Here is a 49515-nt window from a genome sequence, read left to right as displayed (position 1 = left end):
GCATCTAATCTTTTATTTGCCCCGGCATCTAGTAATTTAAAATTACTGGTTTTCAACCTTATTTTTGCATCTTGAATTATTTCACTTGCAAACTTCAGCTTACTACTATGTTTAAATATCTGTTTCTCTTCTTCAGGCTTAAGCTTTTCATTCTTAATAAAGCAATCACATTGTTCTTGGGCTGCTAGTTCGTTAAATAGTTGTCCTCTTAGTTCTGTGTTAATTTCTGCCGGATAAATAGTGGCTATTTTCTTTTATTTTTGGTAATTCGTTAAAACTTGTAGTAAACCATTCTATTACTTCAGGATTTTTACTTTTCTTATATTCTTGAGTGATATGGTCGGTTATTTTGTGTAGGATGGTGTTTGCCTTTGTGTGTAAATCTTCATCAAATTGGAATGCTTCAATTTTAGTTAAGTAAATTATTTTTAATAATTCATTAAATTGTTTATGACCTCCTTTATTAACTAATATTACTTTTAATATTTCAATTAAATTCCAAACAGCTTCATACTTAGCATATCTGTCAACATAAGGGTCACTGAGTATATCTTTGAACACTTTAAATGCTTCTTCTGCCGGTTTTACCTTTCCTAATTCAACTAAACTTAAAGCAGGCTCGGATTTAATAATATAGTCAGAATTACTAAATAGATTTTTCAGTATTTTAGATGCGTCATGTGATATATTGGGGTTTATTTGTATTATCCAACCTAGGATTTTGGCAATTGTGAATTCAATATAATTACTAGGGTTATTAAGTAGTGTATTCAATATTTTTAATGTCTCTTGGGCTAAACTAGGATTTATACGTACTGTTTCAGTTAAGCTCCAAATAACTACAATTTTGACTTCGTTGCTGGAATCGTTTAATACTTCTTTCAATATACTAAATATTGCTAATGTTAAACTTGGTACAAATAATTAAATCTAAGCTTAAAACAGCCGTAGCCTTGTATTTAGAGCTTCTTGTTAATGCATTACACTTAGCATTTCAGTTAAGCTTGATATAAAATTGCATTATTAGGGTTACCAAATAGTTATTCTGATTTTAAACATTGCACAGTATCAAATTTGACATAATTAGCATTATGGATTAGTGTTTTCAATATGTTCAATGCTTCTTTTACTAAACTAGGCTTTGCTTTTACTATTTCAACTAAAACTGAAACTGCCTCGAACTTGAAATTTTCTATAGGATCATTAAATAATTCTTGCAGTGCATTAAATGCCTTGAGTGCTATACTAGGTGTTGTATTTACTATCTTAACTAAGCTTTTAGTAACTAAGTATTAGTTGTATAATTTTTTTACCTGATTTAATATTTTTATATCTAAATTAGGCATAATATTAATTATTTCAATCAATATTATATTTACATATTCATTTAATACCTTTTTATTTAATAACGGTATTATTTTTTTAAGCTTTCCTGTAATACTGTCTTATCTATCGTCTCATCTAATATTTGGGCTAATTTTTGTAGTACTAATTTTTGTAATTGTTCATCTTTAATTTCTAATAGGCTTGTTAACTTCTTATAAATTTTTGTTTTACTGCCCAATTCATTTCTATTTGCTAATCCTGTGATGATTCCTATAACTGTTTTAAATTCTTGAGGGGCAGGTTTTTTGTTTTGTAATTTTTCATTTACTGTTTTAACAATCGCTTCCGATAAATAACCACTGTCTATTATATGTTGTTCCCAACCCGTAATATCTTTTAGCACAACTTCATCTATTAAATTTTGTATTTGTTTTAAATTCGGTATTCTACTATCAAATTTCCTGTTAATTTTGCTTTGAGCTAATAAATGCATTAAGAGTATAATCTTTCTTTCAATCCCTAACTCTAATATCCTATCAACATTACATGTTACAGCTTCCCAAAATATTTCTGTTAACTCTTGTTTGTTATCATTACTAACTATTCCAGCTAGAATCTTCAGAGTCATTAGATATTTCGGTTCGTTTCTATGCTTACCTATAAAGCTCGCTGCTTTGTGTTTTGTATTATTATCTGTTAACTGATTTTTTAAATAACATGCAGCTAAAAATTCTTGAATAGTTAAGTGAATAAATTGATAATTACTTCCTTCTCTTTTTAATCATCCTTGTTCTATAACTTCATCTATATAATTAGCTTCAGTTTTATTTTTATATTTATTTTGGGTTTTTTCTAGATGCCTATCATTAAGCCAGTTTATTATTTCACTATATAAACGACTTATATTAAAATCTTCATCGCTGTTTTTGTGAAACTGATCCCTTATATCTTGATTACTCCAAACCAAACATATTAATACAGTATTGATAGGAACTTTACATATTTCTTTTATTTGACTATGAGTATCCAAAAAGCTTTTTAATTGCACTCCTAGCTCTTTATCATACTCAAAATTTTTATGTACATATTGCTCTATTCCCTCACTACCCCAGCCTGTATTGTCTACTTTCCGCGCAAACCTGTTACGCATTTCTTCTACAATCGCATTAGGTCTAGAACTCATTATTACGTTTTTATATTCTAATATTTTATCTATTAACTTTTTAAATTCATCTCGAGTATTTAGATGTGCTACTTCGTCATACCCGTCAAGTAATAACAACATCTTATCTTTATTTTGGATATCCATTATTTCCTTAACACTTAAGGTCCTTTCACTACTTGCCTAGACAATAATGGATAAAACAATTAAGCTTACTTTGAGATAAATTATTAATATCAAAATACCCACTATAACCGTCTTTCCAACTTTCATTTAATAATTCTTTTAACCTAACTCTAAAAACATAATCAAACTTATCGCTCCATAACTCCCCTTTTCCCCATTTATAAGATATATAATGCATTAACGTGGTTTTACCTATTCCTGCACTACCGAGTTTTTATTAGGTAGATTTCTGCGAAGTATCTCAAACTTATGTTCTTCATTTAGTGACTTAACTATATTATCAATTTTTTCTTCTTGAACTTGATAATTTTTATTAAACAGCTCTCTTATCTTTCTGTATCTATGGTTTTAAAAATATTCTCTATTTCTATCGATCTCTTTTCTCCAACAACTTTATCGCGTAATGCTGCTTTAGCTGCTTCATCATCTTCACTCAATAATATCTGTAATTTTACGTAATATTCCTAAAGACTGAGCTTTGATTTTCATATCTTCTATTAGCTTTGGTAAAGTATCGTGAGAGCTATATAAGGTTCTTAACTTGTCAGTTGATGATTTTGAAGTAGAAGGCTTCATATTTTTACTTAATGGTAGAAAGTATATTTTTATTAGAAAACCTAATTAGATTAAAACAATTAGTAGGTGTGAGTTTAAGAATTTAATTTTATTAAAGCAATTTAAAATTGATTAACCAAAATAATTTATTTTTTTATTTATTGCAACTATTAATTATTAATGTATAAGAAATTATACACTCAACAAAATTAGCACTTATAGTTATGAAATATAAAAATATGAAACGAACATCTAAAATATTAGCCATAGGAATTTTAATAACCGGTAATAATATATTTGCACAGGATACGAAGTCTGCTAAAGAATAAGAACAAAGAAGGATTATTAGAACTAAGCTGTAGAGGGCTTTAGCAACTATAGGGTTTTCAAATGCACTACGTACAATCTCATCATGTTTAGGCTTTTTTTGTATAATATAATTTTACGAAGAAAATAATTTTAATTAGAGGTAGTATTAAAGTTCAATATTATATATAAGGTTGTTGATAAAAAATGATTTATTCACTAATATCTATATTTCCATAAATAATACTAGTTTTATATGCTACTGCTACTTCCTGAAATAACTTTGACTTTAATAGCACTTTTAGGGCAGTTTTTTGCCATAATGATCCCAAATAAAAATAGAATTATTTCTAATATCATTATTTTACTATGCATATTATCAATGTTTCTTACCTTTAAGTACTCAAGTTATGAAGGAGTATGGTACTCATTTGCTACCGGAATAAATATCGGTATTAGTAAAAGCATAGTGCTACTATTCACTATTATCTCCATGATTATATACCGTGATTACTCTATTCTTGTTGCTGAGGAATTAAAGTTTGAATTTATTACTTTAATGTTATTATCGATCGTAGGTATTTTTGTTGCAATTTCATCACAGAATTTTCTATTATTATTCTGCGGTATGGAGCTTACTGCTTTAACTTCATATGCACTTGCAGGATTCAAATTAAATGATATGAAATCATCGGAAGGTGCTTTAAAATATTTTATCTTAGGTAGTTTAGTTAGTTGTTTATCATTATTCGGTATTTCTTTTATATACGGATTCGGCGGAAGCCTACAATTTGAGGATATCTTATATAAACTAAATGATAATTCCGGAATGAATCTTGGTTTAATAATCGGTATTGTACTATTTTTAAGTAGTATTTTCTTTAAACTCTCAAGTGTTCCACTCCATTTTTGGGTCCCTGACGTATATGAAGGATCACCGATTACTTCGGTTACTTATTTCACCGCTGCCTCAAAAATAGGTATGGTTATTGTTTTATTAAACATCAGCAAATTAATTATAGGTAATTACTACCCTATTAATTATAATTTAATAAAGATAATTGCTATATTATCTATGCTGTTTGGAGCTTTTGGAGCCATTCGTCAAACTTCTCTAAAAAGATTAATGGCTTATAGTACTATTTTAAATATCGGTTATGTATTAATCAGCGTTCTTCTGCATAATCAAGAAGGATATAAAGCAGCTCTACTATATATTCTAATATATGCGGTAGGGAGTATAGGATTTTTTACTTGCTTAATTATACTGCTCGGTAAAGACGCCGATAAAGCTAGTTTTAAAACTATACAAGGAATTGCAGAGCATCATAAAACTATAGCTGCCGTAATTAGCATAGTTATGTTTTCAATGATTGGAATCCCTCCTCTTACAGGATTTTTCGGTAAATATTACCTTTTTTACCAAGCAATTAATCAAGAAGAATTTGCATTAGCTTATTGTGGTATTTTTACCAGCGTAGTTGCTGCGTTTTATTATCTTAAAGTAGTAAAAGCCATGTATTTTTCTAAAAAAATTGAGATAATTAAGCTGCCGATGCAATATGGGCTTTTACTTATTAATTACTTAGTTGTAGGCTTCTTGTTGCTTGGTTCATTTATTATCTCGTTTTAGCCGGTGTAGACTTTTTATTAACAACACTAGCTGCAGTAGTTTGAGTAGGCTTCATAACCTTTTCTTTTAGATTCTTTATATGTTTTAGATTTTCTTCATCTAATTTTAATAAATCTTGGTCTTTTTGTTTAGCTTTTTTAGCTAGACCTAATTGACTTGGAGTAACACTAACAATATCATCCGTTCCAACTTCTTTCTTAAATTTTTCTAGAGCATCTACATATTCTCTGTTTGCATGTATATTTGTCTTTACCGATTTTTGTTTTGGTTCTTTCTTTATTTTATCAGAAGAACCAGCTAAATTTCTTTCATCTTTAATATCTTCATCTAAACTTTTTATTGTCTTTATTAAATGTTTTTTCGCACTATCTCTAATACCAAGTATTTCTAAAATTCTTGCAAAATTAGTAGTAATTTTATTTCTTAATTTAAGTTTTTGTCCTCCTTTTTTTCTTTCTTTATAATTAAGAATTTTCGCAAAATAATCAGGATACTCTTTCATTAATGTTTTTAACCCTTGCTCTTTCACTTCGTAATAAGGAAAACTATATTTTTTAGAAATTAAACTATTTACTTTAATTTCTAAGCCGTATTCCTTTAAGGATTCTTGCCTTTTTTTCATTGTATCTATTAAACTAGCCTTAATTTCTTCAGGCGTTATTTCTTTAGATTGTTTATTATTAAATTGCTTTGGCATCGCGTGTTTTGCAAATTCTGCAATTGCTTCATTACTATAATATTTAGTTAATGCATCAAAACTTTTATCAATAGTTTTGCTTAAATCAATTTTAGAAACTGCAAGTAAGCTATCGGCAAAATTAGGATTTTTTGTTCTTAAATTAGAAGGAAATTCTATAAAATGGTTAGTGGGACCGAATCCAGGCAAATGTTTGGCTCTTGAATGCGGATATATATTATTTGTTAAATTATCAAAACTACCAGCAAAATCAATTCTTACTAATTTAGGTAAAGTTTTTGGATTTTTTTGATCTCTGATAACCCCTATATTTCCAACATGTATATCAAAATCGCCGATCAATAAACTTGCCGGCATAATGTTTTCAAAGTTCTGATACTTAATTTCCTTAAAAGCATTTTCTAAGGTTCTAAATAATTTATTTCTAGCCCCCATAAAAAGTGGTCTACCGCCGTCCTTTCTAAACCAAGAACTCGGTTGAGTTTTAGCAGACATATGTTTATCCATGTCCACATACATATCGCTACTATAATTCTCAAGAAATTCAGATTTGACATATATTTGCGAATCAACGGCTTTAGATTTATTAAAATCATCAGGAGCAATTAAATTAACCTTTGCTCCATTTCCAGGACTTATAGCTTCAAAAATTTGAGATCCTAAAAACTCGGCTATATTTTTTGAGCTTGAAGCCTCTTTTTTTATCATCGCCGTAATTTTACCGTCTAAGCTTTGATATACTCCGCCATGCTCTCCTACCTCATTAGCTCCGCCTCCTTTAGGCCTTAAAAAATTCCAACCTTTAAATACTGATTTCTTATTTTGCGTCATCTTCGCCTCTTTATAATGATTTACATCAAATTGATAATATTGATATAATCATAAAACATATTATTTATTTTATATCAAGAACAGAAGCCGTTTTCTACTTAATTTTATTGTTCTTTAATATTTCAGCTACTTCAAGAGCTGCATAGGTAAATATACCTGTAGCACCGGCACGTTTAAAACTAATTAATGACTCCATCAAAGCTCTTTCCCAATCAATTGCCCCTGCTTCTGCTGCAAATTTTAACATTGCATATTCTCCACTAACCTGATATGCAAAAATTTTAGCATTAAAATTATTTGCCGCTTCACGAATAACATCCAAAAACGGCATACCAGGCTTCACCATTACCATATCGGCTCCCTCTGCTATATCATGCTCAATCTCAAGTATTGCTTCCTTAATATTACGTACATCCATTTGATAGCTTGATTTATCTAAATAATTCTTTTTATTACTCTTAACAGCATCGCGAAACGGACCGTAAAAACTTGAAGCATATTTAGCGGCATAAGCAAGAATTCCAACATTTATAAATCCCTCTTTGTCAAGATATTCCCTTATAGCCCCAATTCTTCCATCCATCATATCGGAAGGTGCAACAATATCTACTCCAACTTTTGCTAGCACTAATGCTTGATTACACAAAGCTCTTACTGATCTATCATTATCAACTTCCCCATGATGCACAATACCATCATGACCATGTGTAGTATAAGGATCAAGTGCTACATCGCACATTATACCAATATCGATATTAGCGTTTTTGATGCTTCTAATAGTTCTACATATTAAATTATCTAAATTATAAGCCTCATCGGCATTTTCACTTTTTAGACTTTGATCAATACTCGGAAATAATGCAATAACATTAATACCAAGCTCTGCTGCTTCTTTTGCCGTTTCTACTATTTGATCAATCGATAAACGATATATACCAGGCATAGTTTTAATTTCTTGCCTTTCATTATGTCCTTCAACAACAAATAAAGGCAATACTAAATCACTAACCGATAAATTACTTTCGGATATTAACTCTCTAAGCCAAAAAGCTTTTCTATTTCTTCTAAGTCTAATATGGGGGTACATAAAATTCATATCTCATTTTAGTTAAGAACTTGGATTCTAATATAGAACCTAACTATCTTATAGTAAAAATATTGCATTACAAAAAGAAATTTTGCTTGCAATTTATAAAAAATTTAAGCAAACTATTTAAATGTAAATAAACATAATAGGAGCTTAATATGGCACAAGATAATATTCCAAAATCAGTAAAAGATAGAATACATGAGTGGGAAAAAAAATCAAAAAATATGTCAAATAACCCACCAAAAAATACAAAACCGGCTGTTCCTCCAAAACCCACTTCTGAGCAAATAAAGGCATGGAACGAGGCACATAAAAAACAGACTGACTTAACTACACATTCCCAAGCACTTGATATATTTGTCGACACCCCATCTCCGCAAGTTGAAACCCAAAAGCCCATTATTTTTTCAAAACCGGCTCTGGAACAAACAAAAGTACTGGAAGAAACACCTAAAAAACAATCTAATTTAACCATAAAAGAGAAAATAGAGAAATTTTTTAAAGATCATAATATTGATACCAAAGATGCTTTGATTCCGGAATTTAGCCGCTATATAGCATTAAGCGGTTCTATGGCAGGGAAGCGTCTTGATATTACTATTAAAGCTTATGAACAATCATTAGGACGGCTAATAAAACAAGTAGGAGTACCTCAAAAAGAGTTTATTTCTTTTATAGCAGATGATCTAATAAAGAATCATCCACACAAAGATAAATTTGAAAAAATCAATCAACATTATAAATTACCTGAACCACCTAAATTATCTGATATAATTGATAATCTTAGAGAATTAGTAAACAATGATGATATAATAGCTCATTTGAAACAAAGTAGAAAACACATTGAATTTAAAGAAACAGTAAATAATATTATTCAGATTTATGATGATAATAAACATAATCCAACTGCTATAGCTAAAGTTGAAGCAAAACTGAAAGAGGTAGGTAAATGGTGTGAAGAAACTACAAAAATGGATAATAATCCTATTTGGAAAAATATTGGTAATTTTATAAAATATTCTTTTACCGGAGATAAAGCTAAAGCGGCTTTTTATAAAGATGCTATAAAAAATTCTACTCAAAATACTAAAAAAGCTATAGCAGAAATACAAAAATCTCTTACCAATCCTTCTCCTCATTCATCTAATGTTCCACCGTCGAAGAATCAAGGAGAAAGATATAGAAGCTAATAAAAACTTTTAGGATCGATATCTATTTTTAGATGGCAAAAAGAAGGAATTTTTATAAGGCTTAGCCAAAATTTTAAATATTTCTGCAAATTAAATTTCTTATCGGCTATAATAAGTATCCGGTAACGATATTTACCAGCGAGCTTTGACATTAATGAGCTTGCTGGTCCTAAAATTTTCACGTTTGCTTTTGGTGCAATTCGGACCATATCCCTAGCAATTTCTAGAATTTTAGCCTCACTGGAACCTGATAAAATTACCGATGCTATTTTGGAAAATGGCGGCATATCTGCTGATTTTCTTATTTCAAGTTCATTTGCAAAAAAACTATCTTCATCACCGGCTTTAACATAACTAAAAATTGTATTATCAGGATAATAGCTTTGTAAATATACAACACCTTTACTATCTCCTCTACCCGCTCTACCACCTACTTGATGTAGTAGCTGAAAAGTTCGTTCAGATGCTCTAAGATCGGCATTATTGCTTCCAAGATCGGCATCTATTACTCCAACTAAAGTAAGATTCGGAAAGTGATAACCTTTTGTTATTATTTGTGTGCCTATTAAAATATCAATTTCTAAATTTTCCATTTGATGTAGAAGCTGTGCTATTTTTTCCGGGCTTTTAGCATGATCTTTACTTATCACCGCAATTTTACTCTCAGGAAAAAGTGCTTTTGCTTCTTCCTCTATTCTCTCTATACCTGGACCACAGACAGTTAATGTTTTATCCTCTAGACATTCAGGACAAGAACTAAAAATTTTACTTTGATAACCGCAATGGTGACATTCAAGTTTTTTAGTCGCTTTATGTACTACCATCCAAGAAGAGCAGAATTTACAGGTAAATCTGTGACCGCAAGCTTTGCATAGCATGAGCGGAGCATAACCACGCCTATTAAGAAATAATAAGACTTGCTTTTTATTATCTAAATTACCTTTGATAACTTCTATAAGAATCTTGGATAAATAGGAATTCTTAGATAGTTTTTCTTTAGTCATGTCGATTATTTCTATATTTGGCAAATCGACATTTTTGTATCTATTAACCAATGTAACCAATTGATATTTACCCATTTCTATATTATGTATCGTTTCAATAGACGGTGTTGCCGAGCACAAAACAATTTGTGCTTTATCAAATGTACCTCTTACGATAGCCGTATCCCTAGCATTATATAATATACCGTCATCTTGTTTATAGGAATCGTCATGCTCCTCATCTATAACTATTAAACCGAGATTTTTAAAAGGTAAAAACAAACTACTTCTAGCCCCAATTACTACTTTAACTTTATCGCTTAATATACCTCTTAAAATCATTTTCTTGTGAGCTTTGGTAACGCTTGAGTTCCATATGATAGGCTCAAAACCGAATCGCTCTATAAAACGATTAATAATTTGTGTACTTAAAGCAATTTCAGGCAACATAACAAGCACTTGCTTGCCTTTTGCTAAGTAATCTGCTATTAGATGAAAATATATTTCTGTTTTACCTGATCCCGTAACACCTTTAACAAGTGTTGGCTTATTACTTTCATTTAAAATTGTTACTGCTTGTTTCTGCTCTTCTGACAAATCAGGTAGCACAAAGTTATTATTGACTTTCTGCTCCTTAACTTTAATCGGTTTTTCAGCAATATCTATAGGTAATACTAACTTGGTTATGCTCCCAAGCTCTGACATATAGTAGCTACCCATCCATTTAATTAATTCTAAAACTTCTGAAGTAATATTTAAATTTAACGGTACTTTCGCTCTAATAGTTTTTATTTTTTTTGCCTCAGAATTTGAAACAAGCTCCCATACTATGCCGGTTAATTCCTTATTTCTAAAAGGCACTACAACAAGATCACCTATGTTTAGCTCTAAATCTTCAGGTATTAAATAATCTAGCGGGAATAATTTTGCTACAGGTAATAATATTTTTGCTATTCGCATATATAATGTATTTTATAATTTTTTTTTTATTATATACTAAACTGATAAATTATAGAAACCTAGATGAATAAAGAAACAAAAATTGTTATAGCAATTTCTGGAGCTTCAGGAGCAATATACGGTATTCGTTTGCTTGAAGTACTAAAGCAAAAAAATATCGAAACTCATTTGGTTATTTCAGAGGGAGCAGCTCTTACTATAAAGCTCGAAACTAAATATTCTATAGATGAAGTTAAGCTACTGGCTAATTATTATTATGACGATAAAGATTTAGGTGCTACTATTTCAAGCGGCTCTTTTAAAACTTCAGGCATGATAATAGCCCCTTGTAGTATGAAGACCTTAGCAAGTATTGCTCACTCAATGGAAGATAATTTAATTAGTAGAGCGGCAGGTGTTGTACTTAAAGACAGAAGAAAACTTATTTTAATGACCCGTGAAACTCCTTTGCATATCGGACATTTAGAAAATATGTTAAAAGTAGCGAGTTACAGCGGCATTATATCACCGCCCGTGCCGGCTTTTTATAATAACCCTGTAAGTATAGATGATATAGTGAATCATTCTATTACTAGAGTTTTAGATTTTTTCGATATCGAAACTAATTTAATTAAACGCTGGGATAGTTATGAGCAATAAAGTATCAACTTTACTATTAAAACTTGCATTAAAAAAAGCCCGTAATATCATTAATAAATATTTTTCACCGGAAGAAAGTTTAGTCGATAAATTAATCGCTGAACGTAGAAATGAAGCAAAGAATGAATAATGTAAAATGTGCTGTTTTGGGCTTTGTTGTGTGGATCGGTTTTAACGTCATTGCGAGGAAAGTACATAAGTAATTGACGAAGCAATCCAGTAAAAATTCTGATTTACAGAATTTTTTTATCATTCTCCTAGATTGCCGCGCAGCCTACGGCTGCTTGCAATGACGACTCGGTATCCACGAAACAATACCTAGTGGGAATGACATAAAGGGCTTCTTTTTTCAAACCTTTTTCAAACCATATAATAATTTAACAAACAACAATGGCACGTAATAAAATAAATAACGAAACAAATATATTAGCTGATAACGAAGATAATTTACCTATACCAAGGGTTTTACCTTCAAATGTTCAAGCAGAGCAAATGCTACTTGGGGCGATTTTAACCAATAACGAATTACTAAATTACGTATCGGAATTTTTACGTGATGAACATTTTTTTGAACCTATTCATCAAAAAATCTATAAGGCAATTGAGAAAATTACTGAAAAAGGGCTGACAGCTACACCTATTACTTTACGTAGTATGTTAACTCAAGATGAACTATTTCAAGAAGTAGAAGGAGCGGAGTATTTAGCAAAATTGATAACTATGTCAATGATGGTAATAAACCCGGTTGATTATGGTAAAATAATATATGATTTAGCAATAAAGCGTAATTTAATAAATATCGGTGAAGAAGTAGTAAATAATGCCTATAATTCTTCATTAGAAGTTGAAGCAAAGGAACAGATTGAACATGCCGAAGCTAAACTTTACGATTTAGCTAGCGAAGGCTTGAATGAAAAAAGTTTTACCAAAATCGGTATATCTATTTCAGAGTCACTAGCTAGTATTAATAGGGCTATGAAAAATAATGATCATGTAATCGGTATATCTACTGGTTTGATTGATCTAGATAATAAATTATGCGGCTTTCATAATTCCGATCTTATAATTCTTGCAGGACGTCCGTCAATGGGTAAAACGGCATTTGCTATAAATCTTGCACTTAATGCCTGTAATAATATGCGTCTTAGAAATATTAGAGATAATCAAGAAATTCAGTCAGTAGGTTTTTTCTCTTTAGAAATGTCCTCAGAACAGCTAACCACACGTCTACTTTCAATGTGTGCAGAAATTGATTCTACTTCTCTTCGTACGGGGATTCTAGGTGAAGAAAAATATAACCGTCTTCGCAAGGAAGCAAATACTTTATCGGAATTACAATTTTTTATCGATGATACCCCTGCTCTATCTATTTCCGCTATAAGAACAAGAGCTAGAAGAATGAAACGCAAGCATAATCTCGGTATATTATTTATTGATTATTTACAATTAATTAGAGGAGTAAGTAAATCTGAAAATAGAGTTAGCGAGATTTCAGAAATAACCCAAGGTTTAAAAGCAATAGCAAAAGAGTTAAATATTCCGGTTATTGCGTTATCTCAGCTTTCAAGAGCGGTAGAACTACGTGAGGATAAAAAACCTATGCTATCCGATCTTCGAGAATCGGGAACTATAGAACAGGATGCTGATATAGTAATGTTTATTTATCGTGAAGAATATTATTTAACTAGAAAAGAACCGGCAGCAGGCGATGCTAAACATGCTGAATGGTTAGATAAGCTCAACAAAGTATATAATATTGCCGATATAATTGTTGCAAAACATCGTAATGGACCAGTTGGAAATGTTCCGCTTTATTATGATAGTCAATTTTCTAAATTTGGTAATTTGGAGACAAGAACTTTTAACTCTAATTAACTCAGAATTGCTTTACGTCATTATTGCGTGGATACCAAATCGTCATTGCAAGCAAACGTTAGTGAGCGTGGCAATCTCAGGAATTTTTCCCGAGATTGCTTCGTCAGTTACTTCATACCTTCCTCGCAATGACGATGTTTATCTTTTATTTTTTTCTGTCCATCCTATTGCTTTATCAAGCATCTCGTTATTATTGTTCCTATAAAGCCACATCTTATTATCAGGAATGAACTTACCAGGCTTTATTATTATAGTACCGTCACTTAAGGTTAAAACTTGTATCTGTTTTCCTGCATATTTCTTCCCCAGGGATATTTGCCCGTTATTTCCTACATATTTGATTGTTTCTATATTATTTCCTATTATCATAATATTTATATTTACAAAATTCCTATTTTTCAATATTATTAGTATATTTATAAATAATAAATAGCCTTATTATTTAGTTACTATATTAACAAGTTCATAGCCCATTTATAAGCATTTCGACGATTACGCATATAATAATTAGATATTGTTTTTGTAATTCAAGATAATAAATTATTTATCTTTGCTTTATATAACAGATAAACCGGTAATAAAATTGCAATAATTACAAGAATCATACCAGCAAATCCTAAAATTATAATAAAAGCATTAGGTACTACTACTGCTACAATATAAGCTGGTAATATAGTAACGATAGAAGCGGTCATATTACGCATTACTACATTCGGTATCGAATTCATAAACATAGTTTTAAGGGAATCACATAGCCCTACTCCTACTCCGAGTATTGATGTAACGATAGCAAGAGTTAAAATTATCCAAACTAATAATTGTACGGACGGCCATTTTGCTATATTACTTAAATCTCCGACTTCTACATTACTGGTAATCATTTGTTGATAAAATGTTGGATTATTATGATGTGCTACAATAAGAATACTACAAGTCCAAATTATATATACTATTGCAGGAATTAAGCTTCCAAATAAAAACGCCGTCTTTAGCATTTTTGTTACAATAATTAGTTAAGGTATGGAAGATTACTTGGAAACCAAATGAAGTAAAAACTACCAGAGTGACTACACCCCATATAGATATTTCTTTATAATTTGGTGAGAATAACAGTAAATTATCCCACTGAATCATAGAAACAAGTCCAATAACTAAAATTGCAATTATTATAAGCAATCCGATTAAATAGTACCCGATTTATATAATCTACTAACTTTAGAGGTAATAATAATACACCATGCTCCTATATAAGTTATACTTGTATTTAAAGCTACTGTAATATTGAAGAGCCTCCGTATATAAATACTGCAAGTAAAGCATATGAAAGGAGCTTAAGGCTTACCGTACCGATGATTTGAGCAGTATGTCCTGAAAAATATTTTCCCAATGCCCAGGTGTTAAGCCTTTACCCGCTTGAAGATTAATCTCTAGGTTAATTAAAGAAGTATAATACATTATAAACCAAATTATAAACATCAATATTATACTAGGTATTATACCTAATTTTGCTAATACCATGGGTAGTGCTATCATACCGCTACCTATACAAGTACCTGAAATTAACAGGATTGAACCAATAAGTTTTTGCATAATTTAATGAAGTTTAGATTAAAGCAAAGGACTTAATTTTTGCTAAAAAGAAAATCAGCTAAAAAAAGAAGATAAGAATTTTAAAGAATAAAAAGTTTTGATAAGTAAAATTAACATTCGTATAATTTTGTTAAAACATATGTAGCGGTATAGTATAATTATATTAATAATTTATGTAAAATTATTAATATTGCTTTTTAAGGGTATTTTTATATATTCTTATTAGACCTCTTCCCAAACTAGCTTATAGATAGGAATTTAAAGAAGACACGGAACACAGCACCACAGCGTATATAGAAATACGTGAAGATACGAGTACCGGATCGACGTATAAATTACCTCTAGAAGCGACGCTTGGGAAGAGGTCTATTGAAATTTACTATATTTAAAAATGCATAGATTAGCTAAAGTAATTAGTAATGCAGGAGTTTGTTCTAGGCGTGATGCTGAAAAGCTGATAGTTGAAGGACAGGTAAAAGTAGACGGCGTTACAATTTTATCACCGGCTACAAATGTTGATATTAGTAATCAAATTGAAGTATCAGGCACATTAATCAATAATATACACAAACCAAGGCTTTGGATTTATTACAAACCTGTTGGTTTAATTACCACTCATAAAGATCCTTTATCTCGTAAAACGGTGTTTGAACAGCTAACCGGTTTACCTCGTGTTATTTCAATAGGTAGGCTGGATTTAAATAGCGAAGGTTTATTATTACTAACTAATAGCGGTGATTTAGCACGTCAGTTTGAGCTCCCCTCAAGTAGGTTAAAGCGAGTATATCATGTTAGGGCGTATGGGAAGTCTGATATTCTACTAAAAAGCAATTATAAAAATTTAGAAATTGACCGGATATTTTATAACCCTCATTCGATAAAATTACTTAAGAAAAATAAGACTAATTCTTGGTTTGAAGTAGTTTTATTTGAAGGAAAAAATCGTGAAATTAGAAGAATATTCAAGTATTTTGGACTAAAAGTTAACAAATTAATTAGGATTCAATATGGTAGTTTTACAATAGATAATCTAAAACCCGGAGATTATAAAGAAATAAATAATAAGATACTGGAAAAATAATTAGTAATGTGTTATTATTAATACATTTTAACTAATCATATAGAATACATATGACAAATCTTAATATATATAAATGTGAAGAAAAAGACCTAAACGATTACCTTGGTTATATAAAAGATAACCCTAGTGTCTTGCTAAATGATTTTATCAAAAATAAATATTTCGCTGAAGATAATGATAAAATTATCATTACTAGTTTAGAAAATATGGAAATTAACGCAGATTTAGCCAATGCTAATTTTCAAGGTACAATACTAACAGATGCCGTATTTAATAATTGTGACTTAACAAATACCATATTATGTGATTCAGATTTAACAAATGTAAAATTTAATGATTGTACATTTATCGGTACCGACTTTAGAGGAGCAAATCTTCATTATACAGATTTTAATTATAAAGATTATGATTATAATAACTATAAAATCCCCAATCTCAAAGATAAAATACGAGATATAAAACTATCTTTTTCAGATCTTGAAAGATTAAATCAATATATAGATAAAGATTTAGAAAAAGAATATATCAAAGAAATAGTTATAGATGAAGCTACGAAGACAAAGAAATATATTTTGGCTGGAGAAGACGAAAAAACTTTATGGGAAATCAAATCAAAAGAGCTAAAGACTAAGCAAGAAGAGTTAGAAACTCTAAAGCAAAATTTAGATAATCCTGGGATTACTACCAATCTTTTAAATGCTTTTTGGAATAGTGCAGAAACTATTACTAGAAACCGACAAAACAAACTAGAAAAAATCAACAAGTTACAGCATGAAGTAAACAAATTAGAAACTGAAGTATATGCTTTAGATAATCTTAGAATGTTCTGCGGTAAGGGTTTAGATGGTATTTTTGAGCAGTTAAAAGACGAAGAAATACAAATAAAACTAGACCCATCATATATTATAGGTTCGACTGCCAAAGAGCGAGATATACCGAAAGAATATATAAAATTAACTTCTGCCGAATTTGATCTATATTTAGCTGAAGCAGCAAAACAATCCAATACAAAATTATCTCTTACCGAACTTGTTAGGAAGCAAAAAAATCTTTCAGAAGATTTAAATATAGTTCCTGATCTTTCAGCGATTAATTTATCAGGTAAAACTCTTACTAATCTTAATCTGAAGAATACATTATTTGCTTCAGCCAACTTAGAGAATATTAAAATCTCAAATTGTAATTTAGATTTTACTAATTTTGAAGGAGCTAATTTACAAAATGCCGTTTTTCAAAATGTTACGGCTCGTAACGCAGGATTTCTTTTTGCTGATCTTAAAAAGAGCAAAATTGAAAATAGTGATATGTCGAGAGCTTACATGCCTAAAGTAGATTTATCTGAAGTAGAGGTAACAAATAGCAAATTTAATGCGGTTATGATGGTTAATGCCGATGCCGAAAAGTTAATTATTAAAGATTCAGAATGGAAAAATTCTAATCTTACCGGTATATCGCTTGCTTATGCAGATATGCAAAGAGTTCAAATGCAGGGGGTAGTTTTAAATAATGCACTTCTAGATCAAGCAAATATCGTTTCTACTGATCTTGAAAATGTTTTTATGAATAAAACACATGCATTAGAAGCAAAATTTAAAGAGCAATGTAACATGCAAGGCATAACTGCAAGAAATGCCTATTTTAGCGATGCTGAATTTGAAAATATACTATCTTTAAAAGAAGCTGACTTAAGAGAAGCTATAATGCAGCGTGTTAAACTTAAGAACGCTGATTTAACAAAAACACAGCTTGATAAAGCAAATCTTGAATATGCCGATCTTACAAACGCTACGCTTACTAATGCAACTGCACAATTTGCTAAGTTAAGTAATGCTACTTTAGAAAAAGCAGAAGCCGAAGGATTAAATATTTCGGATGCTATTGCTAAAAATATTAATGCTAAGGAAGCTAACCTTAAAAATGCAATTATGCAGCGTGCCGATCTTACTAAAGCCGATTTCACTAAAGCAGTGTTGGAAAATGCCGATATGCAAGCAGTGGAAGCAGCCGAGGCTATATTTAAAGAAGCAAATCTAAAACAAACGAATCTAAAAGCAGCAAATCTAGCTGGAATTAATAAAGAAGGAGCAGATTTTGATAAAGCAAAAATCAACGATGCTACAAAGATGCATGATACTAAAGGTGAGGCTAAAGGGAATTTAGATCATCAAGATAAAGACGGTAAAAAAACATCTGTCAATGTTAACGAACATGCTAAATTACAAGATAAAATTCATGCAAGAGAGAAAAGCGGTTGGTTTCTGAAAACCGGAGTAGGACAGCTTTGTACAAAACTTGCTAAAAGTACTACATCAGGAATTAGCCGCGTAACAAATTTTTTAGCAAGTAAAAAATTTTTAGTAGGACTTGCCGTAGTAGCGGGTCTTGCAGTAGCAGCTGCACCTTTCGTAGCAATGCCTGTGTTATTGGTCACCGGCACGGCCCTTACTACTAAAGCTGTCATTCTAGGAGCAGGTATTTTGGCCGGAGGGCTAGTCGCTACCGGAACTTATAAACTCACTCAAAAACCTTTACGCAATCTTCAGAAGTCATTTGAAAACTTAACTAGTAGTATAGATAAATATATCTCACCGCCTCCTGAAAATATTGATGAATTAGTAACAGAAAAACAACAAGCAAGACAAAAATCTGAGGCAGAAAAATCTAAAGAAAGGGAAGAAAATTTAAATAATGTAAATAATAATATTGATAAAGCTAAAGAACAAGATCTTTTAAAACAAGCACAAAATAATTTAAACCAAGTAACGCCAAAAGTAGAAATAAAAGAAAAGAAAGATAAAACTGTAGAAAAACAACAAGCAAAATCTAATACATTCGCAGCAAAATTTAAGCCTAACACTCAAGGCAAAGGATTTGCCACAAAAATAAAAGACGAAAAAAAATTACGCTTAACAAAAGAAGCATATAACTAAATAAGTGTTAAAAATAATATCCGGTAAATATAGAAACCAAATTATACCTACCGCTAAAAATATCAAATATCGACCTTCTACCGGTAAGCTCAAAGAGGCAATATTTAGTATATTAACCTCCGGTGAGTTTACCGGTAATAAATTATTTAACGAAAATACTCACATTCTCGATTTATTTGCCGGTAGCGGTAGCCTTGCTTTTGAGAGCCTATCAAGAGGAGCAGGTTTTGCTACCTTAATTGATATTGATACATCCTCATTAAAAATAGCAGAAGGATTTGCTAAATCTCTAAACATTGAAAATAATGTTAATTTCGTTAATATTAATGCTTTAAATCTACCGAAAGCTACTAGACATCTTTTTAAACCAGCTTATAGAGAGGGAGCTAAAGGAGACACGGAACGCAGCACCGCAGCGTACACACTAGTACGTGAGGATGCGAGTACCGGATCGACGTCTAAATTACCTCTAGAAGCGAAGTTTGGGAAGATGTCTAATAAATCATTTGATCTTGTCTTTATAGACCCCCCTTATCATAAAAATATAGTGCCTAAAGTAATGAAACTGCTGATAAAAAATAATTGGCTCAAAGACGGTACTATTATAGTTATTGAGATGGCTAAAACAGATGATTATGTTTTAGATGAAAATATTGAAATTATACGTGAAAAACTATATGGTAAGAGTAAGCTGTTGGTTTTGAGCTTTACCGTCATTCCCGCAAAGGCGGGAATCCAGCAAAACATATAAAATATAAAAACTTGTTTTTATATTTTTATTTTATTAATAGTATGTAATTTTGTACCTGTATTAAGGTTATTTTTTCTGGATTCCCGCTTTCGTGGGAATGACATAGAACCGCGTAACAAGACATTAAAAAACAAACATGACCAAAAAGCATTACATATGTTCTAACTGTGGAAATATTAGTCCTAAATGGTCAGGGCAGTGCTTTGATTGCGGTGTATGGGGTAGTATTGTCGAAGAGATAGTAAGTGCAAATCAAGCAATTGTTAAAGTCGGTAGCAAGCAAGACTTCGATAAGCTTTCAGGGCATGTAACCGAGCAGTTACGCATCCCTACCCCTATAGATGAATTAAATAGAGTACTAGGCGGCGGTTTAGTGCTTGGTTCTGCTATATTAATAGGAGGAGACCCTGGTATAGGCAAATCTACTTTGTTACTACAGCTAGCAGCAAGTAACTTTGTATCAAAGATGAATTGCTTATATATAACGGGCGAAGAATCGTTAGACCAAATAAAATTAAGAGCCATAAGGCTAAACCTAACTAACTATAATACCGATATTTTAGCAGCTACTAATTTGGAAGATATTATTGCGAGTATAGAAGTTAATAAAAATAATATTGATTTAATAGTGATTGATTCTATTCAAACAATTACCACAAAAGAATTATCATCGCCTCCAGGCACTGTTTCGCAAATTCGTACATGTGCAAATGAGCTTGTTAATTATGCTAAGCAAAACAATATAATTATTTTATTAAGCTGTCACGTCACTAAAGACGGACAACTAGCAGGTCCTAAGATACTTGAACATTTAGTTGATACCGTACTATATTTTGAGGGAGATCATAATAATCATTTCCGTATTTTACGCTCATATAAAAATCGTTTTGGCAGTGTGGGTGAAATAGGAGTATTTGAGATGAGCGGCAGCGGGCTTATTGAAGTAACAAATCCGTCTGAACTATTTTTAATGAAGCGAGAACAGAACGTTATAGGTACGTCTATTTTTGCAGGAATCGAAGGTTCAAGACCGTTACTTATGGAAGTACAAGCCCTTATAGTACCCTCAAATATGGTAACTCCTAGACGCTCTGCGGTGGGCTGGGATGCTAATAGGTTATCAATGATACTTGCCGTGCTTAGTAGTAGGATAGGACTTAATCTTGCTAATTATGAGGTATATTTAAGCATTGCAGGGGGACTTAAAATTGCCGATCCTGCCTCTGATTTAGCAGTAACAGCAAGCTTAATATCTGCTGCAACCGGCAAACCTGTACCCGAACATAGCGTCTTTTTCGGCGAAATAAGCTTATCGGGTGAAATAAGAAAAACCGCAAAAGCAGGAACAAGAATAAAAGAAGCCGTAAAACTTGGATTTAATAAGATTATCTGCTCTAAATTTGAAAATTTAACGTATGACTTTATATCTTCCGTCTCACATTTAAAGGACCTAAAAGAGATAATTAAATGAGTATAGTTTATGAAATAAGAAATTTGGAAGAAGCACGTAATTTTTTATCTAGTGTAGAAGAGCAGCTGATATTAACAAATCATGCCTCTAGCGTAAAATATTACGGTATGCTAACAATTGATTACATGTTTAAAACTCTAAGTAAAGAATTTCCGGAAAAAGTTTTAGATCTTACCGTAAATGTAGGAGAGGATCACGCCGCTTTATTTACTGCAATCAAACTAGGGTATAAGAATATATCATATACAGGGAATTCTGAGGAAGCTAGGGGGTTGTTGTACGGATATCAAACCGTCATTGCGAGCGACTGAAAGGAGCACGGCAATCCAGAAAATAATTAAAAAAATGCTAAAAATTAGCATTTTTAACTGGTCTGCTTCGTCAATTACTCCGTAATTTTCCTTGCAATGACAGATAAACCTATCCATGCAACAAAGCCTACATTTCCTCGTAATGACGAAAATTTAATAAAAAAAACCATGAATATCAAAGATATAGGAGTAATAATTGCTAAAAAACCTTTGAAAGAAAATACATTTATTATTACGGTTTTTACTAAAAGTCATGGTTTATATTCGGGAGTTGTAAAAGAATTTTCTAGAAAAAGTAAATTTATATATCAAGAAGGGAATATTATAGATTTTCTTTGGCAGGCAAGATTACATGAACATATTGGCATGGCTAAATGTGAACTCATTAAATCTTACACCGGTTATTTTATCACAAATAAAGCTAAATTATATGCCTTTAATTCCATTATATCTTTAATCAAAGAGTTATTTCATGAAAGAGAAGAACATTCTAAATTTTTTTCATTTCTAATTAACTATTTAGATAATTTATCAAAGAATTTTTGTTTTCGTGATTATATTAATTTTGAGCTAGCTTTACTTGCCGAGACGGGTTATAAGCTTGATCTTACCAAGTGCGGCGTGAGCCATGTTACAACTGATTTAATCTATGTATCACCTAAATCAGCTAGAGCATTATCATATGAAGTAGGAAAACCTTATAAAGATAAATTATTGATGTTACCAAGATTTTTACTTTCAGATAATAGTGAGATTACATTAGAAGAAAAACGGCAAGCTTTAGCTCTAACAAACTATTTTTTTAATAGATATTTATTTCATAATAATAGACAGGTTGAAGCACGCCAAACTTTTATTGAATATACTTTAAATAATTTTTAGAGACTATATTTTTACTTTTATTTTTCTTATTTTATGATATACTTACTTAAGTAATTACTTAAATAAGTATGTAATATGACTAGACTAAGCATAGATATACCAAACGAATTACATCATTTTCTTAAAGTTCACACTGCACATAAAAATGATACTATTATGAATTTTGTAAGAAAAGCGATATATCATAAAATAGAACAGGAAAAAGCATTAAATGCAGAATCAATAAAAATATTAGAAGAATCAGCAAAAGGTTAAAATATTAATAAATATTCTGCGTATAAAGAAATGTATAAAAAGCTTAATTTAATATGATTCTGCAAACCTCTACTATATTTTGTTCCATATCATTCCCGCGAAAGCGGGAATCCAGTTGAGTAAAGCTTCTAAGAAGCTTTACTCAAGAAGAAAGTAATATAATAAAAAAATCTTTAAAATCAAGATTTTTTTAGCCTGGATTCCTGCTTGCGCAGGAATGACATAAGAGCTTTTCAAAAATTTCCCGGTACACTATATACATACCAGTACACATAGTGACTTATTCAAATAATAATCTATGAAAATACTAGCATTTGACACAGCCAATAATACTGCATCGGTAGCAATATCCGAAAATGAGAATATCCTTGCATGTATAGAAGAATTACGTCCTTCTATGCAAGCAGAAAATCTAATGCCGATGATAGAAGACGTGATGAAATTAGCTAAATGTTCATATGATGATTTAGATTATTTAGCGGTAACTAACGGACCCGGTAGCTTTACCGGCATTAGAATAGGACTTGCTAGTGCTAAAGGTATATTATTTTCCAAGGAGAATATTAAAGCAGTAGCGGTTAGCAATTTTGAATATGCTTATTTTAGAGCCATAACTCAAGTTAAAGATTATGATAAAATATATGTCTTTTTAAACGCTTATCGCTCACAGCTTTATATGCAAGTTTTTCATAAATCAGGACAAATAGAAGAGCCGTTATTGATAGATTTCGAATATGCTATAAAACTGCTTACAAATGAGAAAGGGAATATAGTTTGTTGCGGTAGCGGACTTGAATTTATATATCACCAAATTATGCCTTTGCCGAATATAATAACCTTGCCACGTTTTGCACGAGTTAAAGCTTGGGTTACCTGTAGATATATTGCTAGTAGATTGTCGAGCGATGTAAAATTAAATAGCTCTATCGAGCCACTATACATACGCCCTCCTGATGCTAAAATCGCAATCAATTATGCCATTCTTAGTTAAAAGTAGGAATCCATTTACTGGATTCCTGTAATCAACGAAATGACATAAGAGCTTTATTATACGTATACTACATCATCTTCATAATTAAAGACTCCAAAATAATTATAAGATAATTTCTCACCTGATAACTTCATAGTAAAATCACTATTAGCGTGTTCTACTTGATTGTCTGATACTTCTATTTCATCTTCACAATCAGAGAATCCGGAATCACTATCAGATACTGCACCTGATTCTTGCTTTACACACTTCTTGTCGTGTATTAAGGCTATTATTTGCTCAACTAATGATTTCGATAAATCATGATTATCCGAGTTAACAATATCAATGATTCTTACTAGACTTTCATCTGAGGCGTGCGAAATTATTGTTGCTAGCTTATCATTTGAAATATTACTCATGATTCTTACTAAATTTTTATTTGGAATAATATCAAAATTTTCTGCAAGTTTTTCTTCTCCTGCTAAAATAATTATATTTTCAAGCTGTTCATCAGAAATATCCTCATCTGATATTTTTTTTAGTTCCTGCTCGGTAAGCGCTTCTAAAGAAAGGGTAGTATCTATATATGTATTTAATTTATCTAATGGAATAAATTTCATTAATTTTTCAAAATGCTCCGGCAAAATATAATTAACTAATTTTTGTGCTTGTTCATCGGAAATATTATTAATTAATTCTGCCAATTTTTTATATGTCATCTTTTCAAAAACTTCATCTAATGCATTTTCAGACGTGTTTAAAATTTCTTCTACTAACTCATTATCAGAAAGAGTTTCAAGTTGATCTAAGAGATTAAATGTTTCTTCAGCGTTATTATTTAAATTACTCACAAAATTAAAAGTTTCAGCAACTTTAGAAGAAAGAATACTAGATGTATTTTTTATAATATTAAAACTCTTTACTCCAAAATCATAAACTGTTTTTAATGATGAACTAAATATACTGAAAAAACCTTTACTTTCAGGTGTGTTAGTTACTTTTTCACTACCATCAAGCTCATTTTGATCTAAGAGATTAAATGTTTCTTCAGCGTTATTATTTAAATTACTCACAAAATTAAAAGTTTCAGCAACTTTAGAAGAAAGAATACTAGATGTATTTTTTATAATATTAAAACTCTTTACTCCAAAATCATAAACTGTTTTTAATGATGAACTAAATATACTGAAAAAACCTTTACTTTCAGGTGTGTTAGTTACTTTTTCACTACCATCAAGCTCATTTAAAATATCTGTAAATCTGATTTGAGAGATGCCTAGAGTATCCGACTGACCTTTTACTGCTTCTTGGAAGATTATTTTAGAATTTAAAAAAGGATATTTAGTTTGAGCTTCTACTATTTTTTTATTACATCTTGCACTTTTTTCGTCATACTGCTTAATTGAACTATCTAACGCTGCTAAAAAATCAGTATGTTCTTCTTGACTAGTAGTTTGCTTTGGAGAAGTTATAAACTCAAATTCATCGTTAGCAAGATAGGAGGCTAACTTTGGATAGGTATTATGTGGGATTAAATTTTGTAACTTATTAAAAATTGATGTTATGGCCATAATTCTTCCTCATTTCTGATTTATAATAATCAGCATTGAATTATAATAGAAATTATGAGGAGGTCAAGATAAAGGCTAATAATTATTAACTTTTTATTATATTTTACTTAAAATTGATTAATTTATCCAAAAGGGATATTCTATTGAATGTCATGCCCGCGAAAGCAGGGCGTTGTTGCGTGGTTCTAACTTTTCGTCATTGCGAGGAAATTACGAAGTAATTGACTAAGCAATCTCAGGAGTTTGTTATTATTTCATGAGATTGCCATGCAGTCTACGACTACTCGCAATGACGATTTAGTAGTATCCATGCAACAACGCCGCAGTACTTGTATGATAATGTAGCCAATTTTTGAAGTTCAACGAGTATATTATAATTGTCTTTGTTCTTGAATTAGCTCAAAAATTTCAACTGTATCTCCTTCTCTAATATCTTCGTAATTTTCAAATGCTATACCACACTCATATCCTTCTCTAACTTCTTTAACTTCATCTTTAAAGCGTTTTAAAGTTTTGAGTTTTCCTTCATGAATGACTACATTATCACGTAATAAGCGTACGCCCGCTCCTTTCTTAATAATCCCTTTAGTTACATAGCTACCAGCGATTTTGCCGACTTTGGTAATATTAAATATTTGTCTAATTTCTGCGCTTCCGATATACTGCTCTCTAATGATCGGATCAAGCATACCGCTCATAATGGCTTTTATATCATCAATTAAATGATATATTATACTATAATATCGAATATCGACTTTTTCTTTTTCTGCGGCAGTTAAGGCATTTGCCCCTGCTCTAACGTTAAAGCCGACAATAATAGCTGAAGAAGCATGTGCAAGAGATACATCGGATTCCGTTATCGGACCTACGCCGCTATGAAGTATACGAAGCTTTATCTCATCATTCGGTAATTTTAATAAGCTACCTGAAATAGCTTCAACCGACCCTTGAACATCACCTTTAATAATTAAAGGTAATTCCTTAATTTTACTATTACCGGAAGCTTTTAAAAACAAATCTTCTAAACTTGAACACGGTGCAATAGATATTTTTTTTTCTTTAGCAAGACGCATTCTATATTCGGCTATATCTTTTGCTTGTTTCTCATTTTGTACTATGTTAAATTTATCACCGGCAAAAGGCACTTCATTTAAACCCTGAATTTCTACAGGAACAGAAGGAGTTGCTTCTACTATTTCTAGTCCCTTATCATTAGTCATCTTTTTAACTTTACCGTAAGAAGTACCAGCTATTATAATATCACTGTTTCTTAAAGTACCTCGCTGAACTAATATAGTGGTTAGCGTTCCTCTTCCTTGTTCAATTTTTGACTCGATTACAACACCGGCAGCTGAACCGAAAGGATTTGCCTTTAAATCCTGCATTTCTGCAATTAATAAAATTGCTTCTTCAAGTTTATCTAAGTTAATTTTCTTTAGTACCGAGATAGGAATAACCATAACGTCACCACCTGCCTCTTCGCCGATAATTTCGTGGACATATAATTCGTTCTTTACACGCTCAATATCAATATCAGGCTTATCAATCTTATTAATAGCTACAATTATAGGAACGCCCGCTGCTTTCGCATGATTAATTGCCTCAACCGTTTGCGTTTTGATTCCATCATCTGCTGCGACCACTATAATAACTATATCTGTTACTTTAGCACCTCTTGACCGCATTTCCGAAAAAGCTTCATGCCCCGGAGTATCAATAAAAGTAATTGCTCTACCGTCTGCAAGAGTTACTCTATAAGCCCCAATATGTTGTGTAATTCCGCCTAGCTCACCTGCAGCAATATCTGTAGACTTAAGAGCGTCAAGCAATGAGGTTTTACCATGATTGACATGACCCATTACCGTCACAACCGGAGCACGCGTTCTTAAATCCTCAACCTTATCATCACTAATTAAAACATTTTCAACATCTGACTCTTGGACTCTTTTTACCGTATGCCCTAAATTTGTTGCAACTAGTTCTGCCGTATCGGCATCTATTGTTTGGCTAGCATTTGCAAGAATACCGAGTTTCATTAATTCTTTAATTACATCAGCCACTCTTTCAGACATAGCATTTGCAAGATCGCCGACTCCGATAACTTCCGGGATCGTCACTTCTCTATATACTTTCTCAGGTGCTTGTGATACTAATTGACGCTTTTCTTTTTCTCTAGCTCTTTTTATAGAAGCAAGACTTCTAGTTCTACCGCTGCCGCTTTCGTCGTCGCTAAGCATATTGAAAAGATCGGCTTTTTTGAATTTTTTTGGCTCTTCTAGCTTAATTTTTGGTGCGACTATTTTACTATCTGCTGTTTTATCTAATTCTTTCTCTGATTCTATACCGTAACGTGTTCGCATTCCTACTAAAGGAGACTTTACAAAAGTTTCTTCTTTCTTTTTAGGTATTTGTGACGGTATATCTTCATCATCTTGAACGATTTTAGCACTAACTTCTACTTTATTTTCTTCGGTATTTTGCTGTTTTTGTTCAACTTCTTTATCAGTTTCTAGCAGTTCTATTTTTGAGTTAGCAGACTGGTTAATACTTGCAAGTTTACTTAAAGTGCTTATTTTTGAAGGGTCATTTAATTTAGATTGCTCAGCAGCTTTTTTAAGAATAGATAAACGTCTGTTAAATTCTTCCTTATTAGCATCAATAACAGTTTGATCTAAGCTATTCCTTTCTTTATTTAATGAAAGGGTAGTAGCACTACCGGTAGAGCTTTTTCTAACTTCTACTAGCGTTTTAGATTTAGCATTAACAAAGCTTTGAGCTCCTGTAAGAGAGTCAAAAGACTTACTAAGCGATAATTTTGAATTGCCAAGTGTCAACTTTTTGGGTTTGATTTCCTGGTTATCCGTCATATTTAAAACCTTTGTGTTTCTGTTTTTTCCGTCTACTACTTGATTATGTCATTCCTAGCTAAAAGCGGCGTTGCTCGCATGGCTCGTTTATGTCATTCCCGCGAAAGCGGGAATCCACTAAAATTTATAAAAAAACTTGTTTTTATAGGTTTATTTTTCAAGGACGCCCTAATTTACTAAGCTATTTATTCTGGATGCCTGCTTTCGCAGGAATGACATACACCCTACATTCAACCCACTAACTATCCTTCAATTCACCATGCTGTCTAGCAGTTTTAATCAGCAATTTAATATTTTCGTCCGTTATATTAGAATTTGGAGCTAAATTTTTAAATTCATTTACGCTCATCTCTCCTAAATCTTCTATGGTCTTTATACCATATTCGGCAAATTTTAATATTAATTCAAGCGATAATTCTAATATATCTATTAATTCTTGCTCAACTCCTAGATCCTCTAGCTTTTTGATAATCTTTTCATTCTTAAGGTCGACGTAATTAATAGCTCGATTTTTAATCTCTACGGCAAGTTCTTCCTCAAAGCCTTCGATTCTTGTTAAAGTACTAATCTCACTACTAGCAATTTGTTCTACTGAATTAAATCCCGTTACCGATAAAAGCTGACCTATAACTTCTTCAACATCTAAAGCTTCCATAAATAATTCCGTAGAAGTTAAGAACTCTTCATTTCTTCTTTTTGATTCTTGCTCTTCGGTCATTATATCGATATTCCAACCTGTAAGCTGAGAAGCTAAACGAACATTCTGCCCTCTTCTACCTATTGCAATACTTTGATTTTCTTGCGAAACTACTACTTCTACCTTATGCCTATCCTCATCAATCAAAATTTTTGTGATTTCCCCAGGTGCAAGCGGTGCAAGAGCATTAACTATAAACTGTGCAAGATCATTACTCCATAATACTATATCAATTTTCTCTCCGTTTAATTCATTTATTACGGCTTTTACTCTATTACCTCTAATACCTACGCATGAGCCTACGGGATCTATACTATTATCCGAAGCAAATACCGCTATTTTTGCTTTTGAACCGGGATCACGTGCTACTGATTTTATTTGAATAATAGCTTCAAGAATTTCAGGTACTTCTAGCTTAAATAGTTTAACTAGCATCTGGTTATCTACTCTAGACAAGAAAATCTGCGGTCCTTTTGTTTCTTGCCTTACATCCTGTACATATGCCTTTATACGATCATTAGGTTTAAAATTCTCACCCTTAATTAATTGATCTTTTTTTATTATTGCTTCAGCGCGACTCAAGTCAACTATTATATCACCGTATTCTATTCTCTTAACTATCCCGTTTATAATTTCGCCTTTTCTATCTTTAAAGTCATGATATTGTTTTTCACGTTCAGCTTCTATAACACGTTGAGTTATAACTTGTTTTGCAGCTTGAGCCGATACTCTAGCATGATCAATCGGCGGTAAATATTCATATATCTCATCACCGATTTTAGCTTCCGGATTCTTTATTAAAGCTTCTTCAAGTGAGATTTGCGTTAAGTAATCTTCTACATCTTCTACTATTTTTAAGATCCTTAAAAGATTTATCTCACCGGTTTTCCTATTTATCCGAGCTTTAATATTATATTCATTACCGTATTTTTTTCGTCCTGCTGCTTGTACCGCTTGTTCAACCGTTGAAATCAAAATTTCTTTTGATATTCCTTTCTCACGGGCTACAGAATCTATAATTTGTAAAATTTCTACATTACCTATATTAGACATACATTATCTCTTATTGCTTTAGCAATTTTTTAAATACTTCTTCAGTTAAAACTAGATTAGCATTTTTAATTAAATCATAATCAATTAGTACTTCTTGTTCTTCACATTTTAAATATATTTTATTATTTTCGGCTTTAATTATTTTACCCTGATAACGAGTTTTGCCGTTCAATAATTCTTTAAGTTTGATTTTAACTTCTCTTTCTAAAAATCTATTATAATTTTCAAACTTTACTAACGGACGTTCAAGACCGCTTGATGCTACCTCTAAAGAATATGCAGCTTCTATTAAATCTTCAACATCTAGAATAGCGGAGATAGTCCTACTTGCTTTAGTACAATCTTCCACAGATATTTTTTCGCCGTTTAAGCTATCAATCAATATCTCGACTACTTTAGGGTTAACACCTTTAAACTTAACAAGAACTAACTCAAACCCCATATCCGTCAAGGATTCTTCTATTACGTTTGTTATTTGTTGTTCAATAGTTTGCATATTTGATATTTATAACAAAAAAGGTGGGATAAACCCACCTTTCTATAATTTTTATAATGCTTATCCGTAGCGAAAATACACTAATTAGAATATATAAGCAATATTTAACTTTATATTTTTGTAAAACTACATATTCATAAAAGGGCAAATACTCGATAATCCCTCTGGTCCGCTTAGAGATTGGATCATAGTCTCCTCCTGATGAACAAAATGCTTCTACATGAATCTCTGAGTATACATACCCCCCATTTTCGCTTCTAATATATGCTGCACATGATCGTTAAAAGAATGAGGACCACAAATTTCATCAGTTTTACCTTTTAAAAGGCCTAATAAAAATTCTTCAGCTATTCTACCGGTATGATAATTTATATTATCGTTCTCATTAATATTATTATAACTATCTTGAGTATAAAATTTATCATAGTGAATTTCAGTATCGCATATTGCTGCAATATCAGTTAATTTTTTTACAGCTGCATCTAATTGAAATGTATCACTGTTTTTATTTCTAGTAGAGTGAATAATCTGCATAACGGCGGGAAGCTTAACATTTTCTTCATTTGTTATACTATTAATTCTAGAAATAGAATGGCTTTCTCCCGACCCGCCGCTGATAAGAACGAGATCTTTATTGTTTTCTATATCCGATTCAATATATGAAGGGTGTACTTTTACCAGCTGATTTTCAGAATCAAATAGATAATTTGTTACAGTTCCATTAGGATTTTTCTTTATTAAGCATTCATAATAATGACCTTCTTCATCATGACCGGTTTTTATAACTGTAAATTCACTGTATTTTTCTCCTACTTTAACAGTAATAATTTGCCCATGTTTGGTATTACTTTTTGTTCATTTTGTCTATAAAATTTTATTTTTGCCGTATTTTTATCAGCACTTTCTATTTCGATTTTTATTTTATGACTTTCAAAACTCTCTATATTATACTTTGCTTTTAATTCATCATATTGCTTCTTTTCAGCACTTACAAAATGCTTTCCTACTATATTTAATATTTCCGTTACCAGCTTGTTACCCTTATCTACATTTGATATAAGCTCTTCAGCAACAGGTTGATATAACTCTGAAGGAATATGACGCCCTACATGTATACCAACAATTTTTGATACCGCCCTTTTAAATTTATTATCATTCTCTAATGCTGATTGGATCACTTCTAAAAGATCTACTTCATCTGTTTCGCTATATGCACTTAAAACCTTTAGAATACTACTGCCGGTAAGATTTAAAAAATTTTTCATTGCATTTGGCTGTATTCCTTTCTCAGGTTTTTCAGTATTAAAACTATTACTATTAAAAAATTCATTTACCACTGCTTCATATTTAGTTGCTAAATTTCCATAAAAAAAGATTTAGTAATATCAAAATTCTTAAATAGCTCAGCAGTTTTTCTTATTTCTTTCACTATAGTTGTTCTAGACATGATTATTCCTTTTTTAATAATATAAACCTTTACTATAATATGTATTTAAAATACATATTATAGTAACTAGTCTTATATAGACATTTTTCTTTTTCCGCATATTAAAAACTCTTGATTCCCCTTAGCTCCTAGTATTGGACTTGCTATTATACCGAATATTTTAAAATAATGCTCTTTCTCAAGCCAATCTTTGATTTTATCGCATACTTTTTGATGTAAGAGAGGATTTTTAATAATTCCTCCCTGCTCTACTTCATGCTTTTCGACCTCAAACTGCGGTTTTATTAAAGCAATAAGCATACAATCTTCTTTAACTAAATTTAGTGCAGTCGGTAATATAGTAGTTAAACTAATAAAGCTGGCATCGCAAACAATTAAATCAGGCTTTGTTATTATTTGTTTATCGGTTAAATATCGTGCATTAGTCTTCTCAAGCACCTTAATGTGTGGATTGTCGCGTAATTTAGGATGAAGTTCGCCATAACCGACATCTACGGCAAAAATTAATTTTGCTTTACGCTCAAGTAACACTTCCGTAAAACCGCCGGTGCTACTACCGATATCAATACAAACTAAATTTTCGGGATCAATTCTAAAATAATCCAAAGCAGCAATTAATTTTAATGCCCCTCTTGAAACATAATTATGCTTCGGTAGCTTTACCTTAATGTCGGTGTCATTTATATTAACCTGTATCCCAGGCTTAATTAACTGCTCATGCTTATTATGTACTTTACCTTGGATAATCAAACTTCGTGCTATGGTAATATCTGTTATAAAACCTTTTTGCAGCAAATATTCATCAAGCCTTATTTTAGTCATGACTGTTTAAATTTGAATTTAACTTATGTCATAAGGGCCCATTAGATAGAAAATATACAATTTGTCTAATTGAAAGTTGCAGTTTCAATTAGACATAATATATTTGAGCCATACAATAATGCTGCCACTGAAGGGAGCATGGTAATCTAGAAAAATATTCAAACCCTAACCAATATATGTCTTTTCTTACCGGCAGAGAGCTTTATAACATTTTTATCGAGTAAGAAATTAGTGTTAATTATCATATTTTCATCTTCGACTAATCTATCATTTATCTTAGCACCATTCCCTCTTATAAGCTTGCGTGCTTCCGATTTAGAAGTAGCAAGCCCTGCTTCATGAAATAATTCATATGCACTAATACCTGCTTGTAATACTTCCTGCTCTAAAACAACGGTGGGTAAATTCTCATCGATTTGTCCTTCTTCAAATATCTTTACTGCAGTTTCTAGAGCTGATTTTGCTGCCTGCTCCGAGTGACAAAGCTTAGTTAGCTCATAAGCAAGCTGTTTTTTAGCTGCATTAATATCTTCTGCCGCTAAACTCTCAAACCTATTAAGCTCTTCTTGAGTGAACTCGCTATATAATTTGGCAAATCTAACTATGTCGGCATCTTCGCAGTTACGCCAATATTGGTAATAATCATACGGGCTTAGCAAATCTTCATTAAGCCATACCGCTCCCGCAGCAGTCTTGCCCATCTTAGCACCGGAGCTAGTCGTAAGTAGCGGTGTCGTCATACCGAATACTTCTTTGCCGCTTATTTTACGAATTAAATCCGCTCCCATTACGATATTGCCCCACTGATCACTACCGCCAAGCTGCAAGCTACAATTGTAATGCTTGCTTAAATAGTAAAAATCATAGGCTTGCAATAACATATAGTTAAATTCTAAGAAGCTTAAATGCTGCTCACGCTCAAGCCTTAGTTTTACCGAATCCATAGTCAGCATACGGTTTACCGAGAAATAGCTACCGAAATCCCGTAGAAAATCTAGATAATTGAACGAATCTAACCACTCTGCGTTATCCAGCATAATAGCATCACTTTTACCGTTACCGAATTTGATAAACTTCGACAAAGATTTTTTAATACCTTCGGCATTTTTAGCTATATCTTCTTTGCTTAAAATTTTGCGCACTTCGTCTTTCCAAGTAGGATCACCGATTTTACTCGTACCGCCGCCGATAATTACAATAGGCTTATGCCCGTACTGCTGAAGCAATCGCAGAATCATTATTTGCATTAAACTACCGATGTGGAGTGATGTAGCAGTACAGTCAAAGCCTATATACGCAGCTATTTTTGTTTCTTTCGTTATAGCAGTTAACCGATCCAAATCGGTACATTGATGGAAATATCCTTTATTTATAAATTCTTCTATAAAACGCATATATTATTTCTTATTTTTTAAAAATTCCTTTTTTGCCTTTCTGCTAGGAAATAAAGTGTTAAGGAAAATAGCATCTTTATCACCTTTTATATAAAGTACTGCATATACTTGCGCAATCATTCGAACATATAAAATTTTTTGACCTTTATATTTCTCTTGATTATGATGTAATTTAATATCTAATAAATTACCGTCAGTAATCGACTGTATTATTTCTGCAAAGCCTATACCACGCTCATGCAATAACTTAACGTTCTTTTCATGATTATATCTATACTTGGTCATAATATTTAGAGTTTAGTAGCGTCTGAATGAATTAGCATATTAAGATAGGTCTGATAAGACAAACCATGCTTAGAAGCTTTAATTTTTATTGCTTCTATGTCATGTTCTGCAATCCTAATAGTAACAGATCTTTTTTTACTAAGATGTGCTTTTGCAAATTTTTGAAGCAAAGCTATTTCACTTCTATCATCAATTTTTTGCTGCTTTTCAAAATTATCTTCAATATCTTGTTCGTAAGAATCTAGTTTGATACTCATAATACAACCATTTTCAATGTTATAAAGAAGGTAAGTACTTTGTCAATACTTGATATATTAGATTATCATGCGAATAGTTGTAAATCTGTACATTGGATTTTGTGAAAGAAATTTAATTTAATCTATTTTTTAGTTCTCTTTGCATCATAGGAAGTAAAATATAAAGCAAATTTAAGCAAAAGTGTAAAATTAAATAATATTGTTTAATTTTTTATTATAGGAAAAGTTTTATAAAAAAAGAATAACAGAATGAAACTAATAATTATACCTATAGTTTTTTGAGCATTATTTAAGATCAAATCAGAATTATATTTAAAACAAATATATACGATACCATAACCCAATAAAGTTCCTATTGGTAATAAAAGCAGTAAGGGAAAAGGACTGTCTTGCCATAAAAAGAAACATATACCTATCACAAAAGCCAATATACAATAATAAGATTTAGCACTATTTTCCCATCTACTTATTTGTGCTTGCATAAAATTACTTCTATAAACTAAAACAATTAACACTCCAAAAATCATATCGCCTATAACATCATATATACTATGTACTCCAAGATATAGAGATATAGGCGTGAAAGCATAATATTAATAATCATTGTGATAGATATTATTTTTAACGTTTTTGAATTAAATGATAAAAATATTATCATAAAGAAAACAGTAGCCACCTGTACATCTCCACTAGGGAAACCAAATGATCCGTAACATATGTAATGTACTAGGCAGGCGGACGAGGAATAGAATAAGCCTTTTTAATAATAACATTCAATAATGTTGCAAATGATATAAGCCAGCCTAAATCCAAAAATAATCTCTTTCTTGGATTTAACCAGTAAGCAATCGCAATAATTGTAATGTAAAAATAATCACTAGCGAAAAAGGGAAATATTTTAAACCAGCTAGTTAATATTTCACTTCTAAAATTCAATATCCATTCAGGATTTATTTTAAATAACATCATTACATATAATATTTTTTAGAATAGTATAGACATAACCACATATGAGATAGACGGTCAATGATAGAATATGATTGTTAGGTATTGTAGTAAAAAATTTATTAATTTTTAAGAAATAATTAATATTCTCTCTTGACATACGACAGTCTATTAGTGTGTAATGCACTTAAGACAAAAAAGGAACTATCAATAACGTATTATAATATTCAGTTAGAATATATTAATTGATTATTACTTTTTTAGGTAAAATTAAATCCAATCAAAATTTTTAAAGGGGAAAAATTATGTTTAGCTATCTATTTAAATACAGTTTCTAATAACATATCACCTGAAAAAGTAGTAAATAATTCGACTACATATGCAGGAGTAAAAGTGTCTGAAGCAACATTTGAGTATTTTGCTAATGCTACAGCTCATTTTGCAAATGCTACAGCTCATTTTGCAAATGCTACAGAAGCTGCTGTAGGTTGTGCAACGTTTGCTGCTACAGCAGCCGGTTACGGTTATAAAGTACTTGGTAGTGCTTTTATGGGTGCTTGTGCTTATTGAAGTAGTAGCCGGTAAAGTAATGACAGGACACGCTTTTGGATGGGCTATGCCTACATTTGTAAAAGCAGCAATATCAACGCTATGGGGATTTGTGTTGGAGCAGCTCTTGCATATTCGCCGGAGAACACATTTGAGTTATTAAAAAATACGACTTATACAGGAATAGAAGCAGCAAAATTTGCTTATGAAAATACAGCAGGGGATAGTCAATGGAATAGCCGGCTTAGCTCATCTTGTGTATGATAACTTACCAAGCTACAACGAAACTCCTCAAGTGGATCTAGCCGGTAGCATAGAAATTTCATGGGTAGATGCTGTTGCATAAATCTCTAAAAAAGCTGATTATGTCATTCCTGCAAACCAGGGACGTTGTTGCATAAATCGGCGTCATTCCTGCAAGACATTATTGCATGAATCAGTAAAATCCACTGTGTCATACCGTGGTTTGACCACGGTATCCAAAAAAATAACTTAAAACACTGGGGGTGCCCGCTGCTGCAGGAAGACATTACCTGCGTAGATCGATTCCACCATTGTCACCCCGTAGCCTGTACCTGCTGGGTCCAGTTAAAAATACTAGTATTTTTTTATCATATTTATGGATTCCGTGGTCAAGCCACGGTATGACAACAGGAAATCGATCCACACAGGCAACGCCCCACGGGAATGACATAGAATAAAAACTGTCCGGTTACCTTACTGATATCTGTTATATTTTATAATAATAAAATTTTATTTCGTTGTTTTTAAATGCATCTTTTTTATTCCTAAAACCCTTTTTCAAAGAGCTACAGGAAAAATTAATATTACCGGCTTGAGCCGTGTCCGGTCCTTCATTTTTTATTTTCTCTATATCCTTACTACTTGTTACTACAACGGCAATATGCCCTGCTCTTTTTGGATTAGCATTTTTATATACGGATACAACAAAATATCCTTGATTAGCAAATTTTTGTGCTTGAATAAAACTATCATCACGATTTCCTGCTTTAACAAAATGCCATCCGTTCTTTATTCCGTCTGTTTCAAGCCACTCAGCTTGCTTATTTGATAAAGTAGGTATAAATTTCTTTATCGCTTTCAGGATGAGGAAGTAGAGACTGATTTAGAAGCCCCAAGGCTGCACTAGCAGCATACGCAAAACAACTAAAATGAGTCAAACGCTTTAACTTAGGAGAGTTATATTTTTCTGTTTCTTCTAATAAAGTTTCTCCCGACTTACAATTTATTACATTACCTTTCTACCACTTTTCCTCAACATTTAAAGAGTTAATTACCGCTAAATTTTTTTTAGCACTTTCCGATATATTGTCTGCTTGTGCAATCATATTAATCCAAAGTAAGTAAATTATGATTAATTTTATTTTATTCATTTTTTTCTCATATCAATTTATGAACCTCTATATACAATATATAATATGATAATTCAATTATTAATTGAAATTTTTTATATTTTATTATTCAGAGAAACATAGGAACACTCTATGTTTCTTGACAAATGCTATGCTTTTATATATACTTCTTCGTATGTTAGCAACAAGAAATAAGGCTTAGAAATAGGTACTTCAAACTTAGCACCCGTAGCTCAATTGGATAGAGTATATGACTACGGATCATAAGGTTAGGGGTTCGACTCCTCTCGGGTGCGCCATTCTTCAATTTCTTTCACTTTTATGAATGAATCAAACGGCGGACGCAGCATAAAATCAAGCTTTTCAGGTTTAAGTGTTAGGTTAGCAAAAACTAAAGGTGGTAGAAAAACGATGCGGGCAGCATTATATATGGCAACTGTTACGTCTGTAAGATATAATTCTGCAGTTAAACCTTTTTATAAAAGACTTGTAGAAAAAGGAAAAGCCAAAAAGTTAGCTCTTATCTTGACTTCTTAAACATAATTACCTATATGTAAAGGATAAAGAACTTACAGGCTTAGTTAAATGCCGTAAGCTGGAATGGACTATATTTTGAGCTAGGTGGATTTAGCTTTACCAAGTGAGATTTAAGCAAGAAAGAAACACATTTATTCCCAGGAAATAAAGATTTTTCTTCTATATATAGTTATCTCCCAGTTGAGATGTTTCTTTTTGACTGATCGTTTAAAGCTTTCCATTGTACCATACTATTACCTTTAGTACTTGCTCTTATGTTAACCATTCCTGTTGGAATGGCACTTCCAATATTTAAAGCTTTCTGTAGTATTTTTCTAGGTATGTGACTAAACCCTATATCATGTTTTTTACTGTTTTCTAAGTTTTTCTCTAAATTAACCAGATGACTAGAGCCGACACTTGCAATTACATTATATCCTTTACCACGAATCTCATTAATTACGCTCGTCATATATTGTGCACGATTCTCATTATAAAGCGGTGTATCTTTTAAGTGTTCTAGATTTTTACCTTCTAAACTGATAATTTTAATTTTATTTTCTTTAGCTATCTTATATAAAAGAGCATCTTGTAATATAGGTGTATTTTCTAGTTCTGCAGGTAGTTTTATAGGAGTATCAGGATTTTTTTCATTATACTCTAATATAGTTGTTATTTTAATTACGTCTTTCATACCGAGATTTTCGCCATATTGCTTACGTTCAATAGCTATTACCGTATTTTTATTAATAGTACCTGCTTGAATTTCAGCGATTAGTGCTTTAGTGTTATTAGTATGATCAGTTAAATGATTATGTTCTGCTCTAATTTCTACTGAGCCTGTTTTTGCAGCTGCTTTTGTATCAATTGCTTTCAAATCTATATTTGCCGTAATTACCGCTTCCCTATCAAACTTATTCAGTAACTCTTTATTATCATTTACAGCCGCTAAACGCTCGGTTCAATTATATTTTCCATTTACATTTAGCTCTTCTTGTAATAATAAATTAGTAAGATTTTCTTTTCCGACGCGAGTAAGATTACTAAATTTCAAATTTTTGACTAGATCAAAAAGTATGGGCATCACCTCATCACAGTTGCTTACTTTAAGTTTTTTACTTAACTACTTCTTAACACTGCTATTAAGTGCCTCATCTTCGCTATCACTTAGCGTTAACTCTTCATTCTCACTGGCACTATGTTTGCGTTTATTTGTATTTATGCTAGAATTTTTACGTGGCGACTCATTTATCAGTAGGTAATATGTTCCTATTAAATATTAGTTCTTCCTCGCTACTGCTGCTAGATAATAAGTCTTGAGAAGCGCTAGAGCTTTTACTTCGCAACTCCTCAATACTGTTAGGTGTAGAGCTCATTTCATCACTTTCTACATCATCCAGTAGCAACAGAGCTTAGAGTATCTTGAGGTGAGCTGCCAAGTGGTTGAAAACGGGGAGAAGTAGGATTTAGGCTTTGTGAAGGGACTGCCATAATGTTATCATAAAAATTTATAGGTTTACGGATTATACTTAGTGCTTCGTCGCTGTTATTATCTTTTTCTAGGTTTTCATTTTTTTGCTGGAGGATTTTATTTTTTGCTTTTAAGTCAGCTATCGTTTCATTAGATTCAGGTGGGGGTGTAGTTTGCATATCCTCATCACTACTATTAGGACTTAACTGATGATTAGAGTCTCCTGGAGAATTTATATCCTTATTTTGTGTGTTAAGATATGGATTCGGTGTTTCTTTATCACTATTCCTAGGACTCAAATGAGAAGATAAATTGAGAGGATTTACATGTGAAGTCGGCTGGGATACAATCATTGTATATTCTGCTATTATTTCTTCTAGGGAATCGTAATTAACATTCAGAACATCTGGTAGATTAACAACATCAGATTTATAAGCAGCTTTTAAATTTATCTTAATTTCCTCAATATTCTTTTTTTCAATATGTGATGTTAGTTTTAGCAGTGTTTTAATTTCATCAGGAGTTACAGTATAACTTACGCCTTCTATAAGGCTTAGTCTCTTTTAATTCATCATATGATATACCAAGAACTTTCTCTAATTTTTCTTTTACCGACTTTGCATTGCTTATAGGAGTAGATATTTGATATTTATAGCTATACTCACCTGATTTTTCTTTTATTCCTACAAGGTCCAAATATAATTTAGGCTTTATTATATTTAGTAGTTGAGAATGTACTATCTAATATTTCACAGTTCTCCATGCCTAATATTGTTTGAAGCATTTTAAGTTCTTCTTTATGGTAGTCAGAGATGTGTTTCGTTAACTGTGATTCTATCTTCTGATCAAGTAACTGATTATATGTACCAATTACATATTTTTTAGGAAATTGATCATTTCTTGCTGCTTGTGCTTCAGTAAAAGGGCAAAATCCCCAAGTTTTAACATTTTCAATAAAATTTTTTTATTATCATTGATAATATTTTGATATATTATTTGGGCATTTTTTAAAGCATATATACCACAATTAACATCAACGCCCTTATTAGTTAAATGTCCTCCTTGTTCTTTTGAGTTATTTACAATGGGTTTTACAGTTTGACCATTAGAATACATTTCTGCCGCTTTCTGAATATCTTTTGGACAATCACCTCCCATAGAAGCTTTATAAAGTAGTACCACTTGATCATTTTCGTCTTTTAAAATAGCAAAGCTTGTCTAATGTCCTATCATCCCTCCAGGTATATGATAAATTCCTATTATAGGCTTTTCTTTGGTTAATTTTGGAAATGACTCTTGTATATTTTTTATGTTTTCACTCCTCGTTGCATAATCTGGATCATTTTGATCTTGGAAAAAAATTACCAAATTAGTTTTTGTTTCATCTATTAATTCCGGAGCGATTGTTTTAATATCACGAGCCTCATAAAGATATTCAGTATCATTTTTTGTGTTATAAGCATTCTCTTTGTCTTCTGCAGTAATACCGTTAGATTTACTATTTGCTCCTTTTCCTTTATTTAGCTGTTATTTTTCTGAAATAAGAAGTTGAAGAAATTCTATTAACACATCAGGATGTCTTAACAGCTCCTGGTATAACCCATCTGCTGAAAGATTTTTTATGGTATTTTCTTGTACATAAACAAGGTCTGCTTTTGTTTTTTCAAAAGCTAAGTTTTGACTTTTAAGTTGCTTCACTGCATCGTTTTTTCAGCTTGTAATTCCCTCCAAGTGTAGTAGGTACATTTGGTTGTATTGTAGAAATGATAGGCTGTATTTGTGCTGCAGGAAAGGGAAAGTCATAAACTGTAGCAGCAATTATCTTTTGCCTAGGTTCATTTTTTGCTTCAGCTTCACTAGAAGAAGTGTCAGCAGTCAATTTCCTTTGTCTCTGTTTTTTCAAAGGTTCATTTTCTTTATCTTTGCTATGTTCTTTCTCCGGGTTTATTTTAAGCGAGGTGTCCTTAATCTTTAATTTTAATTGCTATTTTCTTCTCCTGTTCTGATAAAGCGTTATATTTTTCATATGCTGGTTTACCTAGAAAATCCTCTAACCAGTCAGGATTTTTTCTTATAGCATCTATTAAAGACAACAAGGCTAATTTAAAAATCTTACGGGATTTTTATATCCTGAATTTGCTAAACTGCAAATTTCCGCTTCTAAATCACCGCTAGCTATTATTTCTGGCTTTAAAGATTTCCTAGATAATTATCCTTATGGTTGCACTGAACAATTAATAAGCCAAAATTTTGCCAATATTTTATTATATAATGAACAAGAGCTAGTTCAGATTCTTAAAACTGATCGTAAAAAAATGGATGAATCATTATCAAAAATATTCCAAACTTTATCGGAACGTCAAAATTATGACGGTGGCTTTAGATATTGGAACAATTTTAATGACGATTCCGATCCATTTATTTCCGTTTATAATACTATGCATTTCTTAAGCGAGGGAGCAACTAGATATTTAGCCGTTCCAAGTGATACATTTAATCAAGGTATTTACTATTTAGAGAATTATGGCTAACAGATCAATAAACTCCTTAGATGAAGCAAGAGAAAAGGCATATGCAGTTTATATCCTGATGCAAAACAGCGTTATTACTACAAGCTATATTGCAAATATTTTAAAATATTTAGACGAGTACCATAATAGCCTATCCGCAAGCTATGCAATTATGGCAAGTCTTTGCCTATGCCGATAAAATAAATAATGTAGATGAGGCTACTATTAAAGTAACCTCTACAGATAAAGAAGTTACTTTAACAGGCGATAAAGTGATGATTGCTGAGCTGTCGGTAGAAAATAAGAATATCGACTTAACATCCTCAAGTAACGGCTTTTTCTATCAGCTTTTAACTTCAGGCTATGATAAGCAATTAACAGAAAATAAAGAGATAGTTAAAGGCATAGAAATAACAAAAAAATATCTCGATGAAAATAATAAAGAGGTTAGCAAAGTAAAATTAGGTGACAATATTACGGTGGAAATCACCATGCGTTCAGATAAAACCTTGAGCAATATGGTGCTACTTGATTTATTACCGGCAGGCGGCTTTGAGCTTTTACCGGATAACAACCACGTAAATATATTAGAACGCACGCAGGAAGTAATGATATGGAAACCGATATATATAAATAATCGTGATGATAGAGTAATGATTTTCGGTACTATTTCTGATCAAAAAATGACGTATCAGTATAAAATCAAAGCAGTTAATAAGGGCATATTCTCTACTCCTGCTATTTACAGTGAAGCTATGTACGACCCTCAAACTTACTATCGTGGTGTTATAGGCAATATTATTGTGGAGTAGCGTTACCCCGCACGGTTTTTATGTCATTCCCGTGAAGCATTGTTGCGTGGACCGGTAAATGCTCTCTATGTCATTCCCGCGAAAGCGGGAATCCAGTAAAACCTAAAAAAACTTGTTTTTTTAGGTTTATTTTGTCAATATTAAGACTACTTTTCTGGATTCCTGCTTTCGCAGGAATGACATAGATCCATGCAACAACGCCAATGCCCCGCAAGAATGACATATAGTAGGAGTTTATCCCACAATTACTTTCAGCTTCTCTATAGTTTCTGGATCTTTTGCAAGTTCTAAAAATATTTCCTGCTCATAGGCAAGTAGCTCTTCTTCATTCGTTTCATTATGTGTATCAATAATATCTTGAAATTTGCTAAGTACCTTATTTTGTAGATCGTTATATTTTGATGTATCTATTGCCGTTGCTAAATTTATTTATTTTAGGCAAAGTAATTTTATGCGGAATCGGTACTATCTTTTTAGATAGGTTTAATTTTTTAAAGCTTCCTCTAAAATATAATGCTTGTTCATATTTACGTGCATATTCTCTACATTATAATCTGCTTTAAAGTAATCGGCTGAACTTGTTTTATTCTGCTCTATAATATTGCTGATATTTCTAATTAGTTTAGTTTTATTACCATTACTTCGAGCAAACATTTCGGTAACACCGCCCCACCCGGGTATTAAACCAACACCAAGTTCTACAAGCCCTGCGTTAAGTTCTTGATTTCCTATAATAAAGCTTGAGTGCAATAACAGCTCACATCCACCTCCAAGTGCCACACCAAGACCACAGCTAATAACATGTACAGAGGAATATTTTAAGTGGAGCATGGTTTGGCTGTCCCAGCTTTAGTAAATTCTCTAGATCGTGAAAATTCTTATCTTCAATATAAGAAAGAAGAAGTTTTAAATCAGCACCGAAAGAAAAATTATTTCCTTGCGGATAAATATAAAGATTTTTACCGCCATTTTCGGCTTTACTTGCTGCTTCTTGTAGTAAATAAAACACCTCATGATTTAAACAATTCATTTTTGTAGTAATAACAAAAATCAAAACATCTTGATAAAGTATTAATTTTGCCGAGCTATTCTCTAATACTATTTGACTTTCTTGCAAAATATCTTTGTGAAAATTAAATTTTTGTTTATCGATTTTTTGATATTCTTTATTGGCTAAATATTGCGGAAGTGGGATATGCATTAAATCGGCATTTTTAATTACCGCATTCCAACCGTTTTGAGCCGCTATATAGTCAATAATTCAAATGGACCATATTTCCAGCTGTAACCAAACTTCATAGCAGCATCGATATCATAAATATTATCCGTAACTGACGGAACCAGACTTGCTAAATAAACATAAAATTCTGTGATAATTTCAGTAAAAAATTTACCGTAAACCGAATCACTTACAAGAAGCGCATCAAGATTATTAAATGAAATATCTACTTTTTGAACAGGACTATATGATAAGTCGTTTATATTGATAACTTCTTTAATCTTTGTACCATTTGATACCGATAAACGATAAAATCCACCATCACCTTTACGTCCAATTAACTGCTTCTCTATCATCTGATCAAGAACAGGGGTCTTTACATATATTTTATGATAAGCATCATTTGCAGGAAGAGAGGCAAGTAATGAACTTGAAATTAACTTCATTACTTCATGCCCGATTAGATCATATAAACCGAAAATTCCGGTACTCGGCAGCCCCAAACATGTAGTAAATACTTTATCTAGCAACATCAAGATTCTGACTTATCGCTTTACGGGCTACTAATTCAAGTAAAAAACACCCTACTCTATTAGCAATAAAACCAGGCGTATCATTACATTTTACTATAATTTTACCAAGCGTTTTCGTTAAGAACTCTGATACTCTTTCTATTACTTCAGCCTTTATCGTAGGGTCTATAATTAACTCAAGCAGTTCCATATATCTTGGCGGATTGAAGAAATGCGTAATAACGAATCTAAATTTAATATTATCTGGTAAATTCTCTTTTTGAGTCTTTTAAGCGGTAATGTAGAGGTATTAGAAGCAATAATTGCATCTTCTTTAAGATAAGGAATAATTTTATTATATAATTGGTGTTTGATTTCTAACTTCTCAACAATAACTTCAATAGCTAAATCATATTCTTTAATTAAATCTAAATCATATTCTAAATTACCGATGGTAATGAAATTTGCTGTATCAGGAAAAGATAAAGGTGGAGGTTTTTGTTTATGCAAATTTTCTTTAGCGGTTTTAACTATTTTATTAGGATCATCGGAATCTTTAGCGATAATATCAAGCAGCACTACTTTATAAGAGGAATTAGCAATTAACGCTGCAATCCCTGAACCCATTACTCCCGCACCGATAACACAAACTTTTTTTATTTCATTTTGCATAAGTTACCTTCTGTGTCACCCCGTGACTTGACCATGGGGTCCAGTTAAAAATACTAAAATTTTTTATTATTTTTTGGATCCCGTGGTCAAGCCAAGGGATGACATCGAGTGTGTTTTTCGATACACACAACCACGTCCCCTTGCAATGACGTTATGTCATAGCAACACTTAAGACTTTTACCGACGCCACCCCCGCTTGTCATAAAATTTTAGCACATTCATTTATAGTAACAGCAGTGGTAACGACATCATCGACTAATAAGATTTTTTTACTTACAATATTATACTTTGTGTTAAAGATACTACCCTTTATATTATTTTTGTGTTGTTTTCGTGAGAGAAAAGTCTGAGACTTGGTCCATTTTGCTTTAGTTAAAATATCAGCTTTTAACATTTTATCGGTAACTTTTGCAATTTCCATAGCTAAAATATGAGCAGGATTATACATTCGTAGTAACCTCTTAAATCTATTCATAGGTACAGGTATGATTAAATCAATATCTTTTATATCCTCGCTATATCTATTATATAAAAGCTTAGCAAAGGTCTTAGCAAATATCGTCTTATCTTGATAGTTATCTAAGATTTTTATACTAAATCTTTGTCCACATATACTACAATAGGGTATTGCTATAAACTCTAGCTTCTTCCAACAATCGCTACAAAATTCACCGCTCCCCCTAGTATTTCCACGCCGCTTAAACATCTCTGCGGCAAGATATAATCTATAAGATAATTATAAGTCTTTATTAACAATTAAAATCCTCTTGAAGATTCACGGTGTTTAGAAGCATTCGGTGTTGATTGTGATGATGGTGAGCTAGCACCATAACGAACCCCCTTGCCGTGTGACAAATTCTCTTGCATATGTGTTGTGCTTGCTCATGAGCGTTGTGTTGCTCAGGTTTTACTTTATTGCTAACATTTGGAGTTATAAAAGATTGAGATGTTTCTTCTTTTTTACCGTATATTTCTTTTAAATCACCAAATTGCGATTCAACAAAATAACCGACTCCTGCTTTTACTGCCGATTTAACTTTTTCAAAATTAGTTTTTTCAGCAGGAGGAGCAAATTCAGGTCTCGCTGCAACCTTTGCTCTAGTTACATTAAAATGCTCTCTTAACTGCCCTTCACTTAATTGATCAATTTTAGGGGGTATAGTTAAAAATTCTTCTAATGCTTTGGTATCTATTTTTGCTTGCCTTTCTTTTTCAAGCAAGTCTTTCTTATTTTCATAATTGCCTATTGATGTTTTTAAACTATTTATTTGATTTATTTTATCTTTTTTTCGCTCCATACGCACTAAATTAGCATCTCCTTCACCTATTACATTAGCCCCCCTCCTCCAAATATAGCACCTGCTACCAAACCACCTATAATACCGCCCTACAGAGCTTACTTATGCTACTAAAGATACCGCGTCTCTAAGGTAGTATCTCATATTGCTTTTAAAATCTCTTTAGTTCTAATTGTATTTAATTTTTCAGGTTCAACTTTTTCTTGGTAAATTTTAGGTAATTGAGTATCCAAGAAATTTTTAAGTTCAGGGCTATCTTTTGCTTTATCTATTCGAGTAGTCACTACTAACTCTGCTTGCTTCACATAATTAGCTTTAATATTTTCTAAAGTTTTTTTCTTGCTATCTAAACGCTTATCTTCTTTTACTTCTAAAGTTTCTTTTCCAACATTGTAAGCAACGGCTGATAAAGAAAGTGCAGCAAGCCCAACCCTGACGGGAGTGGGATTAAGGACTAACGATACTGCAACGCCGCCAATTCTAGCCGCACGTCTTACTGCTTTACTACCTAATGTTTTATATGTTTTCTCTAGAACATTTGCTGCAATTTCACCACCGGGTAGTGTCCTGATTTTATTTAATGCCTTATCGGCTAAACCGGGACTTGGGGGACCTTTTTCTTTAATTTTTGCACCTTGCTGAAGTTTATCAACCGGATCATAAGCTTTTGCTACTTTTTCTCCAACGTTAATTACTCCTTCTACTAATATGAGTAGGACTAGCGATAACTTTACTGCCCTCCTGTACCACTTCGATTGCTACTCCACTTGCAGCGGCACGAGCAACTCTAGCACCGTAAAGTGCCGTATCCTCTTGCAGCGTTCTTTTCCCTGCCGACTTATTTTACGATTGCCGTTTCCTGTGGAGGCTCAGAAGCTTTTGTTTGTGCTGCTTCTAAAAGCTCTACTCTTTCAAGGGTATTTATTGAAGACTTAAGCTTATTATCTTCTGCTGCATTTTTTATTCCTTCTTCAGGAGTATTAATAGATGATTTACTGCTTAAATTTTCTTTACTCATGCATATCTCATAAAATTATGTTCTATGTTATTTCACATTACTATGTCATTCCCATGAAAGCAGGAATCCATCTTTTAAAAAGTATAAACAAACAATGCTTTTATCGATTCTTGATTACTGGATTCCCACTTTCGCGGGAATGACATCAGAACTAGCTAGAAATGATACAAAAAAACACTCACCTCTTCCCCATCGCATAGCTAGTAATCAAGTTTTTTACAGGTTTAAAATTATTTATCACCTTAAATCCTATTTGTCTTAAACATCTTAAATTTTTGGAATAATTTGAAAAAATATTATTTAACTCATCAGTCAGCTTATACATAATAAAATTATCCTCTTGCCTTAGCTTTTGATATTCTTGTAATGTGCCATTATTACCAACTATCATACTCAAAATCTCTATATCCTTTATGCCCTGATTAAGCCCTTGTCCGGCGAGCGGATGTACTGTGTGGGCAGTGTCGGCAATAAGCACTATACGGTTATGAAAATATCTATTTGCTATACGGGCTTTTAGTGGAAAGCTACTAATCTCACTATCAATAGTAATTTTACCTAGGGAATCACCGGCATTTCTTTGAGTTAAAAATCTAACTTCTTCTACAGGCAAATTAACAATTAAAGCAGCCTGATCAGAAGAAGTTGACCATATTACGGATGAAGCATATTGATCTTTTAAAGGCAGCGAAGCAAAAGGACCAAGCGGCAGAAAATGCTCCATGGCACAATTTTCATGCGGCTTTTCATGCTTAATATTAAATGTAAGAGCAGTTTGATAAGGTTTCTCAATTTCATTAGCAAAGTAATGAGACCTCACTTTTGAATTTGCTCCGTCACATATAATTAATAAATTACACTTAATTTGTTTATCATCAAATTTTATAATCGAGTAGTCATTATGGCTTATAACCTCTTGATATTGATTATTATCAATTAATGTTATCAACGGATTATTAGTTATTTTTGACAATAGCATTTTTTTAAAGTCGCTATTCTTAACCACATATCCAAGTACAGCGTCAGCGTCATTTCGTAAGTCTAATATCTCTGAAGCCTTATTATCTACTACATATATGTCTTGCATTTCTGCTACAAACTTCTCAAGCTCTTCCCATATATCAATAGAGAATAAGAAATTTTTAGAATGCGGCGTTAAAGCAGTAGTTCTTATATCTTTAAAAAACTCTGGGCTTTTTACCGATTTACTCTCGAATATAGTAGTTTTTATACCCTTTTGTGCAAAAGAAAGCGCCGTTAACATGCCGCTAAGACCGCATCCTAAAATTACCGTATTAGACATCTGCCCAAACTCTACTTCCAGAGGTAATTTGTGCGTCGATCCGATACTTGCATCCTCACGTACGCTTGTGTACGCTGCGGTGCTGCGTTTCGTGTCTCCTACCAATTCCTCTCTATAAGCGAATTTGGAAAGATGTCTATCAATCTGTTTTGTTTTCATTCGATTCATTTATGAAATATTTTAAATATCCGTTTGTTGCTATAAAGCTTAGAAGAAAATAAATAATTGCTATATCCAAATATGAACTATTGCCTGAGTATAAACCTAAACAACAAATAAATAAACTCACTAAAGTCGTGAAGCTATTTAAAATCAATAAATTTGTAAAAATATCCGTTTTACTGATAAATAGGTAGGTTATTAAGCAAATAAATAATGAAATAATAATTAAAAAGATGTTAAGCATAATTTTTAAAATCGGTTTTACTGTTGGATACACAATCGTCGTCGTCATTGCGAGGAAATTACGAAGTAATTGACGAAGCAATCTCAGGAGCTTGTTATTATTTCATGAGATTGCCACGCTCCCTACGGTCGCGCGCAATGACGACTTGGATATCCTACCCCTCTCATTATATATGATCATTTATAACACTACAAACTGCAAATAAAATTAATTAAAATTCCTTAAATAATTTTAATATTATGTAATCTTAGCCAACCTTTACATTATAAATAGCTATTGTGACAAAAATGTTATAAAAAAATGTTGCTTTCTTTTACATTCGGCATTAACGTATATATTTAGGTT

At 31.9% G+C, this 49515-nt stretch carries 48 protein-coding genes, 1 tRNA gene and 10 pseudogenes; 20 read left to right on the top strand and 39 right to left on the bottom strand.

Going from position 1 to position 49515, the window contains the following annotated elements; genetic code table 11:
• Positions 1-219: 219 nt before the first annotated feature.
• Positions 220-885: a hypothetical protein gene (locus O6R16_RS06005; protein WP_499680420.1), complete on the bottom strand. Its 666-nt coding sequence runs from the start codon at positions 883-885 to the stop codon at positions 220-222.
• Between the two features lie 225 nt (positions 886-1110).
• On the opposite strand from O6R16_RS06005, the gene O6R16_RS06000 reads away from it, so the two are divergent.
• Positions 1111-1296, top strand: a complete 186-nt coding sequence (locus O6R16_RS06000) for a hypothetical protein (protein ID WP_499680419.1) — start codon at positions 1111-1113, stop codon at positions 1294-1296.
• A gap of 118 nt (positions 1297-1414) precedes the next feature.
• Here the strand turns inward: O6R16_RS06000 and O6R16_RS05995 are convergent, their stop codons facing one another.
• From O6R16_RS05995 to O6R16_RS05980, 4 genes are all read right to left on the bottom strand, one after another.
• The gene (locus O6R16_RS05995; RefSeq protein ID WP_499680418.1) at positions 1415-1954 is read right to left on the bottom strand and encodes a hypothetical protein; all 540 of its coding nucleotides are present in this window, start codon (positions 1952-1954) and stop codon (positions 1415-1417) included.
• Positions 1955-2107: 153 nt separating this feature from the next.
• On the bottom strand, positions 2108-2635 hold the full coding sequence (locus tag O6R16_RS05990; RefSeq protein WP_499680417.1) for an NACHT domain-containing protein: 528 nt from the start codon (positions 2633-2635) through the stop codon (positions 2108-2110).
• Positions 2636-2663: 28 nt separating this feature from the next.
• Positions 2664-2852, bottom strand: coding sequence for a hypothetical protein (locus O6R16_RS05985; protein ID WP_499680416.1), 189 nt, complete (start codon positions 2850-2852; stop codon positions 2664-2666).
• A 251-nt stretch (positions 2853-3103) separates the two neighbouring features.
• Entirely contained in the window at positions 3104-3250 is a 147-nt protein-coding gene (locus tag O6R16_RS05980; protein ID WP_499680415.1) for an NTPase, read from the bottom strand.
• A gap of 541 nt (positions 3251-3791) precedes the next feature.
• Here O6R16_RS05980 and nuoN point away from each other — a divergent pair.
• Positions 3792-5168: an NADH-quinone oxidoreductase subunit NuoN gene (nuoN, locus tag O6R16_RS05975; RefSeq protein ID WP_499680414.1), complete on the top strand. Its 1377-nt coding sequence runs from the start codon at positions 3792-3794 to the stop codon at positions 5166-5168.
• Here the strand turns inward: nuoN and O6R16_RS05970 are convergent.
• The gene (locus O6R16_RS05970; RefSeq protein WP_499680413.1) at positions 5155-6696 is read right to left on the bottom strand and encodes a hypothetical protein; all 1542 of its coding nucleotides are present in this window, start codon (positions 6694-6696) and stop codon (positions 5155-5157) included. The genes nuoN and O6R16_RS05970 overlap by 14 nt on opposite strands.
• A gap of 94 nt (positions 6697-6790) precedes the next feature.
• Complete coding sequence (hemB, locus tag O6R16_RS05965; protein WP_499680412.1) at positions 6791-7783, bottom strand: porphobilinogen synthase; 993 nt, start codon at positions 7781-7783, stop codon at positions 6791-6793.
• A 158-nt stretch (positions 7784-7941) separates the two neighbouring features.
• Between hemB and O6R16_RS05960 the strand changes: the two genes are divergently transcribed.
• On the top strand, positions 7942-8976 hold the full coding sequence (locus tag O6R16_RS05960; RefSeq protein ID WP_499680411.1) for a hypothetical protein: 1035 nt from the start codon (positions 7942-7944) through the stop codon (positions 8974-8976).
• Here O6R16_RS05960 and O6R16_RS05955 read toward each other — a convergent pair.
• Entirely contained in the window at positions 8973-10919 is a 1947-nt protein-coding gene (locus O6R16_RS05955; RefSeq protein ID WP_499680410.1) for a primosomal protein N', read from the bottom strand. The two genes, O6R16_RS05960 and O6R16_RS05955, sit on opposite strands and share 4 nt — an antisense overlap.
• 63 nt (positions 10920-10982) lie before the next feature.
• Between O6R16_RS05955 and O6R16_RS05950 the strand changes: the two genes are divergently transcribed.
• Both O6R16_RS05950 and O6R16_RS05945 read left to right on the top strand, forming a co-directional pair.
• On the top strand, positions 10983-11558 hold the full coding sequence (locus O6R16_RS05950) for a UbiX family flavin prenyltransferase (RefSeq protein WP_499680409.1): 576 nt from the start codon (positions 10983-10985) through the stop codon (positions 11556-11558).
• On the top strand, positions 11548-11688 hold the full coding sequence (locus O6R16_RS05945; protein WP_499680408.1) for a hypothetical protein: 141 nt from the start codon (positions 11548-11550) through the stop codon (positions 11686-11688). Before O6R16_RS05950 ends, O6R16_RS05945 begins: the two co-directional genes overlap by 11 nt.
• A gap of 37 nt (positions 11689-11725) precedes the next feature.
• Here the strand turns inward: O6R16_RS05945 and O6R16_RS05940 are convergent.
• Positions 11726-11829 (bottom strand): annotated as a pseudogene (locus O6R16_RS05940) (lytic transglycosylase domain-containing protein); the annotation flags it as partial.
• A 119-nt stretch (positions 11830-11948) separates the two neighbouring features.
• On the opposite strand from O6R16_RS05940, the gene O6R16_RS05935 reads away from it, so the two are divergent.
• On the top strand, positions 11949-13433 hold the full coding sequence (locus O6R16_RS05935; protein WP_499680407.1) for a replicative DNA helicase: 1485 nt from the start codon (positions 11949-11951) through the stop codon (positions 13431-13433).
• A 138-nt stretch (positions 13434-13571) separates the two neighbouring features.
• Here O6R16_RS05935 and O6R16_RS05930 read toward each other — a convergent pair whose 3' ends face one another.
• The 3 genes and pseudogenes from O6R16_RS05930 to O6R16_RS05920 form a co-directional block, all read right to left on the bottom strand.
• The gene (locus O6R16_RS05930; RefSeq protein ID WP_499680406.1) at positions 13572-13802 is read right to left on the bottom strand and encodes a hypothetical protein; all 231 of its coding nucleotides are present in this window, start codon (positions 13800-13802) and stop codon (positions 13572-13574) included.
• Positions 13803-13960: 158 nt separating this feature from the next.
• Positions 13961-14567, bottom strand: a pseudogene (locus O6R16_RS05925) (aromatic amino acid transport family protein).
• Between the two features lie 204 nt (positions 14568-14771).
• A complete protein-coding gene (locus O6R16_RS05920; RefSeq protein WP_499680405.1) occupies positions 14772-15023 on the bottom strand; it encodes an aromatic amino acid transport family protein in 252 nt (83 codons plus the stop codon).
• Between the two features lie 391 nt (positions 15024-15414).
• Here O6R16_RS05920 and O6R16_RS05915 point away from each other — a divergent pair, with 391 nt between their 5' ends.
• The 9 genes and pseudogenes from O6R16_RS05915 (at position 15415) to tsaB (ending at position 23695) form a co-directional block, all read left to right on the top strand.
• Positions 15415-16104 carry a pseudouridine synthase gene (locus O6R16_RS05915; RefSeq protein ID WP_499680404.1) on the top strand — a complete coding sequence of 230 codons (690 nt, stop codon included), beginning with the start codon at positions 15415-15417 and terminating at the stop codon, positions 16102-16104.
• A gap of 50 nt (positions 16105-16154) precedes the next feature.
• Positions 16155-19034 carry an effector protein SrfD gene (gene srfD, locus O6R16_RS05910; protein WP_499680403.1) on the top strand — a complete coding sequence of 960 codons (2880 nt, stop codon included), beginning with the start codon at positions 16155-16157 and terminating at the stop codon, positions 19032-19034.
• 4 nt (positions 19035-19038) lie between these two features.
• A complete protein-coding gene (locus O6R16_RS05905; RefSeq protein ID WP_499680402.1) occupies positions 19039-19785 on the top strand; it encodes an RsmD family RNA methyltransferase in 747 nt (248 codons plus the stop codon).
• 136 nt (positions 19786-19921) lie between these two features.
• Entirely contained in the window at positions 19922-21256 is a 1335-nt protein-coding gene (gene radA / locus O6R16_RS05900) for a DNA repair protein RadA (protein WP_499680401.1), read from the top strand.
• Positions 21253-21567, top strand: coding sequence for a hypothetical protein (locus O6R16_RS05895; RefSeq protein ID WP_499680400.1), 315 nt, complete (start codon positions 21253-21255; stop codon positions 21565-21567). The genes radA and O6R16_RS05895 overlap by 4 nt, the downstream gene beginning before the upstream one ends.
• Positions 21540-21668 (top strand): annotated as a pseudogene (locus tag O6R16_RS05890) (lytic transglycosylase domain-containing protein); the annotation flags it as partial. The gene O6R16_RS05895 and the pseudogene O6R16_RS05890, both read left to right, overlap by 28 nt.
• Before the next feature lie 67 nt (positions 21669-21735).
• Positions 21736-22449 carry a DNA repair protein RecO gene (recO, locus tag O6R16_RS05885; RefSeq protein ID WP_499680423.1) on the top strand — a complete coding sequence of 238 codons (714 nt, stop codon included), beginning with the start codon at positions 21736-21738 and terminating at the stop codon, positions 22447-22449.
• 75 nt (positions 22450-22524) lie between these two features.
• The gene (locus O6R16_RS05880) at positions 22525-22704 is read left to right on the top strand and encodes a hypothetical protein (RefSeq protein ID WP_499680399.1); all 180 of its coding nucleotides are present in this window, start codon (positions 22525-22527) and stop codon (positions 22702-22704) included.
• A gap of 298 nt (positions 22705-23002) precedes the next feature.
• On the top strand, positions 23003-23695 hold the full coding sequence (tsaB, locus tag O6R16_RS05875; protein WP_499680398.1) for a tRNA (adenosine(37)-N6)-threonylcarbamoyltransferase complex dimerization subunit type 1 TsaB: 693 nt from the start codon (positions 23003-23005) through the stop codon (positions 23693-23695).
• Between the two features lie 56 nt (positions 23696-23751).
• Here the strand turns inward: tsaB and srfC are convergent, their stop codons facing one another.
• The 12 genes from srfC to O6R16_RS05815 all read right to left on the bottom strand — a co-directional run bounded on the left by srfC (position 23752) and on the right by O6R16_RS05815 (position 35535).
• Entirely contained in the window at positions 23752-25248 is a 1497-nt protein-coding gene (gene srfC, locus O6R16_RS05870) for an SrfC family effector protein (RefSeq protein ID WP_499680397.1), read from the bottom strand.
• 371 nt (positions 25249-25619) lie between these two features.
• Positions 25620-28115, bottom strand: a complete 2496-nt coding sequence (infB, locus tag O6R16_RS05865; protein WP_499680396.1) for a translation initiation factor IF-2 — start codon at positions 28113-28115, stop codon at positions 25620-25622.
• Positions 28116-28353: 238 nt separating this feature from the next.
• The gene (nusA, locus tag O6R16_RS05860) at positions 28354-29865 is read right to left on the bottom strand and encodes a transcription termination factor NusA (protein ID WP_499680395.1); all 1512 of its coding nucleotides are present in this window, start codon (positions 29863-29865) and stop codon (positions 28354-28356) included.
• 10 nt (positions 29866-29875) lie between these two features.
• Positions 29876-30361 carry a ribosome maturation factor RimP gene (gene rimP, locus O6R16_RS05855; protein WP_014014463.1) on the bottom strand — a complete coding sequence of 162 codons (486 nt, stop codon included), beginning with the start codon at positions 30359-30361 and terminating at the stop codon, positions 29876-29878.
• 216 nt (positions 30362-30577) lie between these two features.
• Positions 30578-30895: a ferredoxin reductase domain-containing protein gene (locus O6R16_RS05850; protein WP_499680394.1), complete on the bottom strand. Its 318-nt coding sequence runs from the start codon at positions 30893-30895 to the stop codon at positions 30578-30580.
• 275 nt (positions 30896-31170) lie between these two features.
• The gene (locus O6R16_RS05845) at positions 31171-31698 is read right to left on the bottom strand and encodes a globin family protein (protein WP_499680393.1); all 528 of its coding nucleotides are present in this window, start codon (positions 31696-31698) and stop codon (positions 31171-31173) included.
• 182 nt (positions 31699-31880) lie between these two features.
• A complete protein-coding gene (locus tag O6R16_RS05840; RefSeq protein WP_499680392.1) occupies positions 31881-32630 on the bottom strand; it encodes a TlyA family RNA methyltransferase in 750 nt (249 codons plus the stop codon).
• 158 nt (positions 32631-32788) lie between these two features.
• Positions 32789-34024 (bottom strand): tyrosine--tRNA ligase, encoded by a 1236-nt coding sequence (gene tyrS / locus O6R16_RS05835; protein WP_499680391.1) that lies wholly within the window; start codon positions 34022-34024, stop codon positions 32789-32791.
• 3 nt (positions 34025-34027) lie between these two features.
• Positions 34028-34309 (bottom strand): hypothetical protein, encoded by a 282-nt coding sequence (locus O6R16_RS05830; RefSeq protein WP_499680390.1) that lies wholly within the window; start codon positions 34307-34309, stop codon positions 34028-34030.
• A 5-nt stretch (positions 34310-34314) separates the two neighbouring features.
• On the bottom strand, positions 34315-34566 hold the full coding sequence (locus O6R16_RS05825) for a CopG family antitoxin (RefSeq protein WP_499680389.1): 252 nt from the start codon (positions 34564-34566) through the stop codon (positions 34315-34317).
• Positions 34567-34769: 203 nt separating this feature from the next.
• Positions 34770-35048 (bottom strand): hypothetical protein, encoded by a 279-nt coding sequence (locus tag O6R16_RS05820; RefSeq protein ID WP_499680388.1) that lies wholly within the window; start codon positions 35046-35048, stop codon positions 34770-34772.
• Between the two features lie 244 nt (positions 35049-35292).
• On the bottom strand, positions 35293-35535 hold the full coding sequence (locus O6R16_RS05815) for a hypothetical protein (protein WP_499680387.1): 243 nt from the start codon (positions 35533-35535) through the stop codon (positions 35293-35295).
• 369 nt (positions 35536-35904) lie between these two features.
• Here O6R16_RS05815 and O6R16_RS05810 point away from each other — a divergent pair, with 369 nt between their 5' ends.
• The 4 genes and pseudogenes from O6R16_RS05810 (at position 35905) to O6R16_RS05795 (ending at position 37970) form a co-directional block, all read left to right on the top strand.
• On the top strand, positions 35905-36081 hold the full coding sequence (locus O6R16_RS05810) for a hypothetical protein (RefSeq protein ID WP_499680386.1): 177 nt from the start codon (positions 35905-35907) through the stop codon (positions 36079-36081).
• A 78-nt stretch (positions 36082-36159) separates the two neighbouring features.
• Positions 36160-36406: pseudogene (locus O6R16_RS05805) on the top strand (hypothetical protein); the annotation flags it as partial.
• Between the two features lie 1249 nt (positions 36407-37655).
• Positions 37656-37732, top strand: a tRNA-Arg gene (locus tag O6R16_RS05800).
• A gap of 22 nt (positions 37733-37754) precedes the next feature.
• Positions 37755-37970 (top strand): transposase, encoded by a 216-nt coding sequence (locus tag O6R16_RS05795; RefSeq protein WP_499680385.1) that lies wholly within the window; start codon positions 37755-37757, stop codon positions 37968-37970.
• A gap of 169 nt (positions 37971-38139) precedes the next feature.
• On the opposite strand, the gene O6R16_RS05790 is transcribed toward O6R16_RS05795, so the two are convergent.
• The 6 genes and pseudogenes from O6R16_RS05790 to O6R16_RS05765 form a co-directional block, all read right to left on the bottom strand.
• Positions 38140-38826 carry a hypothetical protein gene (locus O6R16_RS05790; RefSeq protein ID WP_499680384.1) on the bottom strand — a complete coding sequence of 229 codons (687 nt, stop codon included), beginning with the start codon at positions 38824-38826 and terminating at the stop codon, positions 38140-38142.
• 515 nt (positions 38827-39341) lie between these two features.
• Positions 39342-39773, bottom strand: a complete 432-nt coding sequence (locus O6R16_RS05785) for a hypothetical protein (RefSeq protein WP_499680383.1) — start codon at positions 39771-39773, stop codon at positions 39342-39344.
• Positions 39774-39936: 163 nt separating this feature from the next.
• Positions 39937-40116 carry a hypothetical protein gene (locus tag O6R16_RS05780; RefSeq protein WP_499680382.1) on the bottom strand — a complete coding sequence of 60 codons (180 nt, stop codon included), beginning with the start codon at positions 40114-40116 and terminating at the stop codon, positions 39937-39939.
• A 174-nt stretch (positions 40117-40290) separates the two neighbouring features.
• On the bottom strand, positions 40291-40578 hold the full coding sequence (locus O6R16_RS05775; RefSeq protein ID WP_499680381.1) for a hypothetical protein: 288 nt from the start codon (positions 40576-40578) through the stop codon (positions 40291-40293).
• Positions 40579-40947: 369 nt separating this feature from the next.
• On the bottom strand, positions 40948-41118 hold the full coding sequence (locus O6R16_RS05770) for a hypothetical protein (RefSeq protein WP_499680380.1): 171 nt from the start codon (positions 41116-41118) through the stop codon (positions 40948-40950).
• 112 nt (positions 41119-41230) lie between these two features.
• Positions 41231-41507: pseudogene (locus O6R16_RS05765) on the bottom strand (hypothetical protein); the annotation flags it as partial.
• Between O6R16_RS05765 and O6R16_RS05760 the strand changes: the two are divergent.
• Positions 41503-42742: pseudogene (locus tag O6R16_RS05760) on the top strand (alpha-2-macroglobulin family protein); the annotation flags it as partial. The pseudogenes O6R16_RS05765 and O6R16_RS05760 overlap by 5 nt on opposite strands.
• 234 nt (positions 42743-42976) lie before the next feature.
• Here O6R16_RS05760 and O6R16_RS05755 read toward each other — a convergent pair.
• From O6R16_RS05755 to O6R16_RS05715, 9 genes and pseudogenes are all read right to left on the bottom strand, one after another.
• Positions 42977-45145: pseudogene (locus O6R16_RS05755) on the bottom strand (3-hydroxyacyl-CoA dehydrogenase/enoyl-CoA hydratase family protein).
• 86 nt (positions 45146-45231) lie between these two features.
• Positions 45232-45593, bottom strand: a pseudogene (locus O6R16_RS05750) (ComF family protein).
• A 186-nt stretch (positions 45594-45779) separates the two neighbouring features.
• Positions 45780-45851 (bottom strand): annotated as a pseudogene (locus O6R16_RS05745) (ComF family protein); the annotation flags it as partial.
• A 43-nt stretch (positions 45852-45894) separates the two neighbouring features.
• Positions 45895-46365 carry a hypothetical protein gene (locus O6R16_RS05740; RefSeq protein ID WP_499680422.1) on the bottom strand — a complete coding sequence of 157 codons (471 nt, stop codon included), beginning with the start codon at positions 46363-46365 and terminating at the stop codon, positions 45895-45897.
• A 218-nt stretch (positions 46366-46583) separates the two neighbouring features.
• Positions 46584-46748: a hypothetical protein gene (locus O6R16_RS05735; RefSeq protein WP_499680379.1), complete on the bottom strand. Its 165-nt coding sequence runs from the start codon at positions 46746-46748 to the stop codon at positions 46584-46586.
• A gap of 27 nt (positions 46749-46775) precedes the next feature.
• Positions 46776-47069: pseudogene (locus O6R16_RS05730) on the bottom strand (hypothetical protein); the annotation flags it as partial.
• Between the two features lie 212 nt (positions 47070-47281).
• Positions 47282-47461, bottom strand: a complete 180-nt coding sequence (locus O6R16_RS05725) for a 2-octaprenyl-6-methoxyphenyl hydroxylase (RefSeq protein WP_499680378.1) — start codon at positions 47459-47461, stop codon at positions 47282-47284.
• Between the two features lie 178 nt (positions 47462-47639).
• Positions 47640-48923, bottom strand: coding sequence for a 2-octaprenyl-6-methoxyphenyl hydroxylase (gene ubiH, locus O6R16_RS05720; protein WP_499680377.1), 1284 nt, complete (start codon positions 48921-48923; stop codon positions 47640-47642).
• The gene (locus O6R16_RS05715; RefSeq protein ID WP_499680421.1) at positions 48904-49170 is read right to left on the bottom strand and encodes a monovalent cation/H+ antiporter complex subunit F; all 267 of its coding nucleotides are present in this window, start codon (positions 49168-49170) and stop codon (positions 48904-48906) included. Before O6R16_RS05715 ends, ubiH begins: the two co-directional genes overlap by 20 nt.
• Positions 49171-49515: the final 345 nt, after the last annotated feature.

The sequence above is a fragment of the Candidatus Rickettsia tasmaniensis genome (genome assembly GCF_036857515.1).
Taxonomy (GTDB): Bacteria; Pseudomonadota; Alphaproteobacteria; order Rickettsiales; family Rickettsiaceae; genus Rickettsia; species Rickettsia rickettsii.
The sequence above is the reverse complement of the archived record's forward strand: the minus strand, read 5'-3'. Positions and strand labels throughout refer to the sequence as shown.

Excerpts from the sequence above, each read along its gene's own strand:
- O6R16_RS06000 (WP_499680419.1), top strand. The coding sequence starts at position 1,111 with ATGTTCAATGCTTCTTTTACTAAACTAGGCTTTGCTTTTACTATTTCA.
- O6R16_RS05815 (WP_499680387.1), bottom strand. The coding sequence starts at position 35,535 with ATGATGTTATTTAAAATAAATCCTGAATGGATATTGAATTTTAGAAGT.
- tyrS (WP_499680391.1), bottom strand. The coding sequence starts at position 34,024 with ATGCGTTTTATAGAAGAATTTATAAATAAAGGATATTTCCATCAATGT.
- O6R16_RS05985 (WP_499680416.1), bottom strand. The coding sequence starts at position 2,852 with ATGCATTATATATCTTATAAATGGGGAAAAGGGGAGTTATGGAGCGAT.
- recO (WP_499680423.1), top strand. The coding sequence starts at position 21,736 with ATGAATATCAAAGATATAGGAGTAATAATTGCTAAAAAACCTTTGAAA.
- srfC (WP_499680397.1), bottom strand. The coding sequence starts at position 25,248 with ATGGCCATAACATCAATTTTTAATAAGTTACAAAATTTAATCCCACAT.
- O6R16_RS05830 (WP_499680390.1), bottom strand. The coding sequence starts at position 34,309 with ATGACCAAGTATAGATATAATCATGAAAAGAACGTTAAGTTATTGCAT.
- O6R16_RS05970 (WP_499680413.1), bottom strand. The coding sequence starts at position 6,696 with ATGACGCAAAATAAGAAATCAGTATTTAAAGGTTGGAATTTTTTAAGG.
- ubiH (WP_499680377.1), bottom strand. The coding sequence starts at position 48,923 with ATGAAAACAAAACAGATTGATAGACATCTTTCCAAATTCGCTTATAGA.
- O6R16_RS05775 (WP_499680381.1), bottom strand. The coding sequence starts at position 40,578 with ATGGGAGGTGATTGTCCAAAAGATATTCAGAAAGCGGCAGAAATGTAT.
- O6R16_RS05980 (WP_499680415.1), bottom strand. The coding sequence starts at position 3,250 with ATGAAGCCTTCTACTTCAAAATCATCAACTGACAAGTTAAGAACCTTA.
- O6R16_RS05795 (WP_499680385.1), top strand. The coding sequence starts at position 37,755 with ATGAATGAATCAAACGGCGGACGCAGCATAAAATCAAGCTTTTCAGGT.
- O6R16_RS05840 (WP_499680392.1), bottom strand. The coding sequence starts at position 32,630 with ATGACTAAAATAAGGCTTGATGAATATTTGCTGCAAAAAGGTTTTATA.
- O6R16_RS05950 (WP_499680409.1), top strand. The coding sequence starts at position 10,983 with ATGAATAAAGAAACAAAAATTGTTATAGCAATTTCTGGAGCTTCAGGA.
- rimP (WP_014014463.1), bottom strand. The coding sequence starts at position 30,361 with ATGCAAACTATTGAACAACAAATAACAAACGTAATAGAAGAATCCTTG.
- srfD (WP_499680403.1), top strand. The coding sequence starts at position 16,155 with ATGACAAATCTTAATATATATAAATGTGAAGAAAAAGACCTAAACGAT.
- O6R16_RS05920 (WP_499680405.1), bottom strand. The coding sequence starts at position 15,023 with ATGCAAAAACTTATTGGTTCAATCCTGTTAATTTCAGGTACTTGTATA.
- tsaB (WP_499680398.1), top strand. The coding sequence starts at position 23,003 with ATGAAAATACTAGCATTTGACACAGCCAATAATACTGCATCGGTAGCA.
- O6R16_RS05820 (WP_499680388.1), bottom strand. The coding sequence starts at position 35,048 with ATGCAAGCACAAATAAGTAGATGGGAAAATAGTGCTAAATCTTATTAT.
- O6R16_RS05725 (WP_499680378.1), bottom strand. The coding sequence starts at position 47,461 with ATGAGTAAAGAAAATTTAAGCAGTAAATCATCTATTAATACTCCTGAA.
- O6R16_RS05880 (WP_499680399.1), top strand. The coding sequence starts at position 22,525 with ATGACTAGACTAAGCATAGATATACCAAACGAATTACATCATTTTCTT.
- nuoN (WP_499680414.1), top strand. The coding sequence starts at position 3,792 with ATGCTACTGCTACTTCCTGAAATAACTTTGACTTTAATAGCACTTTTA.
- O6R16_RS05930 (WP_499680406.1), bottom strand. The coding sequence starts at position 13,802 with ATGATAATAGGAAATAATATAGAAACAATCAAATATGTAGGAAATAAC.
- hemB (WP_499680412.1), bottom strand. The coding sequence starts at position 7,783 with ATGTACCCCCATATTAGACTTAGAAGAAATAGAAAAGCTTTTTGGCTT.
- O6R16_RS05935 (WP_499680407.1), top strand. The coding sequence starts at position 11,949 with ATGGCACGTAATAAAATAAATAACGAAACAAATATATTAGCTGATAAC.
- O6R16_RS05895 (WP_499680400.1), top strand. The coding sequence starts at position 21,253 with ATGAGTATAGTTTATGAAATAAGAAATTTGGAAGAAGCACGTAATTTT.
- O6R16_RS05785 (WP_499680383.1), bottom strand. The coding sequence starts at position 39,773 with ATGATTGTATCCCAGCCGACTTCACATGTAAATCCTCTCAATTTATCT.
- O6R16_RS05990 (WP_499680417.1), bottom strand. The coding sequence starts at position 2,635 with ATGGATATCCAAAATAAAGATAAGATGTTGTTATTACTTGACGGGTAT.
- radA (WP_499680401.1), top strand. The coding sequence starts at position 19,922 with ATGACCAAAAAGCATTACATATGTTCTAACTGTGGAAATATTAGTCCT.
- O6R16_RS05915 (WP_499680404.1), top strand. The coding sequence starts at position 15,415 with ATGCATAGATTAGCTAAAGTAATTAGTAATGCAGGAGTTTGTTCTAGG.
- O6R16_RS05960 (WP_499680411.1), top strand. The coding sequence starts at position 7,942 with ATGGCACAAGATAATATTCCAAAATCAGTAAAAGATAGAATACATGAG.
- infB (WP_499680396.1), bottom strand. The coding sequence starts at position 28,115 with ATGACGGATAACCAGGAAATCAAACCCAAAAAGTTGACACTTGGCAAT.
- O6R16_RS05715 (WP_499680421.1), bottom strand. The coding sequence starts at position 49,170 with ATGCTTAACATCTTTTTAATTATTATTTCATTATTTATTTGCTTAATA.
- O6R16_RS05945 (WP_499680408.1), top strand. The coding sequence starts at position 11,548 with ATGAGCAATAAAGTATCAACTTTACTATTAAAACTTGCATTAAAAAAA.
- O6R16_RS05995 (WP_499680418.1), bottom strand. The coding sequence starts at position 1,954 with ATGACTCTGAAGATTCTAGCTGGAATAGTTAGTAATGATAACAAACAA.
- O6R16_RS05850 (WP_499680394.1), bottom strand. The coding sequence starts at position 30,895 with ATGCAGATTATTCACTCTACTAGAAATAAAAACAGTGATACATTTCAA.
- O6R16_RS05955 (WP_499680410.1), bottom strand. The coding sequence starts at position 10,919 with ATGCGAATAGCAAAAATATTATTACCTGTAGCAAAATTATTCCCGCTA.
- nusA (WP_499680395.1), bottom strand. The coding sequence starts at position 29,865 with ATGTCTAATATAGGTAATGTAGAAATTTTACAAATTATAGATTCTGTA.
- O6R16_RS05825 (WP_499680389.1), bottom strand. The coding sequence starts at position 34,566 with ATGAGTATCAAACTAGATTCTTACGAACAAGATATTGAAGATAATTTT.